Origin of the sequence: Nocardia sp. NPDC056952 (assembly GCF_042674185.1) — a bacterium.
In the GTDB taxonomy this organism is placed as follows: domain Bacteria; phylum Actinomycetota; class Actinomycetes; order Mycobacteriales; family Mycobacteriaceae; genus Nocardia.
This window is the reverse complement of sequence record NZ_JBHURA010000009.1, coordinates 55,420-112,521: the sequence shown is the minus strand read 5'-3', so window position 1 is coordinate 112,521 and position 57,102 is coordinate 55,420. Positions and strand designations below refer to the sequence as shown.

The window sequence follows — 57,102 nt, the reverse complement described above, 5'->3', positions numbered from 1 at the left end:
ACCGTCGGTTTCGAGCAGATCGACACCGACGTCAACCAGGCGCTCGCGCAACGATTCAGGCATACCGGCAATTCTGCACACCCGTTCGCGGACCTTCGCGGTCGCATGCGTAGACAGTGTCTACTAGTCTGCGTAGACACTGTCTACGAAGGGACTGCCCATGTGGTATCTGCTGTGCAAATACGTCCTCATCGGCCCGGCGCTGCGCCTGCTCGGTCGCCCGCACGTCGAAGGGCTGGAGCACATTCCACGCACCGGTCCGGTGATTATCGCGGCCAATCACCTGGCCTTCATCGACTCGCTCTACCTGGCCCTGGTGATCCCACGGCCACTCACGTTCCTGGCGAAGCAGGAGTACTTCGCCGGCACGGGGTTACGTGGGCGATGCAAACGCTGGTTCTTCACCGCCGCGGGCCAGGTACCGGTGGACCGCACCGGCGGCGACGCGGCCGCCGACGCGCTCGCGGCGGCCACCGCGATCCTCGACGGCGGCGGCGCCTGGGCAATTCACCCCGAGGGCACACGGTCACGGGATGGCAGGGTCTATCGTGGTCGCACCGGGGCGCTGCGCGTTGCCATGGCCACCGGGGCACCGGTGGTGCCCGTGGTCCTGGACGGTACCGATCGCATGAATCCTCGCGGTCGGAAACTGTTGCGTTTCACCAAGGTACGCATCACCGTCCACCCCCCGCGGCGCTATCCCACAGCTGTTCATCACGCCCAGGTCAGAGCGGCAACCGACCTGCTGATGCGGGAAATTGCCACGTTATCGGGTAGACCATACGTAGACCGCTACGCAGCCACCTTCGCTGTCCAGGGCGCAACAGCAGGGGTGCTGGGGCGTCAGCCCGGGTTAACACGCGCGGGGCGGGGCGGGATTTCTTGTTGGGAGTGCAGAGCACGGCCGTAACCGATCGTTGGCGTAAAGGGAGACCGACGTTGAGCAGGTTCACCGACGAAATGTTTGGCACAGCGTTGACCAGCTCCAAGGGGCTGGTCACCGGAGAGCCGGAGGCACCACTGCGGCAGACCTGGGGGGACATTCACAGGCAGGCGCGGCGGATGGCGGGTGGTCTCGCGGCCGCCGGGATCGGGCACGGCGACGCCGTCGGCGTGCTGGCCGGCCTGCCGGTCGACATCGCGCCTGCCTGCCAGGCCATCTGGATGCGTGGCGCTTCCATCACCATGCTGCATCAACCCACGCCACGCACCGACCTCGCGGTCTGGGTGCGTGACACCGAAACGGTGCTGCACATGATCGACGCGAAGGCGGTCGTACTCGGCGCGCCGTTCGCGGCCGCCGAGCCGGTGCTCCGGGAACGCGGGATCATCGTGGTGCCGGTCGAGGAGCTGCACCGGGGTGTCGACACCGATCCGGTACCGACCACCGAGGGCGATATCGCGTTGCAGCAGTTGACCTCCGGTTCGACCGGATCACCCAAGGCCGTCCGGATCACCCACGGCAACTTCAACACCAACGCGCACGCGATGTTCACCCGGGTCAAATTCCAGCTCGACGACGACGTGATGATCAGCTGGCTGCCGCTGTTCCACGACATGGGCATGGTCGGATTCCTCAGCGTGCCGATGCAATTCGGTGCCGAGGTGGTGTGCGTGACACCGCTGGACTTCCTGGCCAGGCCACTGCTGTGGGCCGAGCTGATCGACAAGTACCGCGGAACTGTCACCGCCGCGCCGAATTTCGCGTACTCCCTGCTGGCCCGGCGCCTGCGTCAGGCCGAACCCGGCTCCCTGGACCTGTCCAGCGTGCGATACATGTGGAACGGCGCCGAACCGGTCGATCCCGACACCATGATCGCCCTCGCGGCGGCGGGCGACCAGTTCGGGCTCAGCCCGATGGCACTCACGCCGGTGTACGGCATGGCCGAGACCACCCTGGCTGTATCGATTCCCGACCCCGGCAACGGGCAGGTGCTCGACGTGATCGATGCCGACCTGCTCGAGGTCGTCGGCAAGGCGGTACCGATCGCCGAGGACGGCCACCACGGCACCCCGCGCAGGCTGCCCACGCTGGGGCACCTGGTCGACGATCTGGAGGGTCGCGTCGTCGACGCCGAACGTCAGCCGCTGCCGGTCCGCTCGGTCGGCGTGATCGAATTGCGCGGCCCCGCTGTCACTTCGGGCTATGTCACCGTCGACGGCTTCCGCCCCGCCAAGGATGCCGACGGCTGGCTCGACACCGGCGACATCGGCTACTTCACCGAAGACGGCCTGATGGTGGTGTGTGGGCGCATGAAGGACGTCATCATCATGGGCGGGCGCAACATCTACCCCACCGACATCGAACGAGCCGCACTGCGCGTACCGGGCGTGCGCCCCGGCAACGCGGTCGCGGTGCGCCTGGACGCGGGGGAGAAACGCGAAAGCTTCGCGGTGGTGGTCGAATCCAACGATTATCAGGAGGCCGACGAGGTGAAGCGGATCGAGCGCGAGATCGTCCACGAGGTCTTCGCCGAAGTAGGCTCGCGCCCCCGCACGGTCGCCGTCCTCGGTCCGGGAGCCCTGCCGAAGACCTCCTCCGGCAAACTCCGACGCTCTGCCACCGCGGTGCACTTGCGATAGCTACTCACCGCACCCAGTCGCCCCCGTCTTCAACAACCCCCCAACCTACCCACCGCACTCCCGACCCCTAGGGAGGGACGGCCACGAAGTGGCCGGTCGCGGCCGGGTCGCCGGTTAGCCGCCGGGGCGTACGCGACGAAGGAGCAAGCCCCGGTGGCTAACCGGCGGCCCCCAGGGGCCGCGACCCGAGCGCGCCAGCGCTCCAACAAACACAGCCCAAACCGGCCTGGGACTACTTGACACAGGTAGTTCTGGGCCTCAATGCAGGTTGTTCTGGGCCGCTTCCAGCCCGACCTTCAACAGCAGCTCCACCGCGTCGGCGGCCTGCTCCACGATCACCGGAACCTCTTTGCGCTCCGGCGCGGCGAAGGGCTTGAGGACGTAGTCGGCCGGATCCTGCCGACCGGGCGGGCGCCCGATCCCGATCCTGGTGCGCAGATATTCCTTGGTGGTCAACGCCTGCGAGATCGACCGCAGCCCGTTGTGACCACCTTCGCCGCCGCCCTGCTTGAGCTTGAGCGTCCCGAACGGCAGATCCAGCTCGTCGTGGACCACGATCACCTGGTCCACCGGCACCGAGAAGAACTTCGCCAGCGCGGCCACCGGCCGCCCGGACAGATTCATATAGGTGCGCGGCTTCGCGATGAGGATCTGACGCCCGTCCAATCGCGCCTGGAGCAGATCGGCACCGGACTTCTTGTGCACGGCAAAACGGCCGCCGACGCGCTCGGCGAGCACATCGGCGACCAGGAAGCCCACATTGTGGCGGGTGCGCTCGTACTCGGGGCCGGGGTTACCCAGTCCGACCACGAGCGCGGGCCCGGAAGATTCGGTCATTGCCCGAATCGTAGTGCGCGGTCTTACTCGGACTCGGGAGCGGTCTCCGCGGTCTCGGTGTCGGCGGCGGTGCCTTCACCCTCGTCGTCCATCTGCGAGGCGGACGGCGCTTCGATCACGTTGACGATCAGCGCTTCCGGGTCACCGGCCAGGGTGACGCCCTCGGGCAGCGCGATGGTGCCGGCCAGGATCTGGGTGCCCGGCGCGATGCCGTCGACCGAGACCTCGATGGTCTCGGGCAGGTTCATCGCGTCGGCCTCGATCGACAGGGTGTTGAGTTCCTGGGTGATCAGGGCGCCGGAGACGGCATCGCCGACGACCACGACGTTGACGTCGGTGGTGACGCGCTCGCCACGCTTGACGATCAGCAGGTCGGCGTGCTCGATGTAGCGACGGATCGGGTGGACGACGACCGACTTGGTCATCGCCAGCTGCGGCTGACCGTCGATCTGCAGGTTCAGGATGGCGTTGGTGCCGTGCAGACGCAGGATCGCGGCGAACGCCTTGGCGTTCAGCGACAGGTGCTGCGGCTCGGCGTGGTGGCCGTACAGCACGGCGGGCACGTTGCCGTCGCGACGGGTACGGCGAGCGGCACCCTTACCGAATTCGGTGCGGACGGCGGCTTCGATCAGATTGGCGTCGGACATACTGAATGCGCTCCTACGGCTGGTCATGGGTGACCCAACTCCGGGGTCAAGGTCTACTCGTCGGACGAAAGAACGAACGAGGACGGCCCAAACAACTCAGCCGAGCCGCGTCGATCACGGTGTGCGCACCAAACGGGCACTCACCCTCGCCGAGACAACCCGCCAACCATACCGCATAGCAATCCGCGATCTAAAACCGCCATGACCGCACTCCGAACCCCCGCACCTGCGACCCCTAGGGAGCAGCGGCCACAGAGTGGCCGGTCGCGGCCGGGTCGCCGGTTAGCCGCCGGGGCGTAGGCGACGAAGGAGCAAGCCCCGGTGGCTAACCGGCGGCCCCCAGGGGCCGCGACTCGAGCGCGCCAGCGCTCCGAAAACACAGCGTCGAACCTCCTGGGACTACCGAACAATTGATCCCCCCTGTGACCACCCCTTCAGCCCCTCGTACCCTGGAAAGGCTGCCCCCACCGAAAGGCTCCCCTTTGTCCGAGTCCGGAGAGAACGTCGCCCCCACCCCCCGCGGGTTGCCCGCCGAGGTGGCCCGTCGGCGCACGTTCGCCGTGATCTCGCACCCCGACGCGGGTAAGTCGACGCTCACCGAAGCGCTGGCCCTGCACGCCAGGATGATCTCCGAGGCGGGCGCCATCCACGGTAAGGCCGGTCGCAAGTCGACGGTGTCGGACTGGATGGAAATGGAGAAGGCGCGCGGCATCTCGGTGAGTTCGACCGCGCTGCAGTTCAACTACCGCGCCGCCGGGTCCGATATCGACAATGTGATCAACCTCGTCGACACCCCCGGCCACTCCGATTTCTCCGAGGACACCTACCGGGTGCTCACCGCCGTCGACGCGGCGGTGATGCTGATCGACGCGGCCAAGGGCCTCGAACCACAGACGCTCAAGCTGTTCCAGGTGTGTCGCCACCGCGGCATCCCTGTGATCACCGTGATCAACAAGTGGGACCGGCCGGGTCAGGCCCCGCTCGAACTGCTCGACGAGATCAGCGAGCGGATCGGCCTCACGCCCACGCCACTGTTCCTGCCGGTCGGCATCGCGGGCGATTTCCGCGGCCTGCTGCGTCGCGGACCGGAAGGCGAGGCGGCCGAGTACATCCACTTCACCCGCACCGCCGGTGGCGCGACCATCGCCCCCGAGGAGTACCTGACCGCCGATGAAGCCGAAGCCCGCGAGGGTGAGGCGTGGACGACCGCGGCCGAGGAGAGTGAACTGCTCTCGGCGACCGGGCAGGACCACGATCAGGAGATGTTCCTGGCGGGCCAGACCTCGCCGGTGATCTACGCCTCGGCCATGCTGAACTTCGGTGTGCGCCAACTGCTCGAGACGCTGGTGCAGCTCGCGCCCGCGCCCGGCTCACGCGAGGACGTGACGGGCAAGGAACGCACGACCGGTGACCCGTTCAGCGCGGTGGTGTTCAAGGTGCAGGCGGGCATGGACACCGCCCACCGCGACCGGTTGGCGTTCATGCGGATCGTCTCCGGCGAATTCGAGCGCGGCATGGTGGTGACCCACGCGCAGACCGGTCGCCCGTTCGCCACCAAATACGCGCTGACGGTCTTCGGCCGCGAGCGCACCACGGTCGACACGGCCTACCCCGGCGATGTGGTCGGCCTTGTCAACGCCACCGCGCTCGCGCCGGGCCACACGCTGTTCGTCGAGAAGAAGGTGGAGTACCCGCCGATCCCGAGCTTCGCCCCCGAGCATTTCGCGACGCTGCGCGCGCAGAGCGCGGGCAAGTACAAGCAGTTCCGCAAGGCCATCGACCAGCTCGATTCCGAGGGCGTGGTGCAGGTGCTGCGCAACGACGCCCGCGGTGACGCCACCCCGGTGCTGGCCGCGGTCGGTCCGATGCAGTTCGAGGTGGTCACCGCGCGGATGCAGGGCGAGTTCAACGTCGAGACCCAGCTGGATTTCCTCCCCTTCACGCTCGCGCGGCGCACCGACGCGGAGTCGGCGCCCGAGCTGGATCGCCAGCGCGGGGTCGAGGTGTTCACCCGCACCGACGGCGTGATCCTGGCGCTGTTCAGCGACAAGTGGCGGCTGCAGTACATCGAGAAGGAACACCCGAAACTCACGCTGGAACCGCTGGTCGCCACCGCGGACTGACGCTGTCTGGGCCGGAGGTATCAGGCGGCCGGTCCGGGATTGCGTTCCACCGAGGAGATGTGGTTCTCCTGGGCGATCATTCCCCAGCGGCTCGCGGTGAGCCGCAGGCTGGGTAGATCGCTGAGCGAGAGCACTACTTCGTAGGTGCGCTCGTACCCGGTGTGGGAGATGCGCCAGTGCCCGTCCTCGCAGCGCACGTAGCTGTCGGTATAGAAGGCGGCGCCGCGCAGACACATGTTGTGTTCGGGGATGATCACCGTGTCGGCCAGGTACCAGGTGCCGCTGGCGGTGTCACCGTCGACATCGATCTCGGGGTGGTCGCAGCGATGCTCGGTGATCACGTGCGGTCCGAGGGTGTTGCGCAGGAAGGCCAGGAAGGCCTCGCGCGACTCGAATTGCAGATACTCGCTATAGGTGGCGGTCGCCTCGGGGACCAGGGTGTCGGCGAACTCGTCCCACGACTTGGTGTCCAGGCTGCGCAGGTAGCGGTATTTCAACCTGCTGATCGCGATGAGGTCGTCGGGGTGATCGGGCGGACGCTCGATCGGTGCGGGTTGTTCGTCGTCGTCCGACGGCGCTGTCGCCATCCACGCCTCCCCCGAGTCCGATCCGGCGACCAATGGCTCGTCCTCGCCGGGCAGCAACGGCACAGGGCCTGTCCACGCGGACGCGACAGGTTCGTCGACGTGCACGTTCGGCAATTCCGGGCCCTGCTCCATCTCTCCACGATCCCACCAGAAACGGCTCGCCGCCCGTTCTGTATCAGATCGCTATCACTGCCGACACCGGAGTGTGACCTCCGGCGCCGGCTGTCCCGGCTGTCTGAGCTACCCGATGGTGAAGCAGGTGCGGCAGAAATCCTCGCCGAATTCCGACAGACGCAGGCTCTTGCGCACGATCTTGGGCGCGCGGCCCGCCTTCTTGAGCGCGTGTTCCACGACCGGCTGCACTTCCAGCACCATGTACCGGCTCAGCACCACCGGATCGTCGGAGGTGAGCGTGAGTCCGAGGCGGTTGAGATTGATCAGGTAGGAGCGAGCGCGGTCCGGGTAGCGCACGCCCGCCTGTTCGGGGACCGAGGTCAGGTCGCCCTGCACCAGCTCCGAGCCGATGCCGAGCGGGCGGTTGGTGCGCACGTCGACCGAGGGTTGCGGACCGTTGAGGGCCATGAATCGCAGGATGCGGGCCTCGTCGGGAGCGACCTCGTCGAGGATGCGGTCGTAGGCCGGGTGCACGTCTTCGGTGAAGTACACGTCGGCCGAGCGGGCCAACAGCGCGTCGCCGCGTCGCCGCAGGTCATCGGTAGTGGCCGAGCGCAGGTACGGGCCGACGGTGATGGCCTGCTGCGACGCGCCGTTCGGCGTCGGCACATAGCTGACGATCTCGCGCACCGACCCCTCGGTGACGCCGAGTGCGCTGCGCGCGATGGAGCGCAGGGCATTGCCGGTGCGCTCGGCGATATCGGCGGAGGATTCGCCGTCCAGCGCCGCCTGCGCCAGTTCCTTGGTGACCTCATAGGTGGTGCCGACAGCCCATTGACTGCCGCGCACCGCGGTACCGGCGGCCAATCCGGCGGCGCGGAACACGCCACGGATCAACCGTGCTTCATTACTGATCTGTCGCTGCTCGACATCCGAGCTGCGCTCGACGGCGCGGGTACCGGCACGGGCCAGGTCCTGTCCGGTCCTGTCGTCTGTCACGTCCTACTCCGAAGTCTCGCCATGTGAACAGTGCCACCACCCACCGCGCGTCCCCTCTGCACGGTATTTGTGGCCTGTCACGAAAGGTGGTGGTGGTCATTGTGTCCGACTCGCCAAGGCGAGTACGCCATTCGGGACAGGTTCTGTGACTGATGTCTCAGACACTACCCTGTGGCCTGACACACGACGAATGGACCCAGTTCCTCATCTCACAGTAGGGTCACCTCGCCGCGGGGGTGATAAATTTTTGGTTCTCGGTGAGGCGGTGGTCACCGGGTATCGGCAGGAGGGCGTGTCGTGTTGGAGAGTGTGTTCGGGTTACACCCGACACTCCTGCTAGAAATTCTGACCATTCCTCTTTTCACAGGAATTATCGGTTACATAACCAACTGGTCCGGCATTCTCATGCTGTTCCAGCCGATCAAATTCCACGGATTCCGACTGCCCGGTCTGCGCGCGGTCTTCCCTTATCTGCCCAAGCGGATCCAGGTGTTGCCGCTGCTCAGCTATGACGGCCGGATCGGCTGGCAGGGCATCGTGCCCTCGCGTGCCGACAAGATGGCCAGCATCGCGGTCGACAAGGGCCTGTCCAAGCTGGGCAGCGTCGCCGACTTCTATCGCGAGCTCGACCCGGAGAAGTTGGCCGAACATCTGGCGGAGGTGGCCGACGCGCAGATCCGCGACATCGTCGAGGTGATCTTGCGCCGCGAGCATCCACAGCTCTGGTACAACTTGCCTGTTCAAGTCAGGGAGATGATCCATCAGCGGGTGCGTTCGCAACTGCCGGAGATCCTGCGCGACCTCACCATGGAACTCGGCGCCAATATCGATCAGCTGCTCGATGTGAAGCAGATGGTGATCCGGTACTTCCAGGCCCGACCCCAATTGCTCAACCAGCTGTTCCAGGTACTCGGCGCCAAAGAGCTTCGGTTCATGCAGAACTTCGGCTTCTACTTCGGCGCACCCTGCGGCCTGCTGCTGGTGCTCGCGCTGCACACCACCGGACTCTCGGCGCTGGTCGTGCTGCCGGTCGGCGGAATCATCATCGGCTGGGTGGTGAACTGGATCGGGATCAATATGATCTTCGCGCCCGCCACACCGAAGTGGTGGTGCCCGTGGCGGCAGGGTCTGCTGATCAAGCGCCAGCCCGAAATCACCGCGGGTTACGCGGCATTGGTGTCCACCGAGGTCGTCACGGTGGCCAACATCGGCGACGAACTGCTCAACGGACCGCGCTCGGACCGGACCCTGCAGATGCTCGAGGACACCCTGCGCCCGGCCGCCGACCGTGCGCTCGGGCCCGCGCGGCCAGCGGTGAAATTCATGCTCGGCAGCCGCGAATACGACTCGCTGCAAACAACTCTCACCACGCAGGCCATGACGATCGCGCCCATGGCCTTCGCCGACCCCGCGTTCAATGCTCAGCAGAGCAGGCAGGTCAACGATTACATCGCCCGGCAAATGTCCGCACTTTCCCCCCATGACTTCGTGGACATGCTGCGCTCGGCGATCAAACAGGACGAATGGTTGCTTTTCGTCCATGGCGGCGCGCTGGGACTGCTCGCCGGATACGCTCACATCCTGGTCTTCGGAACAGGAGTAGCGACGACATGGATGTAGACGACGGGACCCCGTCCACCGACATGGTGCGACGTTCGGTACCGCCGCTCGAGGTATCCACCGACAGGCGTGGCCTGCTGCCCGTCTCCCCGGTGCGCACGGTTCGGGCGGCGACCGGGGTGGCGCGCGTCGCGCTGACCGCAGCCTCGGGAATGACGCTGTGGACCCTGGACACCGCGCTCGGGGTGACCGTCACGGTGTTGCGCGGCAGCATGGCGGGCAACCCGCCCAACGAGGTGCTCGCGGAAGCGGAGACCGAAGTGCGCGACCGGCTCCGGCACGCCCTCGGCCTGCCGACGGGCGCGGAACACCACCACGAGGACGGCACGCCGACCCTGCGCGAGCAGGGCGCCGAACTGCTGCGCCTGTCCGCCAGCACCACCGCCGCACAGCCCGACACCCATCCGGCCTATCCCGGCATCCTCGCCGAGATCACGCCGGACGAAGCGCGGATCCTGCGCTTCCTGCACGTCGACGGGCCGCAGCCCGCCATCGATGTGCGCACCGGGCGGCAGCGGGCGTTCGGTGGTGAGCGGTTGATCAGCGGACTCACCATGCTGGGCGACCACGCCGGCCTGCGGTTTCCGAACCGGGTGCCGCAGTACCTGCCCAACCTGCGCAGGCTCGGACTCATCGAGTCCACCCGCGAACCCGTCGGCAACCCGCACCGTTACCAGGTCATCGAGGCGCAGGAACAGGTGCGGGAGGCGTTGAAGCGCCCCGGTTTCGGTACGAAGGTGAGCTACCGCAGCATCCTGCTCACCGAATTCGGCGCCGACTTCGTCCAGACGTGTTTACCGGTCGTCATCAACGACGGCCGAGAAACCACTGGTCCGCCTCCCCGCGACTTCGGGCCGGACTCGAGTGCGCGGTCACGGAGCGTCGGCGGCTGACAGCAGGACTCCCGCCGAGTCAGCCCGTACCCCGGGAGTTACCCATGTGCGTGCGAGATCACTGGTCGGCGGCTTCTGCCAATTCCATCCAGCGCTCTTCTGCCGCTTCTTTTTCGGCGACAACTTCCTTCAGCTCGGCTCCCAGCTTGACCAGCTTGTCCGGGTCTGTCGCGGCGTCGGCGAGGGCGGTATGGAGTTTCTGTTCGCGCTCGTCGAGTTTGGCGATGCTGCGTTCGACCTTCGACAGTTCTTTGCGGGCGGCGCGTCGGTCGGACGAATCCGTCGAGGTGCCACCGGTCTTCGCGGTGAGCGGCTTGGCGTTGCCCGCCATGGTGGCGCGCTTGGCGAGGTAGGAATCGATGCCGCCGGGGAGGTTGGTGAGTTTGCCGTCACCGAACAGGGCCCAGGTGGAGTCGCAGATGCGCTCGACCAGGTAGCGGTCGTGGCTGATGACCACCAGCGTGCCCGCCCAGTTGTCGAGCAGATCCTCGAGCTGCTGCAGGGTGTCGATATCGAGGTCGTTGGTCGGCTCGTCGAGCAGCAGCACGTTCGGTTCGGCCATCAGGATGCGGGTGAGCTGCAGGCGACGGCGTTCACCACCGGAGAGGTCACCGACCGGGGTGCGCTGGCGGGCCGGGGTGAAACCGAGCCGTTCGGCGAGCTGACCGGCCGAGATCTCCTTGTCGCCGAGCATGATTCGCTGTGCGACCTGCTGCACGGCCTCCAGCACCCGCATATCGGTGGGCAGGTCGTCGAGTTCCTGCCGCAGCCAGCCGATCTGCACGGTCTGGCCCTGGATCCGCTTGCCCTTGGCGGGTTCGGTCTCCCCGGCCAGCGCGCGCAGCAGCGTCGTCTTGCCCGACCCGTTGACGCCGACCAGGCCGACCCGCTCGCCCGGCGCGAGCCGCCAGGTGAGGTCGTCGACCAGCACCCGGCCGTCGGGGGTGGTGAGGGCGGCATCCTCGAGTTCGATCACCACGCGGCCGAGGCGCTTGCGGGCGAAGGCGGCCAGCGAGACCGAGTCACGCGGCGCGGGCACATCGGCGATCAGTGCCTCGGCGGCCTCGACGCGATAGCGCGGCTTGGAGGTGCGCGCCTTGGCGCCGCGCCGCAGCCAGGCCAGCTCCTTGCGGGCCAGGTTCTGCCTGCGCGACTCCGAGGCGTCGGCCTGACGTGCGCGTTCGGCGCGGGCGAAGATCCAGTCGCCGTAGCCGCCCTCGTAGACCTCCACCTTGCCGCCGACGACCTCCCAGGTGCGGTTGGCGACGGTGTCGAGGAACCAGCGATCGTGGGTGACGACGACGAGCGCGGTGCGCCGGGCGACCAGGTGTTCGGCCAGCCACTGCACACCCTCGATGTCGAGGTGGTTGGTCGGCTCGTCGAGGACCAGCAGGTCCAGGTCGCGCACCAGCGCCGCCGCCAGGGCGACGCGGCGGCGTTCGCCACCGGACAGGTTCGTGACGAGGGTGTCCAGGCCCAGATCGGCGATGCCGATGCCTTCGAGGATCGAGCGCACGCGCGAGTCGGCGGCCCACTGGTGGTCGGCGATGTCGGCGGTCGACAGGTCGTCGGACAGCCCGGCGAACACGATCGAACCGATGCTCGCGCCCTCGGGCAACACGCCGCGCTGGGTGACCACGGCCATCCGCAGCCCGCCCACCCGGCTCACCCGGCCCTTGTCGGGCGGCTCCAGTCCGGTCAGGACCTCGAGCAGCGTGGTCTTACCGCCACCGTTGAGGCCCACCACCCCGATCCGTTCCCCCGCGTGAATTCCGAGGGAGACGTCATCCAGCAGCGGCTTGACGCCGAAGCTCTTGGAGACCTGTTCCAGGTTGATCAGGTTGGACATAGGTGTAGCCTGTTCCGCCTCCCCGCGACTACTGGCCAGACTCAGGCGCGGGGAGGCGGTGCGTCGGCGGCCTACGTTGGCTTGCTGGATCAGTGGGCCCGTCCCCGGCGAGTTACCCATGTCCATACGAGATCTGTTGCTTGCGATCATAGAGGACCGGCCGTCGGCCGCTCTGGCCCGCCACCGCGGCCGGGCCCATCAGCGTTTGGACGATGCCTCGGCGTCGAGCACTCGCGCGCCGGGAACCGGCCCGCTCGCGGTGCGCACACTGCGACACACGCCCGCGCCTGCCAGCTCCGCGGCGACACCGATCGCGGCCTCCTCGGACTCGCAGAGGAAGGCGCAGGTGGGGCCGGAACCCGAGACCAGCCCGGCCAGGGCGCCCGCGCCGACGCCCGCGCGCAGGGTGCGGCGCAGTTCCGGCTTCAGCGAGAGGGCGGGGGCCTGCAGGTCGTTGCCCAGCAGCGGCGCGAGGGTGTGCGGATCGCCCGCGGCCAGCGCCTGCATGAGTTTCTGGGGGTCGCCGAGGCGTGGCGGTTCCCCTTCGGCGCGTAGCCGGTCGAGTTCGCGGAAGACCGACGGGGTGGACAGACCGTCCTTGGCCAGCGCGAGGACCCAGTGAAAGGTGTTGCGCGACAGCACCGGAAGCAGGCGTTCGCCGCGGCCGGTGCCCAGTGCGGTGCCGCCGTGCAGGGAGAACGGCACGTCGCTGCCGAGTTCGGCGGCGATCGTCGTCAGTTCCTCACGGGTCAGGCCGAGGTCCCACAGCTCGTTCAGCCCGACCAGGGTCGCGGCCGCGTCGGCGCTGCCGCCCGCCATGCCACCGGCCACCGGGATGCCCTTGGTGATCGCGATCTCGACCAGCGGGGCACGGCCGGCCAGATGCGCCAGGCGGACCGCGGCCTTCCAGACCAGGTTGGTGCGATCGGTGGGTACCTCGGCGGCGCCTTCGCCGCTGACCCGCACGGAGAGCGAGGCCGAGGGGGCCAAACGGAGGTCGTCGGCGAGGGACAATGCCTGGAACACGGTGGTCAGGTCGTGGTATCCGTCCGGGCGCAGATCAGCGACTCCGAGATGCAGGTTCACCTTCGACGGAGCTCGCACGACGACCGGGCTGGGCACAACTGACAGCACGATTACCCAGCGTAATAGGTTCCACCGACTAGTACGCACGCCGAATGCCCAGCACTCGGCCAAGGGGTTGCGTCGGGTACCCTTGGGGGGTATGTTCGTTCGTGTCGGGGACATACCCCTGGACCGTATGTTCGAAGAGCGAAGGAGCCTGCCATGGCCACCACCACCTACACCGTCACGGGGATGACCTGCGGACACTGCGTGAGCTCGGTCAAGCAGGAGATCGGCAAGATCGACGGCGTCACCGGTGTGGACGTCGACCTCGCCAGCGGCCTCGTTCGCGTCGACAGCGCGGGCGAACTGGCCGACGCCGATGTGGCCGCCGCGGTCGACGAAGCGGGCTACGCACTGAGCGCCTGACTCCACCCGTGCTGGGCGAGCAGGCGCCGCGCGCGTCCAGCTCGCCCAGCATCGACCCGGTCCGCGACAACGTCCCCGTTCACCGTGGGTTCACCCACGTCAGGACACGTCACGAATCATCCACAATGTCATCCACATCCCTCCCCGAACGTGGTGCGACACCGATTTCCCGGTTCCACCGGGAGCGTCACCCGCCGATCATGATCAACTCCGAACGCCGCGAAAACCGGTTGTCCACAATTGCTTTCACAGGGACACCACAACCCGCACCGGTGAACGGCCGGTGTACTGCGGGTTCTCCTGCGGGAGCCCACGATTCGCCGAGCGGGACGTACCGCTCGCGCCGCTCAGGTCGTCGCAGCCAACCGGACGAACGCCGACGTCTCCAGGGTCTCGCCCCGTGCCGTCGGATCGATCCCGGCGGCGATGAGCCGGCGCTCGGCCTCGGCGGGCGAGCCCGCCCACCCGGACAGCGCCGCCCGCAACGTCTTTCGCCGCTGCGCGAACGCCGCGTCGATCACCTCGAACACCCGCCTGCGATGCGCGTCGTCCATCGGCCACGGCGCTTCGGCGTAACGGTCGATCCGCACCAGACCCGATTCGACGCGCGGCACCGGCCAGAAGACCTGCGTCCCCACGTGACCGGCCCGCCGGACCTTTCCGAAGAAACCCGCCTTGACACTCGGCACGCCGTACACCCGGTTCCCCGGCTCGGCGGCGAGCCGGTCGGCCACTTCCGCCTGGACCATCACCAGCGACACCATGATGCTGGGCAACGTCGCGAGCAGGTGCAACAGCACCGGCACGGCCACGTTGTACGGCAGGTTCGCCACCAGCGCGGTCGGCACGGCGGGCAGCTGCTCCGGACGCACCCGCAGCGCGTCGGCCTCGACCACGCGCAGGCGCTCGACCAGGCCCGGCGCGCGATCGGCGACGGTTTCGGGCAGATAGTTCGCGAGCACGGGGTCGATTTCGACGGCGACCACCTGATCGACCACGTCGAGCAGTGCCAACGTCAGCGAGCCGAGACCCGGGCCGACCTCGAGCACGGTGTCACCCGCGCCGACACCCGCCGCGGACACGATGCGCCGCACCGTATTGCCGTCGTGCACGAAATTCTGTCCGAGCTGCTTGGTGGGTCGGACGCCGAAGCGCTCGGCCAGGGTCCGTACCTCGACGGGACCGAGCAAGGCGGCACGGTTACCTCGAGCGGAATTCTCTGGTTCGGACACTGCTAGAACCTACCAACCTCGTTGATCGGGCAGCTCAGCGCTGTGTCGGGGCGGCGTTGACCCGTGCGAGGAATCCGTCGATGGTGGCGAGCTGCTCGGGCGAGACCGAGCCGTGCTGTCCGTTGCCGAGGACCACCTGCTGGTCGACGCCGTTGGCCGCGAACTGGGCGACCAGCGCCGCGTGCAGCGGCGACGGCACGACCATGTCGGCGACGTTCATGGACAACAGGATCGGGGCATCGTAACCACTGGTCGGCAGCATCATGTAGGCCGCGAGCGGATCGCGCAGCGGAGCGAGCGGGCGGGCCAGCAGGTCGGCGGAGGTGACGCCCTTGGTTGACGCAAAGATCTCGTCCAGGCACTGACTGCCCGCGGCGTCGACAATTTCCTTGCCGCGCGGAGTCAGGTAGGAGTCGATGTCGAGCGCGGGGTCAGTGGCGCGCAGACCGGCCAGGATGCTGACGATGAACGAGGTGGTGGCGCTGGAAAGCCCCGGCACCATCGGCGTCGTCGGGCTGACGAACGGCAGGATCTTCTCCACGTCCGAGGCTGGGTCGATCGCGGCGACACCACGGAAGTCGAGCTCAGGGGCGTACTCAGCCTGCACGTGCGCCGCGCTCAGCGCCGCGTGACCACCCTGTGAAACGCCGAGCACGCTCCAGGTGCGCGAGAGGTCGTGGTTGGCGGCGCGGGCAGCACGGACCAGATCGATCGTCGCAGTTGCCTCGCTGCGCACCTCGAGGTACGGGTGCGGGCCGGTGTCGAATCGGCCGAGGCCGAGGTAATCGGGCGCGACGACGGCGAAGCCCTGGTCGACGAACCGCTTCAGCAGCCGGTCCTCGCCCCCGCGCTGCTGTTGGAAGGGCGCGCTCTCCGGATCGGCCTGACCACCGCAACCCGGGCCGGAGCCCGAGGTGCCGTGGTCGTATGCCAGGATCGGCCAGCCGCCGACCGGTGCGTCACCTTCAGGGAGGAACATCGCACCGCTGGCCGGGCGCTGAACGCCGGCCGAGTCGGTCATCCAGTACTCGACCGACGAGCCACGGCTGAGCCCGTGCCAGCCCGCGGGTTCGGCCTGCACCGAGATGAGCGAACCGGGAGCCTCCGCGACGGCCGGAGCGAACGCGGCAGCGGTCAGCGCACTCGCGACCAACGTGGCGACGGCCGTCGCGCGAATCGGGTTGTTCAGCACAACTCAGTCTCCCTACCAGGCGATCATGATCTTGGACGAGTGTACAGATCAGGGCGGGCCGGGCTCTGGATCGACCGAAATCCGTGCAGACCGATGGGCAGGGCCGGAGAGCGGCAGGCGATCAGCGAACCCGGGCGAGGAACTCATCGATCGCGGACCACATCGCCGGATTCAGCTCGCAGTGACTGCCCGTCCCGACCACCGGTGTGTAGTGCACGCCGCCCGCGGTGAACTGCGCGGCCAGTGCCGCGTGCAGCGGCGAGGGCACCGTGCGGTCGGTGGCGTTGACCAGCAGCAGGATCGGTGCGTCGTAACCGCTTGTCGGCACGGTCATGTAGTCGGCCATCACCGACCGCAACGGCTCGTCGCCGAGCGAGCGGCTGAGCATCGCGCCCAGCGTCAGATCAGCGACCCGGTCGTCGATGGCGTCCGAGCACAGGGCACCGATCTCGTCGAGGACCTGGCGTCCGAGCGGGCTGAGATAGCTGTCGACCTGCGCGTCCGGCCGGGCAGCGCGCAGTCCGGCCAGGATGCTGGCCGAGAACCCCAGGATCCCGCCGCTGAGGCGATCGGGATTGCCCGGACCGAGCAGCGTGGCCACCTTCTCCACGTCCGATTCCGGGTCGATCGCGATGGTCCCGCGGAAGTCCAGCTCGGGGGCGTAACTCGCCTGCCGGTGCGCGGTGCCGAGCGCCGCCTGCCCACCCTGCGACATCCCCGCTGCCACCCACACCGGCGACAGATCATCGCGCGCGGAATGCGCGGCCCGGAGCATGTCGATGGTGGCAGTGGCCTCGGTGTCGATCCCGAGATACGGATGCGGACCGGTATCGAACCTGCCGAGCCCCAGATAATCCGGCGCGACGACAGCGAACCCCTTCGACACCAGATACCGCAGGAAAACATCCTGCCCCACTTGCGATTCCGGCCACGGCGCCCCCGCCGGATCCGACTGTCCCCCGCACCCCGCCCCCAGCCCGGTAGTCCCGTGGTCATAAGTGACAACAGGCCAACCACCCGCAGGCGCGACACCAGTCGGCAGATACAGCGCACCGCTGGCGGGCTGCGACACACCGCCCACCCCGCGCGTCCAGTAGTCGATAACCTGAGCCCCCGACATCCCGTGGAATCCATCCCCCTGCGGAACAACCGCGATAACAGTCCCCGGAGCCTGCGCATGCGCCACCGGCAGCGGCACACACATCCCGACCCCCGCCGACAGAACCGCCGCGGCCACCGAACGCCACCAGGCCGAAACCCTACGCATCACAACCACCCGTCGACTCGTCACCGACCCGACCCCGCCGCACGAGCACAGCAGACCCGGCGAAACGAGAGCACGCTAACAGGCTGGGCTGTTCCGCCTCCGCGCATGTCCAGCGTGTCGCCCCGGAGCCCGAGTGCCAGTTCTCGGCCTCACGCCGGAGCGGAGGTGGCTGGGAGTTACCTACTGTTCTCGCGAAATCAGCTGATTCCCAGGCGTCCGGTGCACGCGGGCCAGGCACCCCAGCCCTGACGGGCCCGCGTCACCTCGGCGATCGCGATCTGCTCTTCGCGGCTGGCCAGGTCGGCGCGCGGTGCGTACTTCAAGCCACCCTGGCGTTCCCACGTGCTCTGATCGAACTGGATGCCGCCGTAGTACCCGTTTCCGGTGTTGATCGCCCAGTTCCCCGTCGACTCGCACTTGGCCAGCGCGTCCCACACCGCACCGTCACGCACCGGCGGAACCTCGGTCCCCGGCTTGGCGCCCTTGCGGATCGTCTTGTTCTGCGCGGGCGTGATCACATTCGAATGCACCTGCACGCGTGAGGCTTCGACGCCGTTCACCATCTTCACCGCGAACGTCGCCTCGTGCAGACCGGGCATCCCCGGGTTCTCCACCACGGTGCGGCTCATGTTCATGGTCACGTCCTCGATCACCGTTTCGGTGGGATCGAGCGGCAGGGTCTCGGTGCGCTGTTCGGTGCGCTGCCGGGTGACGACGACCTGCATGCCCTCCGCGAGGGGGGTCGTGGCGGCGGGCTCGGTGAAGTCCTCGTCCTTCAGCGGAACGCCCGCGGCCGTGAGGAATTCACCGATGGTCGCGGCGGCGAGGCGCACATCGACCGGGGCTGCGCCACCGTCGACCAGCGAGATGTTGCGCGGGGTGTACACACTCAGCGCCGCACCCGCGAGGGGCAGCTTCTCGGTGCGCGAGGGCAACACGTGGGTGTCGGACGGGATCTGCATCGACGCGAGCGCGTCGCCCGCGGTGGTGCCGGTGGTCCACACCTTGCGCTCGACACCGTCGACGGTGACCGTGATCTCGCGGCCCCGGTTGAAGGTGATGGTGGCGCCGTCGCCGACCTTGGCGCTCGCGGCGGGGATCACCTCGTCGTGTTCGGCGATCTCGTAGCCCGCGTCGGCCAGGATGGCGCGCACGTCGCGCGACATCGTCGAGAGCTCGGTCCGTTCGCCGTCGATGACGATCGCGACCGTCTTGTGGTTCACGATGGCCAGCGAGGCGCCGACGAGGAGAATCAGCAGCATGGCCGCCACCGCTGCGAACAGCAGCGGTGAACGTGACGAGTTGATCCGCGCAAAAGCTGACATGATTACAGGACGATAACGACGAGGTGCGCGCTAGACAACACCAGGCCGCCCGAACAGCGGGATCGTAGATCACAATTCGATATAGACAGCGCTGGTAGATAACAACGTGAGCGCACAAATGTGAGCCGACTCACGTTTAATGTCCAGCCCCCTGTCGAACAGACGAAACGGACTACCGAATCCGGTATAGCCTGCGCGCGTTGGCGGTGGTGATCTCGGCCAGCGTCTGCGGGTCCTGCTCGCGCACTTCGGCCAGCGCGCGAACGGTGTACGGCAGGCAGTACGGCTCGTTCGGCGCACCGCGATACGGGTGCGGTGTCAGATACGGCGCATCGGTTTCCACCAGGATCTGGTCGTCGGGCACCAGCTCGGCCGCCTCGCGCAATTCGTGCGCGTTCTTGAAACTCACCGTGCCCGAGAAGCTCAGCACATACCCCTCCGCCACACATGCCTCGGCCATCGTGGCGTCCGAGGAGAAGCAGTGGAAGATCACCGTGTCCGGCGCACCCTCGTCGAGCAGCACCGTGAGCAGGTCGTGGTCGGCTTCGCGGTTGTGGATCATCAGCGGTTTGCGCACGCGCTTGGCCAGGTCGATGTGCCAGCGGAAACCCTCGATCTGGGTTTCGATGTCGGCGCAGCCGTCGAGCTTGCCCGGCCAGTAGTAGTCGAGGCCGGTCTCCCCGACCGCGACCACGCGCGGGTCGGTGGCGAGGTGCTCGAGCTCGGCCTTCGCCTTGTCGTCGAGGGCGTTGGCCCGGGTGGGATGCAACGCGACCGCGGCGTACACCCGCGGATCCCAGTTCGCGGCCCGCACGGCCCACTGCGCGGCGGCGAGATCGTCGGCGACGGTCACCACGTGCCCGACACCGGCCGAGGCGGCCCGGTCGACGATGGCCGCGGTCGACGCGGCATCGGTTGCGCCACAGGCATCGAGGTGGGTATGCGCGTCGATCAGGGGCGCGAGCGGCGGCGGAACAGGCGGAGCCGGACGATTCGTATTTGCCACCCGGATTACAGTAATGGGCATCATGAGTGCAGCCGAAGGCGCCGAGGCGCCCGCCTTCTACGTCACGACGGCCATCGCGTACCCGAACGGTGCGCCGCATATCGGCCACGCGTACGAGTACATCTCCACCGACGCGATCGCCCGCTTCAAGCGACTCGACGGTTACGACGTGTTCTTCATGACCGGCACCGACGAGCACGGTCAGAAGATGCAGCAGACCGCGGCCACCGAAGGCATCCCGGTGCAGGAACTCGCGGCCCGCAACTCCGATGTCTTCGAGGCGATGGACAAGGCGCTCGACATCTCGTTCGACCGCTTCATCCGCACCACCGACGAGGACCACCAGGCCGCCTGCGTCGCCATCTGGGAGCGGATGCTCGCCAACGGCGACATCTACCTGGGCAACTACTCCGGCTGGTACTCGGTGCGCGACGAGGCCTTCTACAACGAGGAGGAGACCACCCTCCTCGCCGACGGCACCCGCGAGTCCACCGAGACCAAGACCCCGGTCACCTGGACCGAGGAGTCGAACTACTTCTTCAAGCTCTCGGAGTACCAGGACAAGCTGCTCGCCCTCTACGAAGAGCGGCCCGAGTTCATCGCGCCCTCGACCCGGCGCAACGAGATCGTCAGCTACGTCAAGGCGGGCCTGAAGGATCTGTCGATCTCGCGCACCACCTTCGACTGGGGCGTTCCGGTCCCCGGCGAGCCCGACCACGTGATGTACGTGTGGGTCGACGCGCTCACCAATTACCTCACGGGCGTGGGCTTTCCGAACACCGACTCCGCCTCGTTCGAGAAGTTCTGGCCGGCGAACCTGCACATCATCGGTAAGGACATCACCCGGTTCCACACGGTGTACTGGCCCGCGTTCCTGATGTCGGCCGGGATCGAACTCCCCGACCGGGTGTTCGTGCACGGGTTCTTGTACAACAAGGGCGAGAAGATGTCGAAGTCGACCGGCAATGTCGTCGACCCGCTCTCGCTGGTGTCCACCTACGGCCTCGACCAGGTGCGGTTCTTCCTGCTGCGCGAGATCTCCTACGGCCAGGACGGCAGCTACAGCAACGACGCCATCGCGGGCCGCATCAACGCCGACCTGGCCAACGAGTTCGGCAACCTGGTCCAGCGCAGCCTGACCATGGTCAACAAGAACTGCGACGCCAAGTCCCCCACGCCGGGTGAATTCACCGACGAAGACCGCGCCCTGCTGGACCGCGCGAACGCGCTCCTTGCCAAGTGCCGCACGGAGTTCGACGCTCAGCAGATGCACCTCGCCCTGGAAGCCATCTGGCTCACCCTCGGCGAGACCAACCGCTACTTCTCCGCCAATGCCCCCTGGGCACTGCGCAAGTCGGGTACCGAGGAGGACCTCGCCCGCATGGCGACGGTCCTCTACGTCACCCTCGAGGTGGTCCGCATCGTCGCCATCCTGGTCCAACCGGTGATGCCGGGCTCCGCGGGCAAGATCCTCGACCTGCTCGCCCAGGAAGGCCGTACCTTCGCCGACATCGCCACTCCCCTGGCCCCCGGGCTCGACCTGCCCGCGCCGGAGCCGATCTTCCCGCGCTACGTCGAGCCCAAGGAATAGTCGAACGAGCGGTGGCGCACGGCCTTTCGCCGTGCGCCACCGGTTCGGAACCGAGGGGCAGCTCAGCCCACCGCGGTCGGTAGCGTTCGCCAGGCCGGTCTGCGACCGATGGTCACCCATCGCAGGATCCATTCGGCGGGGCCGTATCGATGCCGGCGCAACCACAGCGCGCTCACCCAGAGTTGCGCCACGAAAACGAGCAGGGCCAGCGCCATCGTCGCCAACGGTGACAAGCTACCGGCCGCGCCGAATCCGACGCCGGTGAAGATCACCAGGCCTATCGCGGATTGCCCCAGGTAGTTGGTCAACGCGATCCGTCCCGCCGGCGCGAGCGCTGAGCGGATCCACGCGGTACGCGGACTGTGCATCATGCGCAGCACCGTCGCGACGTAGGCGGCGGCGAGCAGCGGCGTGGTGGCGACGCTGACCGCGACGGCGAGCGTGTGCCCGGTACCGCCGCCGAGCGTGAACACCGCGCTGCCCGCCAGTCCCACCGGAAAGCCGATCCACTGGACTCGCCGCAGGATCGGTTCGTCGCCGCGGACCCGCGCGAACAACTGCCGGCGACCCGCGACCATGCCGAGCAGGAACATCGCGAGCGCCGTCGGCCCCTGCAGAGTGAGGGCCTGCAGGATCAGCAACGGCAATCCGCCGAGGTGCTGGCCGATGATCTCGCCCCAGCCGCCCAGCATCGCCGAGGTGGCCTGTTCGGCGTTCGCCTGCGCCACCTCGGGAGCGGGCAAGAAGCTCGCGGTGTCGAGGAAGAGCCCGCTCAGCAGCAGGCTCGCCAGCACGAGGCCGTACAACGCGGCGGCCACCCGCAGCGCTGTGCGATCCCGGCACCGCCGCATCCAGAACAGCACCAGGCAGGCAGGCGCGTAGGTCGTCAGTACGTCGCCGCCGTACAGGAAGACGATGTGCAGCACACCGAGCACGAACAGCCCCGCGATCCGGCGCAGCATGCGCGGCTCGAAGGCCGCTCCGGCGGCGGCCGCCGATTCCATCTGCAACGTGAAGCTGTAGCCGAACAGGAACGAGAACAGCACATAGAACTTCATGTCGACGAACACCGACGACAGGCCACGCACAGCGTCGTCGAGGGGCGAGGTGAAGGCGGGGTCGATAACCAGGTTGCCCGGATATCCCGAGGCCATGAAGGTGATGTTGACGACGAAGATGCCGAAGAGCGCGAAGCCGCGCAGCGCGTCGACGTCGACGACTCGCGGTCTGGGGGCGACCAGTTGATCGGTCATGCGGGTTGCCAACCTCTCGGATAGCGGCAGCACTAATTATCCATGGGATACTATCCCAAGGATAGTAATCGCGTGGATAGTATGTGCCCGCAGCCGACCGACGCTGCCCGAACCCAGGAGGAAGTCTCCGCGATGACCGACGAGCCGGTGCCCGCCGACCTGAGCAGACTCTGGCGACTACCGGATCGAGCGCGGCTCGGCCGACCGGCGGAGCTCGACGTCGAACGCGTCGTGCGCGCCGCGGTGGAGCTGGCCGACCGGCGCGGCATCGGGGCGGTGACCCTGGCCGAAGTCGCCTCGACCCTCGGCTTCACGAAGATGGCGCTCTATCGCCACGTCGGCTCGAAGAACGAACTGTTCGAGCTGATGTCGGATCTCGCACTCGGCCCCGCACCCGGCATCGATACCGAACCCGGACAGTGGCGCACCGGCCTGCGCCGCTGGGCGCACGCACTGCGCGCGGAATTTCTCGCGCACCCGTGGCTCCCCCAGCTGCCGATCAGCGGACCACCGCGGGGACCCCACTCGATCGGCTGGCTGGACGCCGCGCTGCGCGCCCTCGCCGCGACCGAGCTCGATTGGGCGACCAAAGTGGGCATCGTGATGCTGGTGGACATGCATGTGCGGCAATCGAGTCTGCTCACCCAGCAATTGACGGACGCCAGGCAGGGCACCGGCCTGGACGAGGCCGCGGTCAACCAGAACTACGGCGCGGCGCTGGCCCGGCTGGTCGATCCCCACACGCTCCCGCAGGCAGCCGAGCTGTTCGCCTCGCCGTTGTTCCAGTCGCCGCCCGACGATCCGGCGGACGGCGACTTCGTCTTCGGCCTCGAACTGATCCTCAACGGCGTCGCCGCGGAGATCGAGAGCAAGGCCTAGCCGCTATTTCCAGGCAGCCAGCAGGGTGGTCGCCTCGGCGCCGAGGGCGGCCTGAAGGAACGGGCCGAAGCTGATGCGGGCGACGCCGAGGTCGGCGAAGTAGTCCTTGGCCGGGCTACCCGGCTGGCCGATCGCGTTGATCGGCAACGGGAGGTCGGTGGTGAGCCGGCGCAGGTCGGCGTCGGCGTGCTTGCCCACCGGGTAGAGAACGTCGGCACCCGCTTCGGCGGCCAGGGTCAGGCGGGCGATCGCGCGGTCGAGACGGTCGGCCTCGTCGCCGTCTTGACGCAGGAACAGGTCGGTGCGGGCGTTGACCACGACGTGCACGCCCGCCGCGTCGGCGGCCTCGCGCAGGCCGCGGACCAGGTCGGCGTGTTCGGCGGGCGAACGCAGGCGCTTGCCCTCGCTGTGCACCGTGTCCTCGATATTGAGGCCGACGGCGCCCGCGGCGAGCAGGCCGTCGATCAGTTGCAGCGGTTCGAGGCCGTAGCCGGATTCGATGTCGACCGAGACCGGGACCTCGACCGAGGCGGTGACCTGGGTGACGCGGGCGAGGAGTTCGTCGAAACTCATCCCCTCGCCGTCGGCGCGGCCGATCGAGTCGGCGACCGGGTGGCTACCCATGGTCAGGCCCGAAAAACCGGCCGCCACAGCGACATTCGCCGACCAGGCGTCCCAGACGGTCGGCAGCACCACCGGATTTCCCGGACGGTGCAGTTCGAGCAGAGTCTTCGCCTTGGCATCCAGAGAAGTCATACCCGCGATGATGCCCGAGGCGTCCGACAAGAGCTATACGCAGCCGGATTTCGGCGGGCAGTTCACCTGGACATCGAGCACGCGCGCACCGGGACCCTCCGCACCGAGACGGTCGTGCTCGTTGACGAGTTTGCACGAGCCGAGCGACAGACAGCCGCAGCCGATGCAGCCGGTCAGGTTGTCGCGCAGGCGCACGAGCTGGGTGATGCGGTCGTCGAGATCCTCGCGCCAGGTGGTCGACAGGTTCTCCCAGTCGCGACGAGTCGGGGTGCGCCCCTCGGGGAGCCGGTCCAAGGCCGAACGAATCTCACTGAGTGGGATACCGACCCGCTGCGAGATACGAATGAAGGCGACCCGGCGCAAGGTCTCGCGAGAATATCGACGTTGATTGCCACTGGTTCGACGGCTCGATATGAGACCTTCGCGTTCGTAGAAGTGCAACGCGGACACTGCAACTCCACTACGATCGGATAGCTGCCCGGGGGTCAGCTCCTTCGTTTGCCAATCGGCCATCGTCATCTATAGCTCCTCCCACTACCACCTAAACAATACTTCAGGTATTCGTGTCGTGTACGAAAAATGGGCGGAACACGCGCCCGAGCGGCGGACACCGACGAGCAGCCGCGGCCGAACCCAGCGCGTTGCAGCTCGCAGACACGCGGTCCTCGCATTACGGTTTGCAGATGGGAACCGCCCCCGACTCGCGCCTGACCGTCACCTCCGAGGTCGGCCAGCTACGGACGGTGCTGCTGCACCGCCCCGGCGCAGAACTACGCCGACTCACCCCGAGCAACAACGACCAGCTGCTTTTCGACGGCATCCCCTGGGTCGAGCGCGCACAAGCCGAACACGACGCCTTCGCCACCGTACTGCGCGAGCGCGGCGTAGAGGTGCTGTTACTGGCAGACCTGCTGACCGAAACCCTCAGCGCCAGTGGGGCAGCCAGGATCCAGGGCATCTCGGCGGCAGTCGACGCGCGCAGGCTCGGCCACGGCCTGGCCGACCAGCTCGCCGCCGAACTGCGCAAATTCGACGCCCCCGCGCTCGCCGACATCCTGATGGCCGGGATGACCTTCGACGAGCTGCCGTTCGGCCCCGATGCCACCTCGCTGGTGCGCCGCATGCACCACGGCGGCGATTTCGTCGTCGATCCGCTCCCGAATCTGCTGTTCACCCGTGATTCCTCGTTCTGGGTCGGCCCGAAGGTCGCGATCACCTCGCTGGCCCTGCCCGCCCGCAGCCGCGAGACCTCCATCACCGACCTCGTCTACGCGTTCCATCCACGTTTCCTCGGCGTGCGCCGGGCCTACGAGTCACACACCGCGCCGATCGAAGGCGGCGATGTGCTGCTGCTCGCCAAAGGTGTTGTCGCCGTGGGTGTCGGCGAGCGGACGACCCCCGCCGGCGCGGAAGCGCTGGCGCGCAGCCTGTTCGACGACGAGCTCGCGCACACCGTGCTGGTGGTGCCGATCGCGCAGAACCGGGCCACCATGCATCTCGACACCGTCTGCACCATGGTCGACACCGACGCGGTGGTGATGTATCCGGGCGTGCGGAAATCGTTGGAGGCGTTCACCATCCGCCGCGAAGACGGCTCCTCCGGACGCGGTGACCTCGAGCGCATCAGCATCACCGGACCCGAACCGTTCCTGCCCGCCGCCGCCGCGGCGATGGGCATCCCGAAGCTGCGCGTGATCGACACCGGCCGCGAGGGGCCCGACGCCGAACGCGAACAGTGGGACGACGGCAACAACACCCTCGCCCTCGCGCCCGGCGTGGTCGTGGCCTACGAACGCAACGAGATGACCAACTCGCGCCTGACCGAGGCGGGTATCGAGGTGGTCACCATCAGCGGTTCGGAGCTGGGCTCCGGCCGTGGCGGTCCGCGCTGTATGTCCTGCCCGCTGTCCCGAGACGAGGTGTGAGCGTCGTGTTCCACGTCGAGCTGTCCACCGATTCCGCCCAGCCACCCTACGAGCAGCTGCGCATGGCCGTGATCGAACAGGTCCGCGCGGGCACCCTCCCGGCGGGCACCAAGATCCCCACGGTCCGCGCGCTGGCCGCCGACCTCGGCATCGCCCCCAACACCGTCGCCCGCGCCTACCGCGAACTGGAATCCGACGGCGTGCTCGAAACCCGTGGCCGCCAAGGCTCTTTCATCGCCTCCTCCGGCGATCCCACCCGCGATATAGCAAGTCGCGCGGCCGTCGACTACGTGACCACCATCCGGCGGCTCGGCCTCGACGACGCCGACGCGATCGCCTTCGTCCACCGCGCCCTGGACTGACTGCCCGGCGCTACCGCCAGCTCGGCAGCCAGAGGTGGTCCTGCCAGTTCTGCGGCGTGATCGCCTGACCCGTGAGGATCGGCCACAGCCAGACGAAGTTCGCGATCACCAAGCCCAGATAGATGCTGACGATCAGCAAGCCGAGCGCGTACCGCTCGTTCACCGGGGCGGGGAGATAGGTACCCGTCGGGCTGCGCGGTATCCCGGCGGGTCTCGCCGACCCGAGAATGTCGCCGAGTGCCAGCGCCATCCCCATCACCAGGAACGGCGCGAGCACCACCGCGTAGAAGAAGTACATCTGGCGGTCCAACGTCAGGAACCACGGCAGCAGCCCGGCGCCGTATCCCACCAGCACCGCCGCGTAACGCCAGTCGCGGCGCACCACCGAACGCCACACCATCCAGCCGATCAGCGGCAGCGCCAGCCACCACAGCGCGGGCGTGCCGACGGCCATCACGGCCTTCACGCACTGCGCTTCGCCGCAACCGGTGACGGTGCCGTCGGCGTAGTAGTAGAGCATCGGGCGCAGGCCCATCGGCCAGGTCCACGGCTTGGATTCCCACGGATGGTGGTTGCCCGCCGAATTGGTGAGACTGGAATGGAAGTCGAGGGTCTCGCCCTGGTAGTACCAGAGCGAGCGCAGCGCGTCGGGCAGGAACGCGAACGCGCCACCGCTACCGACCTGATTACCCACCGCGTACCGGAACACCCCGTTCTCGCTGGCGAACCACGCCCAATACGAGGACAGGTACACCACCAGCGGAATCACCACCAGCGCGTACAGCGCGGGCCCCACGTCGCGCACCATCGCGCCCAGCCACGGTTTACGCACGCCGTACGCGCGGCGCGCGCTCACGTCGAAGGCCACGCTGAGCAGGCCGAAGAACATGATGTAGTAGATGCCCGACCACTTGGTGCCGCACGCGAGCCCCAGCAGCACGCCCGCGCCGAACCGCCACCAGCGCACGCCCAGCCGCGGACCCCAGTCCGAGACGCCGACCCGCCCGGCCAGATCCGCGCGAGCCATGCGCTCGCGCATGTCGTCGCGGTCGACTATCAGACAGCCGAACGCCGCGGTGACCAGCAGCGACATGAAGATGTCGAGCATGCCGATGCGCGAGGAGACGAAGGTCAGGCTCTCGGCGATCAGCAGCACGCCCGCGAACGCGCCGATCAGCGTCGAACGGGCCATCCGGCGCACGATCCGCACCACGAGCAGCACCAGGATCGTGCCTGCCAGCGCCGCCGTGCCACGCCAGCCCCACGCGTTGTAGCCGAAGATCGCCTCACTGAGGGCGATGAACTGTTTGCCGACGGGTGGGTGCACGACCAGGCCGTAGGCGGGGTTGTCCTCCACTCCGCCACCGGTGACCATCTGCCAGGCCTGTGGGGCGTAATGCTTTTCGTCGAAGACGGGAGTGCGCGCGTCGGTCGGATAGTTCAGGTTGATGAACCTGGTCAGCGCGGCGATGACGGTGAGCACCGCGGTGACCAGCCAGCCGCGCGCGGTGTCGAGCGGACCGAAATCGGGGGCCGGGCGCAGCGGCGCGGGACTGACCAACGCCGACACGGGACGCGACGGAGGCATCGCGCGCTCATCGGTCACCGGGATCACGCCCCGATCGTAGGCGGTGCCACCCACGAAGTCCGACCCGACACTTGTGCCCCCTCGTTTCCCCACCTACGCGCCCTCGGGCGCGGCTCCCCCGCCTGACAGAATGAACACGCGCCATCTACGCACGCGGCTTCCTGGCGACCGAATACCGCCTGGCCGCACTGCTCGCCGCACTCGATCGCCTGCGGGGAGAACTTACCGGAGAGGTCGGACAACACTGTGTTGGTCTTAGCGGCAACCCCCATGGGCGACATCGGCGACGCGTCGCAGCGACTGCGCGACGCGCTCGGTTCGGCCGACGTGGTCGCGGCCGAGGACACCCGCCGCACGAAGTCGCTCGCGAAGGCGCTCGGCGTCGAGATCACCGGCCGCGTCGTCAGCTTCTACGATCATGTGGAAGCCGCCCGCATCCCTGCCCTGCTCGACGACATCGCGAGCGGTCTGACGGTCCTGCTGGTCACCGATGCCGGCATGCCGTCGGTGAGCGACCCCGGCTATCGCCTGGTCGCCGCCGCCGTCGACCGTGATCTCCCGGTCACCTGCCTGCCCGGCCCCTCGGCGGTCACCACCGCGCTGGCCCTGTCCGGTCTCCCGGTGGAACGCTTCTGTTTCGACGGCTTCGCCCCGCGCAAGGGCGGTCAGCGGCGAGAGTGGTTGCGCACGCTGGCCTCCGAACAGCGCGCCATCGTCTTCTTCGAAGCACCCCACCGCCTGGCCGACTGTATGGCCGACGCGGTCGCGGTCCTCGGCCCCGACCGTCGCGCCGCCATCTGCCGCGAACTCACCAAAACCTACGAGGAGGTCGTGCGCGGCACGCTCGGCGAACTGGCCGCCTGGTCCGCCGATGGCGCCCGCGGCGAGATCACCGTGGTTCTCGAAGGCTCCCAACCGGTTTCGGCCGAGCCCGCCGAACTGGTCGACGAGGTCGAGACACTGGTGGCAGGCGGGATGCGGCTCAAGGACGCCTGCGCCGAGGTCTCCGCCGGCCGGGGCGCCTCCCGCCGCGAGCTCTACGACGCCGTCCTGGCGGCCCGCTCGCAGAGCTGAACCGGAACGCCGAGCCGGGCGGATCAGCGGCCCAGCACCGCGAGCATTCCCGCGACCGCGCGGGGCCAGCCGAATTGCTCGGCGCGCGAGCGGGCAGCTCGACGGCGGCCGGAGGTGGGCATGGCCAAGACGTCGGTGACGGCGCGCGCGAAGGCGCGGGGACGATCGGCGGCGATGGCCCCGCATTCGGCGGTGACGATATCGGCGAGGGCGGACGAGCGGCTGGCCACGACCGGAGTGCCGGCGGCCAAGGCCTCCAGTGCGGCGAGGCCGAAGGTCTCGTGCGGGCCCGGCGCCAGTGAAACATCGGCGGTGGCGAGCAGTTTCGCCACCATCGCGCGTTCGTTGATGAAGCCGGTGAAGTGGACCGCGGGTTCGCCACCGGGCAGGGCGGGCAGGGTGCGGGCGCGGCGTTCGAGCGACTCGCGCCGCGGCCCGTCGCCCGCGACGACCAGCCGGGCGGGTACGCCGGCGCGATGCAGGGCGCCGACCGCCTCGATACTGCGGTCGACACGCTTCTCCACCGACAGCCGACCGCAATGCACCAGCATCGGATGCCCGGCGACGCCGAGATCGGCGCGCAAGCCGAGGTCACGGCGTCGGGGACTGAACAGATCGAGGTCCACCCCGAGCGGGACCAGTTCCACGTTCGGCGCACCGATCCGCAGGAACTCCTCCCGCGCGAAGTCGGTGGTGCACACGACCATGTCGTAGTCGGCGGCCGTGCGCCGGTTGGCCACGTCGGCGCAGCGGCGCGCGGCGGGTCGGGGCAGGAACTGGCCGAGCAGCCGGTCGAGGCGCTCGTGCGAGATCATCACGCTCGCCACCCCGCGCCGCCCTGCCCACCGGCCGAAACCACGCAGCGTGAGCCGGTCCGACACCTCGAGCACGTCCGGCGACAACCCGGACAGCACATCGGCCACCCGCCGCGGATCCGCCGCGCGATACCCACCGGTCCACGGAATTCCCAACGCGGGCAGAGTAATTCGCAACGCACCGGTGGGCAGAACCTCTTCCGAACGCCGCGACCCCGGCACGATCAGCACCACTTCGTGCCCCGCCGCCACATAGCCCTCACCGAGGTGGTGCAGGGCAGTGCGCAACCCACCCGATCGCGGGCCATAGAAATTGGCAAGCTGCACGATGCGCACACGCCGATCGTCGCGCCGCGCGGGTTACCTCCGGGTCCTGCCCGAGGAACGGGAGGTGAACAGCGTCGAAAGATGCGGCTCAGTGCGCGACGGGCGCACCGTCACCGGCCGACCACACCCGCAGCAGCCCGTGCCCCGTACTCATGGCCACCAGTTCGGCCTGCGCGGTGATCCACTCCCCGACCGCGAACCGCACCCGCAGCTCCAGTCGCCTGCCGGTACCCGGAGTGCGGGCCAGGTCGTGACAGGCGCCCCGCAACGCGGCGAGATCAGCAGGATCGATGACGGGTCGCTCCACCAGCCAGCGATCCAGCGGGGCCAGCGGTGGTCCGGCCCATTCGTAGATCAGGGCGCTGGTCAGCTCGATGATGCCGACACCCACACCGCTGCTCTGCGAAACGGCGCGCAACATGGCCGTATCGGGATCGGCGGCGGGCTGGGCGGTGTCGAGCTCGGGGATGGCGTGCATCAGCGCGCTGATCCGGCGTTGCGCGGGTACCGCCCTGGTGATCATCTGGAAATGGCGGACCTCGTCGTCGTCGCCGGCCATGTCGACCTCGCCCTGCCACAGGCCACCGTCGTCGATGCGCGCGACCATCGCGAAGTAGTCGATGCGCCCGTCGAAGCGCGCCATCCGGCCGAACGCCTCGGGCGGCGTGCGGATCACCCGGACCTGCTCGGGGTCCCTGGCGAAGACGAGTTCCTCCAGACCGGGTCCGTGATGGGCGAGCTCGGTGTCGGCATCCCAGTCCCAGGCCGCGACCCGGCGCGGTGGCGGGATCGGGGTATCGACGGCTCCGGCCCACAGCCGCACCCCGTGGACGCCGCCGTACGCGCACGGCACCGGCTCGGTCACCACCAGCGAGTCCGCCTCGACCACGCGCTGCGCTCGCCCGTCCGCGTGGCAACGCCGCACCGCCTCCGTCGCGATCCGGGCGCGGGACGGGCCGAGAACGCGACGCAGCGAGCCGAGCCCGGACCAGTGCCTGGGGTGCGCGCCCGCGGCGACCACCGTCGGCTCACCACCGGGGAGAAGGGTCTCCACCAGGAGCCAATCGTCGGACGGCATCGCCGCGATTCAGCTCGACGCCACGCCACGGCCCGCGCGCGGCAGGTCGAGGTCCAGCGGAATACGTCCTTCGCGCAGGTGCGCCTCGACTTCCTCACCCGGCATCGGCCTGGCGATGAGGAACCCCTGCGCGCGGTAGCAGCCGAGACCGACCAGCGTTCTGGCCGCCATCGGCGTCTCCACTCCTTCGCCCACCACGCCGAGGCCGAACGACCCGGCCAGCCCGATGATCGACTTCACGATCGCCAGGTCGTCGTCGCTGTCGCCGAGCCGCTGCACGAAACCGCGGTCGATCTTCACGGCGTCGACGGGCAGCGCCTTGAGATGGGAGAGCGAGCTGTAGCCGGTACCGAAATCGTCGATGGCGATCTGCACGCCCATCCGTTTCAGGCCGCGCAGGGTGAGCCTGGTTCGCACGAGGTCCTGCACGACCACGTGTTCGGTGATCTCCAGGCAGACGGAACTGCCGTCGATCCCGTACAGGCGCAGAATATCCTCGATGCGCTCGACGAAATCGGCGCTCACCAGCTGGACCGGGGACACATTGATCCGGATCACCACATTGGCGGCCAGCCCGCGGCGGCGCCAGTCGGCGAATTGCGAGCAGGCCGACCTGATCACCCACCGGCCGAGTTCGCCCGCCAGGTTGGTGGCCTCGGCGACGGCGACGAACGCGCCGGGTGGCAGGAGTCCGCGCGTGGGGTGCTGCCAGCGCACCAGCGCTTCCAGCGCCACGATGCGTCCGGTGCGCAGGTCGACTTCTGGCTGATAGTGCAGCACCATCGACCCGTCGGACACCGCGCTGCGCAGATTGACCTCGACGTCGTCCTGTAACTCGAACTGGACCCGCATGGCGTCGGTGAACACCGCGATCCCGTTGCCACCACCGGATTTCGCCGAGAGCAACGCGTGGTCGGCACGGCGCAGCACGTCCGACACCGTCGTCTCGCCGGGCACACCGAGCGCCACGCCGACGCTGACCCCGCGGCTCACCGATTCCTGCCCGACCGAGACCCGGCGCCCGACCAGCTCCTGGATCCGGTTCGCCTCCAGTTCGGCGGCCACCGCGTCCATCGTCTTGGCGGGCACGATGACGAACTCGTCGCCACCCAGGCGCGCGATCATGTCCTCGGGGGCGAAGTTCTTGCGTAACCTGGCCGCGAGCGTGCGGATGAAATTGTCGCCCGCGTTGTGACCGAGGAAGTCGTTGAGCGCTTTGAGCCGATCGAGGTCGAGGAAGAAGGTCGCGACCGGACCCTCGTTCCCCGGCGCGAGCCGTTCCTCCATGTGCTCGAGCAGCGCGCGCCGATTCGCCAGGCCGGTGAGATCGTCGTGCGAGGCGATGTAGCGCAGCCGGTCCTCGGCCTCCACCCTGGCCTGGAGCTGGGCGAACAAGGCCGCGATCGCCTTGAGCACATTGACCTCGCGGGTGGTCCACGCCCGGTCACCGCGCCGGACGAAGCCGAGCGCGCCGGTGGACACCCCGCGCGAGACCAGGGGAACACAGGCGGTCACCATCGAGGGCATGCCGGTGGTCTGCCTGATCATCTCCTGGTAGTCGGGGTATTCGTCGCCTCGGCTGACGATGATCGGCTCGACGGCGTTCTCGCTGGCCAGGAACAGCGAGTCGGCCTCGGCGAAGTCGATGACGCGTAGGGGGTCGGGGTCGGGCACGTAGGGCCGACGCGGCCACTCGGCGATCAGCACGGTTTGGCGCTGCTCACGCACGGTGTGGCGCAGATAGGCGAACTCCACGTCGAAGTAGTCCACCAGGCTCGCGAGCACGCGCTCGCTGGCCACGACCATGGTCGTGGCGTCGACGCCCATCAACTCCGAGGCGACCTGCGTCACCAACGAGTCGAGGTTTCGCCGAGGCACCGTTTCTCCGATCGTGCTATCTGTCAGTTCCCTGAACCGAGTACCGGGAGCCTGGCGCTCCGTACTGTCGGCGCGGGCGCATAGCTCAGTCGTAATACTGCCGTGACCGTCTCGTGCCCGGGAATTCCCATCAGTGCGGAGAACCGTTTGTGGATCGAGGCCAGTGTATCTGTGAATCCTGCGGATACGTTGCGCAAATCGTTGTCGTCACGGACGTAGAGGAAAACCGGGGACATCGGCTGCACCGCGAGGCCCAGCTTCTGCGCGGCAATCCACACGCGCTCGACGGCGGAACCGCCACGCACATAATCGGTCAGATCGGCGTCGGCGCCGGCTGGACAGGTGACCGCGATCAGCGCCGAGCCGGACGAAATCCGCTGGTGCGCGTAGTCGCCCAGCGCCGCGCCGCCGGACCAGTCCCGCAGGTAGGCCATCACATCGGCACGCCCGCCGATGGCCAGTTTGGCGTACTCGTCGGAGGCCAGCTCCATGGTTCGCAGGTCGAGTCCGGTTCGTAAATCGTCAGCGGGCCAGCGCAATTCACCGAACATCTCCGCGTGCAGCCGGGGCGTCAGGTAGCGGATGCGGTCGGACTCGGCGAGGAGTTCCGCGACCTCGCCGAGCCCGGCGCGATCGGTGACCCCGCGCACGAAAGCGCCTTCCGCCGCAGCCGAAACAGCCAGTGCGTCAAGCACTTCCGGCGCCAAGGTGCGTCCGTCGCCGAGGTGCCGGTTGGTGGCACGGGTGAGCATTCCAGGGTAATCGGCGACCAGTTCGGGGTCGGCGCGCGCACCGAGGTGCAGCACAGCCGACACGGGAGCCGTACCGCCGAGCACGATCTCGTGGGTCCCCAGCAAACCCTGAGCGGCGGCGGCGACGCGGGCGTTGTAGAGGGCCGCGCCGAGAGCCACCGCGCTGCCACGGAATCCGATATCCATCCCGGAGGTACGCGCCGGGTCGACCGCGAGATGCACGGCGGAACCGTCGACCCGCACCACCCACGGCTGCGCGTTGCCGCCCGACGGCGCGCGTTCGATGCCGTGCAGGATGCGGGCGATCGATGTGCGCGGCTCGTCGAGCTCATCGAGCGGCACGGCATCGGCCGTGAATCTGCGGTCACCTGGATCGGGCTCGCCGAGGCTGTCGAGCTCGCGCTCGAGGTCGACGCGAATTCGCCCGGACGGCAGCGCCTGATCGAGGCCGATCCGGCGCACCGCCGTGGCGATGATGGCCGCGCCGAGCCCCACATCGCTGCCGAGCTGGGGCCACGTGGTGACCGTCTCGTCGATTTCGGTGAGGCTGGCGGCGAGCCGGGCCGAGAGCTGGTCCGGGTCGAGGATCCGCATCACGTGCGGGGCCTTGTCACGGTTCGACAATCCGCGCAGATCAGCTCTCGTCGTCTCGCCGAGCAGGCCGTGGAACGGCGGCCGATCGGGTTCGAGATCGAATCGCTCGACATCGAACAGACCTCGATCATTGGTCTCCATCAGCACCGGGACGCGGTGCCGCCTGGCCGCCTCGCGGGCGGCGAGTTTCACGTCGAGGGAATCGCAGACCTCGACCACCACCGACAGCCCGGTCAGGAATTCGTCCATCGAGGACTCGTCGACGCCCGCCGGGAAGATCTCGACAGGCAGGTACGGATCGAGTTCGGCGATCCGCCGGGCGGTGACGACACACTTGTTGAGCCCGATGTCGAACAGCCCACCGGGAATCCGATTCAGATTCGACAGCTCGACGGTGTCGAAGTCGGCGATCCGCAGCAGCCCGCAGGCACCTTCCAGCGCGGCGACGTAGGCGATCTCGTGCCCCGCGCTCTGCCCGATGACGCCGACCGACTGTCCGCGCAGCTGCCGTTGCTCGGCGATGGTCAGCTTGTTCCGGTTGCGGTCCTGCCGAACAGCGCGAAACGCGGTGGCGCCGACGATGGCGACCAGCGCGCAGCGCCACGGGTAGTACACCCAGCGATCATCGGCCGGGTCCGCGTCGGCCGCGGCTTTGAGCCGGGCCAGTTCCGATCGCATCGCGGGACGCAGATCGCTCACCGAGATACCGGGGAGCTGCCGCAGGCGTGCCAGCTCGGCCGCGTCGGCGGGGACCGCGTCATCGAGCACCGGCGCCCGGAAAACGTCGGTGGGTGCGAGGTCTCGGATCATGGGCGTCGCGCTTCGAGCAGTTGCGCGCGCTCGACGTCGATCAGATCGCGCTGGGCCGGTGTCGCCGCCGACAGATCGGTCAGGTCCCACCACACCGGCACGGTGGTGTACCGCTCGTCCGGGTAGGACACGGCGGGAATGCCGGGATCCTGGCGCGCCCCACTCGATCGGTAGGACTCGAGCTGATGCAGGGGGCTGACGCCGAACCCGTACCGCACGTCGAGCAACCAGGTGACATGGACGACGCCGCGGGCCACCAGCGCACCGAGTTCCGGCCTGCGCGGGACCGACCGTATCGACCACCCGCCCTTGGATTCGACGACTCCGTGCGGCACCTTGGCGTCGACGGAGGCACGCAGGGCGGCCTCGCCTGGAGTGCCGAGCCATGGGTGGAATCCGGGGATATCGTCGGCGGTCGCGTGCGGCCCGTGCGCGCGCAGTCCGGCCACCACCGACCCGTCGGGATCGATCGCGACGAGGAACAGCGACGTCGAACGGCCGTCGGCGAGGGTCTCGACATCGAGCGCGTCCTGAACTCCGTAGTGCCGGTAACCATTCAGCGCACCCTCGAGATACCGATCCCACAGAGCCGGATCTTCCTCTGGTGAACAGATGCGGACATGGCATCCGGAGCTGCTGTCGAGGTACCGCAACCCGCCCGCATTCGCACCGACCACCCGGTGATCCGAGCCGGTGTGAGCCGACACCCTCATACAACTCCGTACCTACACCCACGTCGGCTTTGTCCGACCAGCCAAAGATTTCCTACGCAGTATCCGTCATTCCGCAGGAATGCACCATACGAGTGGCTAATTTTCCGGTAACCTTCTGAGCCAGTTGAAATAACCCCAGGTCAGAACGGGTGAATGCACGGAAGGCGGTCGAGTCCAGACCGATCGGTTCGAATTCGGCTAACTTTCAGCTATCAACTGTGATCGACACGAACAGTTCCACCGTGTCGGGACCGTGCCAGACTTCGATCTCCTCGCGGTAGGCGCGGGAGATCTCGGCCGACGCCGTCGCGTCGTCGACCTGGGCCCAGACGTCTTCCACCGGGTCGTGATAGTCGCCGTTCGGCGCGAAACGGGCGTAGATGCCCTTGGGGACGCGCAGCATGAGATCGCCGACCGGCACGTCGTCCGGAGTCGCGTATTCGCGTGCCACCAGCGCGTTCCAGTTGCCCGCCGGGTCGGGCACGTAGACCGTGTGCAGCGGTTCGCCGCCGCCGGGGCGGTCGCGCAACCGGTCCTTGAGGAACTCGATCAGGTCGCTGTTGCTCACCTTGAAACTCGGGTGCACCTTCGGCACCGCCAGGCCGCCGTACAGCGCCGCGCCACGGACCACGATCGAATAAGTCATCGCGGGTCGACCGCCAGGTACAGGTCGATCTTGTACGCGTGCGGGTAGCACTCGAAATCGCCGGTGAAGGTGCGCTTGATCTGGTTGTGCTCCTCGGCGTAGGCGATCTGGGTCCACAGATCCGTCATCACCTGCGGGAAATTACCGACAGAGGAGAAACGAGCGTAGGTGCCGCGCGGCAACCGGGCCGCCAGATGTCCGCGAGTGACCTGATCGAGCGACTCGCACTGATAGCCCACGATCTGGGTGTTGTACGTACTCAGCTCACCGGTGTAGTCGGTATAGGCGCTGGCCAGTGGCCCGCCGAGATCCTGATGCAGAACCGCCGACCATGCCGCTTCGAGGTCACGGTCGCGGAGCTCACCGAGTGCGCGTTTGGGACTGCGAACCGGAAGACCGGCCACCCAGGTCTCGTCCCGCTCGACGATTTCGAACTGCAATTGACGACTCTCTCGAAGGGTCCTGCTCGGGTTGCGCCATGCTATCAAACCCCACCCTAACCATATCTGAGCTGGACAAACGTCCACCACTTCCGTACGGACACCCGGCGCTATTGTTCGATTCATCTCCATGCTCTAAGCTCCCGCGCTCGTGTGGGTACGCGCGGAGCTCGAACCGCGAAAACAAGTCGTGCGGTGGGCCGGGGTCGTCATCGCCGCGGTCCTGATCGGGTATCTCGCTGTGCTGCTGGGGGATTCGCGACACTTCTATACCGACGACACCGAGGCGCAATACGTGCCGATGTGGCAGTTGCTCGGGACCGAATTGCGGGCGGGGCGGTTCCCGGCGATGGTGCCGTGGGAATGGATGGCGGGCAACTACAGCCTCGAGGAAGCCGGGCTCTACAACCCCGCGCAGTTGCTGGTGTACCTGCTGGCGCCGTCGTTCGACAACCTCGCGCTGTACGCGACCGCCGTGAAGTTCGTGTTCTCCGCGATCGCCGCCCTCGGTGTCTTCCGCATCTGCCTGGCCTACGGCGCCCGCGCGCCATGGGCCGCGGTCGCGGGCGTGGCGTTTCCGTTCAGCGGATGGTTCCTGTTCTTCGACGAGGCCAGCTGGTTCACCTCGCAGACCGGCACCGCCTGGCTGGTGCACGCCTGGGCCTCCGCTGTCCTCTACGCGCGAGGCCGTACCGGGCCGATCCCGCTGTTCGTGTTCCTGTACCTGGCGCTGACCATCCAATACGCGTTTCCCGCAGTCGAATCCGGCTTGATGATCGCCACCGTCGCCGCGGGCGAATACCTGTACCAGCGCAGGTGGGCGCCGGTCGCGCGGCTGCTCACCGCGTCCGGGCTCGCGGTGCTCGCGTCCATGATCGCCAACCTGCCGATCCTGCTGTCCTCGCAGGCCACCTGGCGCGGTGACGTCTCCACCATCCACAACGACCCGTTCCTGACCGTCCCGTGGTCGGAATCGCTCAACGCGAGCCTGCCGAGCACCGTGCCCGCGTTCACCGCGTGGTGGGGGCATGTGCAGCCGCTACCGATGGTCTACATCGCGTGGTTCGTGATTCCCGCGCTCGCCTTCATCGATTGGAAGGCCGCGGCACGCCATGCCGCCTCGTGGAGTGGCATCGCCCTGTTCGCGGTGGCGACCCTGATGTGGACGGCGGGACCGGGAGCGATCGGTCCGCTACGGTGGCCGGCGCGCGTGTTGCCGATGCTCGCGATCGCGCTGCTGGTGCTGGTGTGCGTGCTGATCAGTCGCTACGGCGATTTCACCGCGTCGCGGCGACGGTACGCGGCGGCGGGTGCGCTGATCGCGTTGCTGTTCATCCGATCGTTCTCCGCCGCACCGAAACTCGTCGAACGCCACGCCCTCGCCGTGTTCGTGGTGGTCGGGCTCGGGGCCGGGGTGGTGTGGCTGGCGCGCACGCGCGGGATCGCCGCCGCTGCCGCGCTGACCATCGCCACGACCTTCCCGATCGCGTTCGTCCAAGTGGCGTCGGCGCCCCGGACCCCGATGTCGTACGGATTCGCCGAACAGCGCTCGGACATGACCGCCGCGTTCCCCGATTTCGGCGGTCGCACACTGCAATTGGCGGACCGGATCATGGTGCGCGACGAAGAGCGCACGCTCGCAGGCACTTACGGCTCCATCGCGCTGGGCAGCTATGCCAAGAACCTCGGACTGCAATACGTGAACGGGTACACACCCGTCGGGCACGCCGCCTTCGCGGGCTTGCTGTGCATGGCGTGGGACGGCGGCACCTGCCCTGACGCGTACAGGAGGGTCTTCGCTGTCGAGCCGTCGACCGACACACCGATCGTCGATCTGATGCGGCTGGATCGCATTGTCCTGCAACGCAGTCAGTATCCCCACGCGGGAAACGACCCCGCCCCCGCAGGCTGGAAGTTCGTCCACTACCCCGGCCACGAACACCAGATCTGGGTCCTCGAACGAGTCAACCCCCTACCCTCCCCCGGCGACCTGATCGCCCACGAATCCGGCGTCCACGCCACCGTCATGCCCGAAGCGGGCCTCACCAACCGCGCCACCGTCTCCTCCGGCACCGGTGGCCGAATCGTGCTGTCCCGCCTGGCCTGGCCCGGCTACACAGCCACCCTCGGCAACAGCGAAATCCCCATCCGAGCAGTAGCAGGCACCTTCGTAGCGGTAGACATCCCACCCGGCACCCACAACGCGACCCTCACCGTCACCTGGCGCCCACCCGGTCTCCCCATCAGCCTCACCACAGCCCTACTGGCCCTGATCGGCATCACGTTGCTGCAGTGGTGGTTCCGCAGAACCCGCCAGAACACCCCGTCCGAAACCCTCGAACCCGAACCCTCGACCAACCTCCCGGCCCCTGGGGAGGGACGGCCACAAAATGGCCGGTCTCACGTGCTGGGACCACTCATCCGATAGCCCCGGCCAAGTGCGGCCAAGCCTCGTGCAAGTCAGCCTGAAACTGCCCCCACGTATGAGACCCGGTCGGCCGGTGCACATGCACAGCAGGAATCCCCAACTGCCCCAACCGCCCAGCGAACGCAGCCGTACACGCCCCCGCGAGCGCTTCGATCGGCGGCATAGGCAACCCCCGGTCCTGCGCACCGGGAAACCCCGTAGCCGCAGACAGGAAAACAGTCTTCCCCGCGAGCCGCCCCGCGTTGGCGAAGACGTCGTGCTCCCGCCACCCCGGCCCACCAGGAATCCCCCACATATTTCCCGGATTCCCCCCACCACGCACCGCCTGCGCACTGGCCATCGCGATCCCCATCGGATCCGAAGCCCACGGGCAACCACTCAGCGCTGCCACCGCGGAAAACCGTGATCCACTCTGGATCGCCAGATCCAGCGCCGACGATGCACTCATCGACACCCCGGCGATGGCATTGCGCCCACTCGTATCCAGCGCACCATCGATAGCTTCGGGCAGCTCCTGCGTCAGATACGTCTCCCACCGCACCCGACCGACCCCCGGATCATCGGAAATCCAGTCGGTATACAACGTGAAGGCCCCACCGACCGGCATCACCACGTTCACGAACTTGTCGGCGAAGAAGCTGCGCACGTCGGTGTTGTCCCACCACGAGATGCCGTCCGCCCCACCGCCGGCCCCGGTGAGCAGATACAACGTGGGAGCCCCGGCCCCCGCCGCCTTGATCACTTTGTTCTGGATCACCCGCCCCATCGCGGGCGAGTACACATCGATCTGAGCGGACCTGCCACCCAGCGGCGCCTCCCCCGCCACATACGCCCCCGGATCGGCCGATGCCTTCGCACCCCCGAGAGCGGCGACAATCGCACACACCACAGCAAGCCAGGTTCTCGATGCAGTCACCTAACCGGTATACCCCGCAGCTCGGGGTCCACTCCGGGAAACACACCGGCGCGCCGTCGGCCGAGATCGGGCAGTGACCAGGCTCACGATCCAGTGCCAGACCGGCTTCGATATCCCCGGGACCTGCGCCTTTAGATACGTCCCTGTCGGCGCTAATCCGAAAAACCAGGTGATTTGTGTCGTACCCGCCCGGAATACTGACCGGCGCCCGATGAGTTGGACCGACGGAATCCGTCTCTTCTCTTGTGGTGCCGGGACGTCGTCGACTCGGCATCGGGCCACAGCTCACGCCCCGCCGTTTCCCATGTTTTCCGGAGGTTACCCCGATGCCAGCCGATCTATCCACGCCGACGACGAAGGGCAAGACACCGACCGTCATCCGCGTGCTGGTGCTCGCGACCTTCGTCGTCATCCTCAACGAAACCATCATGATCAACGCGATCCCGCGGTTGATGAGCGATCTGCATGTCACCGAGGTCGCCGCGCAGTGGGTCTCCACCGCGTTCATGCTCACGATGGCCGCCATCATCCCCACCACGGGCTGGTTCCTGCAGCGGGTCACCACCCGTCAGGCCTACGCGGCCGCGATGGGCGTGTTCATCGCGGGCACGGTGATCTCGGCGCTCGCGCCGACGTTCGCGGTGCTGCTGATCGGCCGCGTCATCCAGGCCGGTGGCACCGCGGTGATGATGCCGCTGCTGATGACCACCCTGATGACCGTCGTGGCGGAGCAGGACCGTGGCCGCGTGATGGGCAACGTCACCCTGGCCATCTCGGTCGCGCCTGCCATGGGGCCGGTGATCTCGGGCCTGATCCTGCAGATCGCCATCCCGGGAATCGACTCCTGGCGACTGCTGTTCGTGGTGATGCTGCCGATCGCCGGTCTGGTCACCTGGCTGGGTCTGCGCCAGCTGGAGAACGTCGGCGCGCCGCAGCCGGGCACGCTCGATCTCCCCAGCGTGGCACTGGCGGCCCTCGGCTTCGGTGGGCTGGTGTTCGGGCTGAGCAAGTTCCACGGTGACAGCTACTCCACCGCGGCACTGATCACCGCCGGCGGCGTCGCGCTGATCGCGGCGTTCGCGCTGCGCCAGATCAGCTTGCAGCGCAACGGAACCCCGCTGCTGGATCTGCGGGTCCTGCTGCAGGGCACCTACACCAAGGCGCTGGTCCTGATGTCGGTCGCGTTCCTGGCGATGATGGGCTCGATGATCCTGCTGCCGCTGTACCTGCAGAACCTGCGCGGTCTGAGCCCGCTGGAGACCGGCCTGCTGGTGATGCCGGGTGGTCTGGCGATGGGTCTGCTCGGTCCGACCGTGGGCAAGCTGTTCGACAAGTTCGGTGGGCGCGCCCTGGTGATCCCCGGCTCGATCGGTATCGCCGCCTCGCTGGCCGGTTTCACCCAGATCTCGATGGACATGCCGTACTGGCAGCTGCTGGGCCTGCACATCCTGCTGATGGTGTCGCTGGCCGCGGCGTTCACTCCGGTGTTCACCCTCGGCCTCGGCGCACTGCCGATGCACCTGTACTCGCACGGCAGCTCGATGCTGGGCACCATCCAGCAGGTGGCGGCGGCCTTCGGCACCGCGCTGGTGGTCACGGTCATGTCGGCCCGCAGCACCTCGCTCATCGAGGAGGGCACCCCGCCTGCCGTCGCCACCCTCGACGGCATGCGCCTGGCCTTCCTGATCTCGGCCATCCTGGCGCTGGTCGTGATCGCGATGGCGGTCCTGCTGCCGAACCGGGCGGCAACCGACCCGCACGCCGCGCCCGTGCAGGACGACGTGGATGCGCCGGAGCTGGTCAAGAACTGACTCCGACGACGAACCCCCCGGTCGCGCTCGCGGCCGGGGGGTTCGTCGTTCGCCTGTCAGCGAGTGGGCCGGGTGGTTGCCCGGTGGTCTCGCCAGAGGCCGAGGTCGAAGTACAGCGTGGTCATCGAGTCCCACAGGGTCGACCACTGCTGCTTCGGGCCCTTGCATACCCAGACGGCCGTCATGCGGTCGATACCGGGGATGCCCATGGGGTCGTCGAGGTGCACTACTCGCTCTACGTCGGTGAAGCGGGCGCGCAGTTCGGGCTCGGCGGTGTCGAGTCCGAGGTAGATCACCGAGGTCGCCGAGTCCGGCGGCGGCCCGAAGAAGCCGAAGCCCCGGCTCGGGCTGTAAGTGGCGGGCAGGTTGTATTCCCCACCGAATTGCTCGACGGCGCCCGCCTGCCAATAGCCCTGGGCGATCACGACCGCGTTGGACTGTTCCGCGAGCGTCAACGTGTCGTACCCGGTGTCGACGGCGGACACCATGGACGACCAGTTGGTGGTTCCCCAGAATGCCGACCGGATTCCGAGGTCGATGGCGTCCTCGGCCTCGCTGCGCCAGCTCGGCGGCAGCGGCGTCACCGTGAGCATCGCGATGAACGACAGCACCGAAAGCGCGGCGATCGGAATCATCGCCAGATTCATCCACCGTTTGCGGTCGTACTGCCACAGGCCGACAGCGCCGAGGGCGAACATGGCGGGAAAGAAACCGGTCGGGTAGTAAGGCCTGCCATGCGTAATGATGACGAATGTGGTCATGATCACCAAGGCGACCGCGATGAAACGATACGGACGCAGCGATTCCTGCTTGAAAACAGCCCAGAATCCGATCGCGATCAGTAATCCGCCGAGGAAGCCGGCCAAGCCGATCCATTGCGGCAGGAATCCCGGCGGACCGTAACCGGTGGCATCCTGCTCCGCGCCGATGATCGGACCCATCGCCAGCTGCGGCCAGTTGTTCTGCGACTGCCAATAGAGAATAGGGATCAGCGACAACGCGAGGATGCCGGTCGCCCCCCACAGCGCCGGACGGCGCAGAATGTCGCGCGGACCGCACAGGATGACGCCGAGGCCAAGGCACGCCCAGACGATCGGGATCATCCACTTCACCTGCATGTCAACGGCGGCAACAAGTCCCGCCACGATGAGCAGCCAGTCCTGACGGGTACGCACCCAGCGGATGAACAGCCAGGTGATCACGGCCGTGAGGGTGGCATCGAAGGAGAAGGTGCTCAGCACGACCTGGGTGGCCAGCAGGTACGAGGTCGCGTAAGTGGCCGCGGCGAGCAACTGGACGCGGTGGCTGCCCCGCAGTTCGTACGCGATCAGCGCCGACACCACGACCGCGCCCACGCCCATCACGACCGCCGGGAAGCGCAGCGCCGTCACCGATCCCGGTGCGAGCTGATCAGAGATCCAGGTGAACAGCGGCACCACCACGCCCTGATCGGCGTAGGTGTAGTCGAGTCGCCGTCCGGCGGAAAGGAAATAGAGTTCGTCGCCGAAGAAATCGTAGCGACCCGCCGTCACCGTCAGCGCGATCGCGGCGATCGAAGCGATCAGCGCGACGCCGCGAAAAGCGAACGATGGATGGGTATTCGGAATATCTTCGGGCTCGGTCCGAGCCTCGATGACCGCTGTCATGAACTGCCTCTGATGCTTTCCAACAGACGCATTCGACGCCCCCTCCCGTGGTGGCGTCACATCTGTTCGCTGGTGAAACGATTCCTCCCCGGCAGCGAACTTGGTGAGCGCGGGCGCTCGCGGTCCTGCGCGGATCATGTGCTTTACCGAAACGTTACTGCTATTCGGCAGGGTCCGCAAATGCATTGACCTGCACAGTAATAGCCATTTTCGGTGTATCGGCTACCACTTGGGCAGCGTTACCGATGTGACCGAGCTAACGGTTTAAGAAGTTTGCGAATGAGTTAATTCTGCTGCACAGCAAAGTGAAGCTTTCATAATGAAGGAAATTGAAAAGACTATTACTCACCAGTATTTAATCGATCGACGGATCATGCCAAAACAATTGGGGGCATGCATTCGATCGTTGTCGAGTCTAAGGTGCGTGCCGCCAGGGCGCGACGGCCGACGCCGGGCCGACACAGAAAAAGGGCCCGGTCGGTGACCGGGCCCTTCTGGGGGTGGAGCTAAGGGGAATCGAACCCCTGACCTTCTCGATGCGAACGAGACGCGCTACCAACTGCGCTATAGCCCCGTGCGGCTCTGGTGAACCGCGCTGTGACACTGTATCAGGGGTTGCGCCCCGATACCGAATCGGTACTCTGACCTGCTGTTTTGCGTGGTTACTACCAGCTACTCGCCGACGGCTTGACCGAGGTCTTCGACCCGGTTGCGGAGCGCGCGAGACGTGGCCGGATCGAAGATCTCGAGGAACTCGAACCTCGGATCCTCGTCGTCGGTGTCGAGCAGGGTGGAGCGGCGGCGCAGGGCACGTGCGGTGTCACGATCCATCGTGCGACGGGTGGTGGCCGCCTCCGGGGTGACTTCAGCGGCCTCGTGGCGCTTGCCACGGGTGAGGCGGGCAGCGCGCCTGCGGCGGATCTCCTCCTCCACGTGGACCTGCTTGCGCAGGTACGCGAGGTAGCCCGTGAGGACGGCAGCCGACAGCCCGAACGCCCACCAGAACATCGAGTTGAGCAGCAGCCCGAACGCGGCGAACAGGATCAGGCCGATGACCAGACCCATGACCGCGCGCTGACGGAAGCTGTAGCGGGCGGCGCGGGCGATGGCATCGGCCTCGGGGTCGTAGCCACCGCGACCACGGCGCGACGGGGTGAAGTCGTCGTCATCGTCGAATTCGGCGTCATCCTCGGCCACGAGGTCGTCCAGCCGGGCCGGCGGCGCGGGTGGGATGCGCGCGGCGACGGGTGGTTCCTCGGCGGCTTCCGCCGAGAGTGGTTCCGCCGCAACGTCTGCCGTCTCGTTGTCGTCGAGATCGGCTGTCGCGGTGGCCTCACCGATGTCGTCGGTGTCCACTTCGGCAACCGCCGCCTCGAGTTCGGCTGCGGGGGTCAGTTTTTCGTCGTCGTCTTCGGTGACGGGCTCTTCGGTCGTCATCCGATCCTCCGAATCAGTTCGGTGGGAGCGCTTACGCAGCACACGGGGTCGGTAATCGGGGTCACTCTCGTGACCGCCTGCCGCGCCGATGCGGATCCGTCGTTCGGCCCCGCCACGGTGCAGCACGCGTGTGGCGAGCGCGGCATCGGTGGTACGGCGGATCCGGGGATGCCGGTCCGCCAGGATCGGGAACAGGACGAAGACCCACAGCACAACCAGTCCGATCCACAGGATCGAATTCGGCATCGCGGTCATCACCTCCCGTCCCCACCTACGTGTTGTCCCTCTGTGGACGCACCACTGACGTCCGTAGGTTAATTCGGGCAGACGCGCCCGTGTGGCAGGCGCGCCGTGCACACCTGCCACATGAGTAACAGAAATTTCACGGCAGCGCCGCCCGACCCTCCCTGACCAGGCGATCCACCACAGTGCCCATAACCTCTTCGACGGTCAGCCCGACCAGAAGATGATCGCGCCACGCACCGTCGACATCGAGGTAGCGGCGCAGCAGGCCCTCTTCCCGGAAGCCGACATTGCGCAGAACCGCCTGGCTGGCATGGTTTTCCGGCCGCACTGTCGCCTCGACGCGATGCAGACCGACCGGCCCGAAGCAGTGGTCGAGCCCCAGCGCGAGCGCGGCCGTCGCCACACCCTGGCCGCCGAGATCCTTGGCCACCCAGTACCCGATCCAGCCCGACCGCAGCGCCCCGCGCACGATATTGCCGATGGTCAGCTGACCGCTGAACTGCCCGTCGACCTCGATGACCAGCGGGATCATCGCCCCGCGCCGGGCCTCGGCCTTCAAGCTCGTCCACAGCGACGGCCAGTTCGACGCGTGATTGCGCGCCTCCCAGCTGCCGCGCCCGGTCGGCTCCCAGCGCTCCAGGTGGTCACGGTCGCGCAGCCGGATCCGGCTCCACGCGGCGGCATCGCGAAAGCGCACCGGCCGCAGCGTCACCCTGCCGCCTGCCACCATCACCGGACCGAGCCGGGCGGGCCAGCCGGGATGCTGTCCGGCCCGGAATACGTTCATGGAGTCCACTGGTCAGCCGCGCTGCGCCAAGAACGCGACCTGCACTTCGTCACCGGTACGGAAATCGGTGTCGTCGGGTTCCACCACGATCAGGCTGTTGGCCTCGGCGAGGGTCGCCAGCAGGTGCGAGGAGCCCGCGTTGCCGTTGCCGAGCGGCTGCACCAGATAGTCGCCGGTCGCCTCGTCGCGCAGCAGTTGGGCGCGCAGATATCCCTTGCGGCCCGGCATCGAGGTAATGGGAGTGATGGTGCGCGCGCTCACGATCCGCCGCATCGGCTGACGACGGCCGAGCGCGATCCTGATCAGCGGACGGACCATCACCTCGAACACCACCAGCGCGCTCACCGGATTCGCGGGCAGCAGGAAGGTGGGCACCTCGTCGCGCCCGAGCCGTCCGAAACCCTGCACCGAGCCCGGGTGCATCGCCACCCGGTCGACCTCCAGCTCGCCGAGCCCGTCGAGGGCCTCGCGTACCTGATCCGAGGCCCAGCCGCCGACCGCACCCGCGATCACCACGACCTCCGAGCGCACCAGCTGGCCTTCGACCACATCGCGGAGCCGGCGCGGATCGGCGCTCACGATGCCGACCCGGTTCACATCGGCGCCCGCGTCGCGCGCGGCCGCTGCCAGCGCGTAGGAGTTCACGTCGTAGACCTGGCCGGGGCCCGGGGTGCGGTCGATGTCGATCAGCTCGCCGCCGATCGAGATCACCGACAGCCGCGGGCGCGGGTGCACGAGCACCTTGTCCTGGCCGACCGCGGCGAGCAGTCCCACCTGGGCCGCGCCGATGATCGTGCCCGCGCGCACGGCCACGTCACCGGGCTGCACGTCGTCGCCGACGCGGCGCACGTAGTCGCCCGAGCGAACCGGCTCGAAAACCTTGATCCTGGCCCGCCCACCATCGGTGAAGTCGACCGGCAGCACCGCGTCGGCCAGGGTCGGCATCGGTGCGCCGGTATCGACCCGCACGGTCTGGCGTGGCTGCAACCGGATGGGCTGACGCGAACCGGCCACCACTTCACCGACCACCGGCAGGGTGAGGTCGATCAGCTCGCCCTCCTCGTCGCGCACATCCACGCCCGCGGCGGTGACATCGACGCTGCGCACCGCGTATCCGTCGATGGCGGCCTGATCGAAGCCGGGCAGCGGCCGTTCGGTGACGACGTCCTCCGCGCACAGCAAACCCTGGGCTTCGGATATCGCCACCCGGACCGGCCGGGGTGCGACCGCAGCCGCGGTGACCTTGATCAGCTGATCCTCAACCGAGCGCATCGAGCTCCTGAATCTATGGCGGCGGCGTATCTACCGCGTTTAGGCGACGGGCGACTGTGGATCCCACTCCGGGCTGAGCCGGAACTTCAGCCACTCGCGCAACTGCGGGCCGTATTCGTCCCGCTCGAGGGCGAAATCCACAGCAGCTCGAAGATAACCGCCCGGGTTGCCCAAGTCGTGGCGCGACCCACGGTGGACCACCACGTGCACCGGATGACCCTCGGCGATCAACAGCGCGATGGCATCGGTGAGCTGCAGTTCCCCGCCCGCGCCCGGCGTGATCCGGCGCAGTGCGTCGAAGATCACCCGGTCGAGCAGATAGCGACCGGCGGCGGCCAGGGTCGACGGCGCGTCGGCGAGATCAGGCTTCTCGACCATGCCCTTCACGCGCAGCACGTCGGTCTCGGCGTTGTCGGCGCATTCCTCGACATCGAAGACGCCATAGGCGCTCACCTGGGACTTCGGCACATCGATGGCACACAGCACCGAACCGCCGCGTTCGCGGCGCACGCGGCTCATCGTCTCGAGCACGCCACACGGCAGCACCAGATCGTCGGGCAGCAGGACGGCGATCGCCAGTTCGTCGTCGTCGAGCACGGCTTCGGCCTGGGCGACCGCGTGGCCGAGGCCGAGCGGTTCCTCCTGGACGACCGAGGTCACATCGAGCAGGCCCGGCGCCTTGCGCACCTTCTCGAGCAGCGCGAACTTCCCGCGCTCGGCCAGGGTGCTCTCCAGCACCAGGTCCTCGACGAAGTGGGCGACCACGCCGTCCTTGCCCGGCGAGGTCACGATCACCAGGCGGTCGGCGCCGGAATCGGCGGCTTCCGCGGCGACCAGCTCGATGCCGGGGGTGTCGACAACCGGCAGCAATTCCTTGGGCACCGTCTTGGTGGCAGGCAGAAACCGCGTCCCGAGTCCGGCCGCGGGTACCACCGCAGTGCGGAAACCGGAAGTCTTGTCTGTCATGCGCATACCCTATCCATTCAGTGCCGTCCGATCGCCTCTCCGCGACGATCCGGCGTCGGCAAGAGCTTAGGCGTCCGCCGTGGCTCGGCCGTGCGCGCAAGACATCGGATCGACGCGCGCCTGTGCAGACTATGGTGGTCGCTGTGGATATGCCCGGTGAGCGCACCAAATATGCGTGGCGCGGCGAGATCCTGGCCACTCGCGCACAGGTGGGCTCCGCCGAACACGCCGTCGACGCGGCCGCGCTCGCAGCCTCGGCGGCCGGGCTGGCCACCGGCGATGACATCGTGTGCGCCTACGTTCCGGTCCGCGGCGAACCCGGCGATCTGCGCATGCTCGACGCGCTGCGCGAGCGCGGCGCCACGGTGTTGCTGCCGGTGACCGGCGAGCCGGGTCCGCTGAGCTGGGCGCGCTACGAGGGCGCGGATTCGCTGCGCAAAGCCCGCTACGGCCTGCTCGAACCGGCCACCGAGACCTTGCCGCCCGCAGCGGTGGCCGACGCCGCGACGATCCTGGTTCCGGCCCTCGCCGTCGATCGGCGCGGGGTACGGCTCGGGCGCGGCGCCGGGTATTACGACCGCACGCTGGGCGCCGCGCGGGCGGACGTGCGCCTCATCGCTGTTGTCCGGGATAATGAACTGGTCGACCGGCTTCCCGAAGAACCGCACGATCGGCGAATGGGTTGGGCGCTCACCCCGGGTGGCGGACTGGAACAGCTGGGCCGCGACCTCGCCGTTTCGCCGGAATGAAACCGCGATTCGCGACGTTGGCAGTGTCGGCGGTAGAGTGCTAGATCGACGAGAGACTTGCGGAGGATCCTGTGCCAACTTATTCGTACGCGTGCACCGAGTGTGACAACCGCTTCGACATCGTTCAGTCCTTCTCCGACGACACACTGACGGTATGCCCGCAGTGCTCCGGGAAGCTGCGCAAGCTGTTCAACTCGGTCGGCATCGTGTTCAAGGGCAGCGGTTTCTACCGCACCGACAGCCGTGGCGGCGCGTCCACCGCGAGCGAACCGGCGAAGACCTCGTCCGAGAGCACCAGCAGCAACGGGTCGAGCGGCAACGGATCCGGCGGCAACGGCGATTCGTCGTCGAGCACGTCGACCAGCTCCACTCCGGCCGCCGCCAGCTGACTTTTCGGCAGTTGTCCACAGCCCCGCGGTTATCCACAGGCGGGGCTTTCAGCGGCTTTTCCGCAGGGCCGCGGCTCTACGCTTTCGCCCATGACTCGCAGTCTCGCCGATCTGGGACGTGGCAGCTCCTGGCGTTTCGCCCTCGGTAATCGTCCGGCCTGGGCCGACACGTTGCTCGTCCGACGTATCGCCGCCGCCGTTCTTGCCGTAGCCGCCGTCGTCCTGTTCGTACGTGGCGACCCCGGCGGAACCAGGGTGGCGGTGGTGGTCGCCGCCCGCGATCTCGCGCCCGGCCGGTTACTCACCGCCGACGATCTGCGCGTGGACCATCACGAATCACGTTCGCTACCAATAGGTTCCGTCAGCGAAACCGCTCCCCTGCTCGGCGCGACGCTGACCGGCCCCATGCACGCCGGGGAGACCTTCACCGATCTGCGCGTCGTCGGCCCCCGGTTGGCCGCCGCGGCCGCGGGCAGCGCCGATGCGCGGATCGTGCCGATCCGGCTGGCCGATGCCGCGGTGGCTGATGTGTTGCGGGCCGGCGACCGGGTCGATGTCGTCGGCGTGGAGGATGCCGGCGCGCCAGGTGCCACCAAGCCCGCGCGGACGCTGGCCACCGACGCCGCGGTGGTACTCGTCACCGCGACGGGTGATCGGCGCGGCGCGGAACGGGTGGTCCTGCTCGCGCTGGATACCGCATACGCCGCCGCCGTGGCCGGTGCGTCGCTGCGGACGGCACTGACTGTCGTCTTCCACTGACGCCTTGCCGGTCGCCCACGGTGTAGTTCGCGAGAAATTTGCCCGAACTCTCGTTAGCATCACACAGGAACCAAGCACACCGTTTCGCAGCATTCGATATGGAGCGCAGCGCCCCGGGCCGGCTCCTGTACGAAGGAGACATCGGCAATGCTCAAAGGTTTCAGAGACTTCCTACTCCGCGGCAACGTGGTCGACCTGGCGGTCGCCGTCGTCATCGGCACCGCGTTCGTCGCGATCGTCACCGCGTTCAGCGAGGGAATCATCAATCCTTTGCTCGCGCTGTTCGGCGGATCGAACGAGATGGGGCTGGGCTTCCAGCTCGTCGCGGATAAACCGGCCACCTTCATCGAGGTCGGGCCGATCATCACCGCGGCGATCAACTTCCTGCTGGTCGCAGCGATCCTGTACTTCATCCTGGTGGTGCCCGCGACCAGGATGAAGAAGCGGTTCTCCCAGGCTGACGAGGAGCTCACCGAGAACGAGCTGCTCATCCAGATCAGGGATCTGCTGGCCGAGCAACGCGGTCGCTCGAACGGTAAACACGGCCTCCGGGCCGAGCCGGCGCAGCACACCGACGGCGACAACGCCTACTGATTCCTTACTGCCACAACGAGTTCGGGTCCTGCACTCCGCGGTGTGCAGGACCCGAACTCGATGGTGTCTTCGGTCAGCCGAGGCTGAACGGTGCGCCCCAGAGAGTCACCCAGCTGATGACGTTGTCGGTTTCCACCTCGACGCTCACAAAAGAACGAGCCTGGGCGTAGCCGCCACAGCCGGACAGGCCGATGGTCTCGTCGGCCCAGGTCACCGAGCCCGACCCGCCCTTGAAGGCATTGCGGGTCTTGTGGGATTCGTTGCCGTAGTCGTCGGGCATTTCGAGATCGAGGACGTAGAAGGACTTCGCCTGGCCGGGGCCGACGGTGAGCTCGCCGCCGGTGTTCACCTCGCCGAAGCCGACACCCTCCACGACCTCCCCGCCACTGTCTCCGAGCGCATCACCACCGGAGATATTGACCTGGCAACCCACGGTGTAACCGGGGAAGATCTTGCCACCGCCATCACCGGACACCGAGACCTGCGCACTACCGGAAACCCAGGCGTTGCGATGCGCCGGGGTGGACCCCATGGACGGATTGATATTGGCGGACTCGCCGACCAGGCTGATGTCCACGACAGTGCCGTCGGACAGCGTCTTGGTGATGTGGCCGCCCGGCAGCGGAACGAAGGTGTCGGCATTCGCCGCACCGGTGGACAGCAAACCCAATGCCACGGTCGTCGCCGCCGTGAATCCGGCTACGCGCGCCATGCTCTTACGGTTGATCATCACAGTGACCCCTCGAGGGTGAATTCGTGTGAACGAGAAAGAGTTTCGATTCGGCCGACGATCAGCCGATGCTGAACGGCGCTCCGTACAGCGTGGTCTTCGAGTAGTGGTCACCGATGATCTCGACCACCGAGTAGGACCGGGCCTGGGCGTAACCCGCGCAACCCTGAACCTCGATCTCCGCGTCCTGGTACTCCACCGAATAGACGCCGGGCTTGAGAATATCCTTGGCATCGATCTGCACGAAGGCGACCTGGCCGGGGCCGAGGTGGAGGCCGATCGCGCCACCGGCCGAGGGGCCATCGGTCGATACTCCAGCGGACAACCCGGCAGCGATCGCATCATCACCGATGCTCACCTGGCAACCGACGATGTAACCCGTATTCAGCTGCGACGCACCATGCGTCGAAGAATTGTTGGAGCCGGGACGGTTCGTCGGCCCGTTGTACGGCCCGACCTCGCCCTCCGGCGTGACCTGCACATCGGCGCGGGCATTGCCTGACACCCACACGACACGACCAGCACCGTTGGCGGCCAGCGACGGGGAGATCACGGCATGCTCGCCGGTTCGACTCACAGTGACACCGGGGCCCAGCTTCTGGCCGTCCGGCAGCGGTACGAAGGTGTCCGCGTTGGCAGCACCGGCCGACAACAGACCGATCGTCACGGCCACTGCGGCGCCCACGCTCCACGCGCCGCGACGCCCGCGGTTGGTGCGGTTCTCGCTCATTCTTCCCCTCGAGGTATACGCAAATCCGACCTCGACCATCGAGGCCGATATCTGTGTTGCGCCCGGACCCAGCTGGGGTGTGTCACGCAGGACAGGCACCGCTGGCAACAGGACCGATGCGCCCTGCCGGGAGGTGGATCGAGAAGCTGGTCGTCACCGGATCGGCGCGACTCTCAGCCGATCGGCGAACGAAAACGCAAGATGATTTCGACTGCCGGGGCAGTCGATTCGGGTTCAACATAGTGAGACTGACTCGTAATGTCCAGTGATACAAGGGTGAGCGCACAACAAAACGGGCCGGTCGCAGAGCGACCGGCCCGTTTTGAGTTCGGGATGCGAACAGATCAGCCGAGGCTGAACGGAGCGCCCCACAGGGTCACCCAGGAGATGACGTTGTCGGTCTCGACCTCGACGGACACGAAGGCACGCGCCTGCGCGTAGCCGGCGCAGCCGCTCAGGCCGATGGTGGTGTCGGACCAGGTCACCGAGCCGGAGCCGTTCTTGAACTTGTTGCTCTTGCTGTGCGATTCGCTGCCGTAGTCGTCGGCCTGCTCGCGGTCGAGAATGTAGAACGAGGACGACTGGCCGGGGCCGAGCGAGAGCTCGCCGCCGGTGGTGATGCCACCGGAGCCGTTGCCCTCGGGGTCGACCGAGACATCGCCGCCGCCGGAGACGCCGCCGCCCGAGATGTTGACCTGGCAACCCACGGTGTAGCCCGGGTAGATCTTGCCGGAGCCGCCGTCGGAAACGGTGACCTGAGCACTACCGGAGACCCACGAGTTGCGGTGCACCGGAGTGGAACCCATGGACGGGCTGATCAGGGCCGACTCGCCGACAAGGGCGATGTCGACGACGGTGCCGTCGGACAGCGTCTTGGTGAGGTGTCCACCCGGCAGGGGAACGAAGGTATCGGCATTGGCCGCGCCCGTGGAGAACAGGCCGACGGCCACGGTGGCCGCAGCGCTGACGCCCGCCACCTTCGCCATGAACTTACGGTTGATCATAGGATTTGTCCCTCGAGGATTGAGTTCGCCGCAGCGAGAAGAAGATTCGTGCCGGATCGAAGAACGTCAGCCGATGCTGAACGGCATGCCGTACAGGGTGGTCTTCGAGTAGTTGTCGCCGATGACCTCGACGACGGTGTACGCCCGGGCCTGCGCGTAGCCGGCGCAGCCCTGGATCTCGATTTCCGCGTCCTGGTAATCGATCGCGTAGGTACCGGCCTTCAGGATGTCCTTCGAGCTGATCTGCACGAACTTCACTTCACCGGGGCCGAGGTTGACGCCGATGGAACCGCCCGCGGTCACGCCGCCGGTGCTGATTCCGCCGGAGACACCGGCGCCGATGGCGTCATCGGCGATGCTCACCTGGCAACCGACGATGTAGCCGGTGTTCAGCTGGGAGGTGCCGTGCGTCGACGAGTTGTTCGAGCCGGGACGACCGCTCGGGCCGTTCCAGGGGCCGACCTCGCCCTCGGGGGTCTCGGTGACCTCGGCGACCGCGGTGCCCGACACCCACACGACGCGACCCGCGCCGTTGGCGGCCATCGACGGCGAGATCAGTGCGGACTCGTGGGTGCGGGTGATGGTCACGCCAGCAGGGCTGACCTTCTGGCCGTCCGGCAACGGCACGAAGGTATCGGCATTGGCGGCACCGGTCGACAGCAGGCCCAAGGCCACGGCGGCCGCGGCAGCGCCGACGCCCGCGGCACGGACGCCACGGCGCACACCGGTGGTGCGGTTCTCGCTCATACTTCCCCTCATCAGGTGTCTAACAGCCGACTTCGACTTTCGAAGCCGGACAAATGGACCTCACAGGGCCCAGATCAGTGTGTCGCCCCTTTGTTGCCGTTACGTAACTAACTGTTATTTCGACGATACGGCCAGGGCCGGTGTGGCGAACCCGAGCCAGGGTTCCACCGGGTGGTTCAACGCACAGAGGTGGGAGTACTGCGGGGACCGATAGTTGGTGGCTCGATGGCGAACATTAAACGCCGTTCCACGGATTCGGCAACGAAAGAGTTCGTAAATTTCACTGTGAAGCACAGCACACATTCGTACATCGCCACATGCCTTGACGTGCATTGATGCAGTCGCGAAGGCTCCTGTCATGCCTCCTTGACAGGAGATGGCCACAGGTAACGATCTGGATCATCGAACGACAAAAGACCACGCTTTCGCGTGGTCTCGAGTATTTGTCCGCAGTGCGCGTTCATGCCGTAATCGGCAATTCGAAGGCCGCTTATTACGTAGCGGCTACGTAGATAACGGGCTGATCACCCGTGGTGCGGTGGAACTTGCGACCGTAACCAATCGTCGGTGCCGGAGCCACGTGATCCCTCGCCGCGTTCGTCGCCGGTGGTCTCCGGGAGAACATCGCCGAAGATTCTCGCCAGTCGCGCCGCCTCGGCCGCTTTCCGTCGCAACTCCTGCGCCGCGGCCTGTTCCCGGCCCCGATCATCGGGGCCGGAAACCGCGTCGTGAGGGTCGGATGTCATTCGTCCAGACCGGACAGTTCGCCGATCACCTTGCTGGCCAGCGGGCCGAGGGTGGCCATGCCGTCGCGGACCGACGCGCGCGTGCCGGGCAGGTTCACCACCAGGGTGCTGCCGGAGATGCCTGCCACGCCGCGGGACAGACCGGCGTCGAGCGACCCCGCCACCCGGCCGGACGCGCGCAATGCCTCGGTGATGCCGGGCAGTTCACGGTCGAGCACCTGGGTGGTGGCCTCGGGGGTGATGTCGCGCGGCGACATGCCGGTGCCGCCGACCGAGATCACCAGGTCGACGCCGCCGATCACCGCGGTGTTGAGCGCGTTGCGGATCTCGACCTCCTCGGCCTGCACCGTCACCGAGGCGTCGACGAGGAACCCGGCCTCGTTGAGCAATTCGGTGACGAGCGGGCCGAGCGAATCCACGCCGCCATGAGCCGTCCGATCGTCGACGACAACAACCAGTGCGCGCCCTGCCACGGGAGCATCGATGTCCATGGTCATCACCGTAGCGCCTACGCACGACAGGTTTGCGTTCGAACGCATCATCGGCCGCCTTCCGCCGCCGCGGCGGTGAGCGTGACCTCGACGGTCTTGGAGTTACCGCCCTGTTCGTCGGTGTAAGTCACCTTCACCTTGTCTCCTGGCTGGTGTGAGCGGACGGCGGCGATCAGCGCGTCGCCGGAGTCGATGGGACGGTCGTCGAGGCGGGTGATGACGGCTCCCGCGGGGATGCCCGCCTTGGCGGCAGGGCCGTCGGGGGTGGCCTCGAGTACGCGTGCGGCGGTGTCCTGCGGGCGCAGTTTGATGCCGATCTGGGCGTAGGTGGCATGGCCGGTCTTGATCAGTTCGTCGGCGACCCGGCGCGCCTGATCCACCGGGATCGCGAAACCGAGGCCGATCGAACCGCTCTGGGTGCCGCCCGCCGCCTCGCCACCGAGGCTGGCGATGGCGGTGTTGATACCGATCAGCTTGCCCTGCCCGTCGACCAGCGCGCCGCCGGAGTTGCCCGGGTTGATCGCCGCATCGGTCTGGATCGCGTCGATCACCGGGTTCACCTGGCTCGGCGTGCCCTCGCCGCTGGTCGAGACCGGGCGATTGAGGGCCGAGACGATGCCGGTGGTGACCGTGCCCGCCAGGCCGAGCGGCGAGCCGATCGCGATCACCGGCTGGCCCACGGCCAGGCCGTCGGAGGTGCCGAGTTCGATCGGGGTGAGGCCGGTCTTGCCGCCGACCTTGATGACGGCCAGGTCGGACACCGGATCCGCGCCGATCATGGTGGCGGGCGCGGTGCTGCCGTCGCTGAACACCACCTCCATCTTCGCCGAGGCACCGGCGCCCGCGGCGACGTGGTTGTTGGTGAGGATCAGACCGTCCGTGGACAGCACGACCCCGGAGCCTTCGCCGGACGCGCGATTGCCCGCGACCTTGATCATCACGACGCTGGGCAACACCCGCTGCGCCACCGCCTGGGTAGACCCGGCGGGCGCGTTGGCGACGTTGTTGACCGCGGGCTTCGGCGCCTCGAGCGCGTTGGTCACCGGCGCGGAACCCGAGTCGGTGGCGAGCACTCCGACAACACCACCGACACCACCGCTGACCAGAGCCAGCGCCGTCGCACCGGCGATCAGGCCGAGCCGCAGTGGCTTTCGCTGTGGAACCGGCGTGGGACCGAATGCCTGGGGCTGCGCACCGTGCGGCGGCGGGCCACCGAATGCCATGGGGCCGGTATGGGGCGCGGGACTCCCGAAGGGCGCATGCTCGCTGTGGGCCTGCTGTCCGCCGTAGGGCGCCTGCCCGCCGAAGGGTGCCGGTCCGCCGTGGAACTGGTCGCCGTAGGGCGGCTGGTCGCCGTAGCCCGGCGCCTGCCCCTGGTGCCCGGCCGGCAGCCCCGACTCGGCGG

Annotated in this window: 53 protein-coding genes and 1 tRNA gene (2 of these 54 cut by a window edge); 17 read left to right on the top strand and 37 right to left on the bottom strand. The window is 67.6% G+C overall.

What is annotated here, in order from left to right:
• A protein-coding gene (locus ACFTS5_RS26715; protein ID WP_378636044.1) for a TetR/AcrR family transcriptional regulator crosses the window boundary here: on the bottom strand, positions 1-63 show its beginning. It extends 498 nt beyond the left edge of the window; the window shows 63 of its 561 coding nt (coding positions 1-63); it begins with the start codon at positions 61-63; the stop codon falls past the left edge of the window.
• 97 nt (positions 64-160) lie between these two features.
• On the opposite strand from ACFTS5_RS26715, the gene ACFTS5_RS26710 reads away from it, so the two are divergent.
• Together ACFTS5_RS26710 and ACFTS5_RS26705 are read left to right on the top strand one after the other, a co-directional pair.
• The gene (locus ACFTS5_RS26710) at positions 161-910 is read left to right on the top strand and encodes a lysophospholipid acyltransferase family protein (protein WP_378636041.1); all 750 of its coding nucleotides are present in this window, start codon (positions 161-163) and stop codon (positions 908-910) included.
• Between the two features lie 29 nt (positions 911-939).
• On the top strand, positions 940-2,583 hold the full coding sequence (locus ACFTS5_RS26705) for a fatty acyl-AMP ligase (protein ID WP_378636039.1): 1,644 nt from the start codon (positions 940-942) through the stop codon (positions 2,581-2,583).
• A gap of 258 nt (positions 2,584-2,841) precedes the next feature.
• Here ACFTS5_RS26705 and pth read toward each other — a convergent pair whose 3' ends face one another.
• Together pth and ACFTS5_RS26695 are read right to left on the bottom strand one after the other, a co-directional pair.
• Positions 2,842-3,420 (bottom strand): aminoacyl-tRNA hydrolase, encoded by a 579-nt coding sequence (pth, locus tag ACFTS5_RS26700; RefSeq protein WP_266293272.1) that lies wholly within the window; start codon positions 3,418-3,420, stop codon positions 2,842-2,844.
• Positions 3,421-3,443: 23 nt separating this feature from the next.
• Entirely contained in the window at positions 3,444-4,067 is a 624-nt protein-coding gene (locus tag ACFTS5_RS26695) for a 50S ribosomal protein L25/general stress protein Ctc (protein WP_378636035.1), read from the bottom strand.
• A gap of 482 nt (positions 4,068-4,549) precedes the next feature.
• On the opposite strand from ACFTS5_RS26695, the gene ACFTS5_RS26690 reads away from it, so the two are divergent.
• The gene (locus ACFTS5_RS26690) at positions 4,550-6,190 is read left to right on the top strand and encodes a peptide chain release factor 3 (RefSeq protein ID WP_378636033.1); all 1,641 of its coding nucleotides are present in this window, start codon (positions 4,550-4,552) and stop codon (positions 6,188-6,190) included.
• Between the two features lie 20 nt (positions 6,191-6,210).
• Here ACFTS5_RS26690 and ACFTS5_RS26685 read toward each other — a convergent pair whose 3' ends face one another.
• Both ACFTS5_RS26685 and ACFTS5_RS26680 read right to left on the bottom strand, forming a co-directional pair.
• The gene (locus tag ACFTS5_RS26685; protein WP_378636353.1) at positions 6,211-6,735 is read right to left on the bottom strand and encodes a nuclear transport factor 2 family protein; all 525 of its coding nucleotides are present in this window, start codon (positions 6,733-6,735) and stop codon (positions 6,211-6,213) included.
• 282 nt (positions 6,736-7,017) lie between these two features.
• A complete protein-coding gene (locus ACFTS5_RS26680; RefSeq protein ID WP_378636031.1) occupies positions 7,018-7,890 on the bottom strand; it encodes an Abi-alpha family protein in 873 nt (290 codons plus the stop codon).
• 405 nt (positions 7,891-8,295) lie between these two features.
• On the opposite strand from ACFTS5_RS26680, the gene ACFTS5_RS26675 reads away from it, so the two are divergent.
• Entirely contained in the window at positions 8,296-9,510 is a 1,215-nt protein-coding gene (locus ACFTS5_RS26675; RefSeq protein WP_378636028.1) for a hypothetical protein, read from the top strand.
• On the top strand, positions 9,501-10,403 hold the full coding sequence (locus ACFTS5_RS26670; protein ID WP_378636026.1) for an Abi-alpha family protein: 903 nt from the start codon (positions 9,501-9,503) through the stop codon (positions 10,401-10,403). The genes ACFTS5_RS26675 and ACFTS5_RS26670 overlap by 10 nt, the downstream gene beginning before the upstream one ends.
• A gap of 58 nt (positions 10,404-10,461) precedes the next feature.
• Here ACFTS5_RS26670 and ACFTS5_RS26665 read toward each other — a convergent pair whose 3' ends face one another.
• Positions 10,462-12,252, bottom strand: a complete 1,791-nt coding sequence (locus tag ACFTS5_RS26665; RefSeq protein WP_378636023.1) for an ABC-F family ATP-binding cassette domain-containing protein — start codon at positions 12,250-12,252, stop codon at positions 10,462-10,464.
• Between the two features lie 198 nt (positions 12,253-12,450).
• Positions 12,451-13,386 carry a 4-(cytidine 5'-diphospho)-2-C-methyl-D-erythritol kinase gene (locus ACFTS5_RS26660; RefSeq protein WP_378636021.1) on the bottom strand — a complete coding sequence of 312 codons (936 nt, stop codon included), beginning with the start codon at positions 13,384-13,386 and terminating at the stop codon, positions 12,451-12,453.
• Positions 13,387-13,539: 153 nt separating this feature from the next.
• Here ACFTS5_RS26660 and ACFTS5_RS26655 point away from each other — a divergent pair, with 153 nt between their 5' ends.
• The gene (locus ACFTS5_RS26655; protein ID WP_378636018.1) at positions 13,540-13,746 is read left to right on the top strand and encodes a cation transporter; all 207 of its coding nucleotides are present in this window, start codon (positions 13,540-13,542) and stop codon (positions 13,744-13,746) included.
• 347 nt (positions 13,747-14,093) lie between these two features.
• On the opposite strand, the gene rsmA is transcribed toward ACFTS5_RS26655, so the two are convergent.
• The 5 genes from rsmA to ACFTS5_RS26630 all read right to left on the bottom strand — a co-directional run bounded on the left by rsmA (position 14,094) and on the right by ACFTS5_RS26630 (position 19,789).
• The gene (gene rsmA / locus ACFTS5_RS26650) at positions 14,094-14,978 is read right to left on the bottom strand and encodes a 16S rRNA (adenine(1518)-N(6)/adenine(1519)-N(6))-dimethyltransferase RsmA (protein WP_378636015.1); all 885 of its coding nucleotides are present in this window, start codon (positions 14,976-14,978) and stop codon (positions 14,094-14,096) included.
• A gap of 34 nt (positions 14,979-15,012) precedes the next feature.
• Positions 15,013-16,170: a lipase family protein gene (locus ACFTS5_RS26645; RefSeq protein ID WP_378636012.1), complete on the bottom strand. Its 1,158-nt coding sequence runs from the start codon at positions 16,168-16,170 to the stop codon at positions 15,013-15,015.
• Positions 16,171-16,291: 121 nt separating this feature from the next.
• The gene (locus tag ACFTS5_RS26640; RefSeq protein ID WP_378636010.1) at positions 16,292-17,437 is read right to left on the bottom strand and encodes an alpha/beta fold hydrolase; all 1,146 of its coding nucleotides are present in this window, start codon (positions 17,435-17,437) and stop codon (positions 16,292-16,294) included.
• Positions 17,438-17,634: 197 nt separating this feature from the next.
• A complete protein-coding gene (locus ACFTS5_RS26635) occupies positions 17,635-18,762 on the bottom strand; it encodes a transglycosylase family protein (protein WP_378636007.1) in 1,128 nt (375 codons plus the stop codon).
• Positions 18,763-18,934: 172 nt separating this feature from the next.
• Positions 18,935-19,789, bottom strand: a complete 855-nt coding sequence (locus ACFTS5_RS26630) for a TatD family hydrolase (protein ID WP_378636005.1) — start codon at positions 19,787-19,789, stop codon at positions 18,935-18,937.
• Between the two features lies 1 nt (position 19,790).
• Between ACFTS5_RS26630 and metG the strand changes: the two genes are divergently transcribed.
• Positions 19,791-21,359, top strand: a complete 1,569-nt coding sequence (gene metG / locus ACFTS5_RS26625; RefSeq protein WP_378636002.1) for a methionine--tRNA ligase — start codon at positions 19,791-19,793, stop codon at positions 21,357-21,359.
• 62 nt (positions 21,360-21,421) lie between these two features.
• Here metG and ACFTS5_RS26620 read toward each other — a convergent pair whose 3' ends face one another.
• Positions 21,422-22,612 carry a DUF418 domain-containing protein gene (locus ACFTS5_RS26620; protein WP_378636000.1) on the bottom strand — a complete coding sequence of 397 codons (1,191 nt, stop codon included), beginning with the start codon at positions 22,610-22,612 and terminating at the stop codon, positions 21,422-21,424.
• Between the two features lie 81 nt (positions 22,613-22,693).
• Between ACFTS5_RS26620 and ACFTS5_RS26615 the strand changes: the two genes are divergently transcribed.
• Positions 22,694-23,491, top strand: a complete 798-nt coding sequence (locus tag ACFTS5_RS26615; protein ID WP_378636350.1) for a TetR/AcrR family transcriptional regulator — start codon at positions 22,694-22,696, stop codon at positions 23,489-23,491.
• Positions 23,492-23,494: 3 nt separating this feature from the next.
• Here ACFTS5_RS26615 and ACFTS5_RS26610 read toward each other — a convergent pair whose 3' ends face one another.
• Both ACFTS5_RS26610 and soxR read right to left on the bottom strand, forming a co-directional pair.
• Entirely contained in the window at positions 23,495-24,247 is a 753-nt protein-coding gene (locus ACFTS5_RS26610; protein WP_378635997.1) for an isocitrate lyase/phosphoenolpyruvate mutase family protein, read from the bottom strand.
• A gap of 33 nt (positions 24,248-24,280) precedes the next feature.
• A complete protein-coding gene (gene soxR, locus ACFTS5_RS26605) occupies positions 24,281-24,766 on the bottom strand; it encodes a redox-sensitive transcriptional activator SoxR (RefSeq protein ID WP_101465780.1) in 486 nt (161 codons plus the stop codon).
• A gap of 164 nt (positions 24,767-24,930) precedes the next feature.
• Between soxR and arcA the strand changes: the two genes are divergently transcribed.
• Both arcA and ACFTS5_RS26595 read left to right on the top strand, forming a co-directional pair.
• The gene (gene arcA, locus ACFTS5_RS26600; protein WP_378635994.1) at positions 24,931-26,172 is read left to right on the top strand and encodes an arginine deiminase; all 1,242 of its coding nucleotides are present in this window, start codon (positions 24,931-24,933) and stop codon (positions 26,170-26,172) included.
• Positions 26,173-26,177: 5 nt separating this feature from the next.
• Complete coding sequence (locus ACFTS5_RS26595; RefSeq protein ID WP_378635991.1) at positions 26,178-26,534, top strand: GntR family transcriptional regulator; 357 nt, start codon at positions 26,178-26,180, stop codon at positions 26,532-26,534.
• Between the two features lie 10 nt (positions 26,535-26,544).
• Here ACFTS5_RS26595 and ACFTS5_RS26590 read toward each other — a convergent pair whose 3' ends face one another.
• Entirely contained in the window at positions 26,545-28,149 is a 1,605-nt protein-coding gene (locus tag ACFTS5_RS26590; RefSeq protein WP_378635989.1) for a dolichyl-phosphate-mannose--protein mannosyltransferase, read from the bottom strand.
• A 177-nt stretch (positions 28,150-28,326) separates the two neighbouring features.
• Here ACFTS5_RS26590 and rsmI point away from each other — a divergent pair, with 177 nt between their 5' ends.
• On the top strand, positions 28,327-29,196 hold the full coding sequence (gene rsmI, locus ACFTS5_RS26585; RefSeq protein ID WP_378636348.1) for a 16S rRNA (cytidine(1402)-2'-O)-methyltransferase: 870 nt from the start codon (positions 28,327-28,329) through the stop codon (positions 29,194-29,196).
• 23 nt (positions 29,197-29,219) lie between these two features.
• On the opposite strand, the gene ACFTS5_RS26580 is transcribed toward rsmI, so the two are convergent.
• From ACFTS5_RS26580 to ACFTS5_RS26550, 7 genes are all read right to left on the bottom strand, one after another.
• Positions 29,220-30,347, bottom strand: coding sequence for a glycosyltransferase (locus tag ACFTS5_RS26580; protein ID WP_378635986.1), 1,128 nt, complete (start codon positions 30,345-30,347; stop codon positions 29,220-29,222).
• Between the two features lie 79 nt (positions 30,348-30,426).
• Complete coding sequence (locus ACFTS5_RS26575) at positions 30,427-31,416, bottom strand: GAF domain-containing protein (RefSeq protein ID WP_378635984.1); 990 nt, start codon at positions 31,414-31,416, stop codon at positions 30,427-30,429.
• 9 nt (positions 31,417-31,425) lie between these two features.
• Complete coding sequence (locus ACFTS5_RS26570) at positions 31,426-33,294, bottom strand: putative bifunctional diguanylate cyclase/phosphodiesterase (RefSeq protein WP_378635981.1); 1,869 nt, start codon at positions 33,292-33,294, stop codon at positions 31,426-31,428.
• A 23-nt stretch (positions 33,295-33,317) separates the two neighbouring features.
• The gene (locus ACFTS5_RS26565; RefSeq protein WP_378635979.1) at positions 33,318-35,450 is read right to left on the bottom strand and encodes an Rv1355c family protein; all 2,133 of its coding nucleotides are present in this window, start codon (positions 35,448-35,450) and stop codon (positions 33,318-33,320) included.
• Positions 35,447-36,163 (bottom strand): hypothetical protein, encoded by a 717-nt coding sequence (locus ACFTS5_RS26560; protein ID WP_378635976.1) that lies wholly within the window; start codon positions 36,161-36,163, stop codon positions 35,447-35,449. Before ACFTS5_RS26560 ends, ACFTS5_RS26565 begins: the two co-directional genes overlap by 4 nt.
• Positions 36,164-36,368: 205 nt before the next feature.
• Entirely contained in the window at positions 36,369-36,809 is a 441-nt protein-coding gene (locus tag ACFTS5_RS26555; protein WP_378635974.1) for an AraC family transcriptional regulator, read from the bottom strand.
• Entirely contained in the window at positions 36,806-37,249 is a 444-nt protein-coding gene (locus ACFTS5_RS26550; protein ID WP_101465771.1) for a GyrI-like domain-containing protein, read from the bottom strand. Before ACFTS5_RS26550 ends, ACFTS5_RS26555 begins: the two co-directional genes overlap by 4 nt.
• Positions 37,250-37,400: 151 nt before the next feature.
• On the opposite strand from ACFTS5_RS26550, the gene ACFTS5_RS26545 reads away from it, so the two are divergent.
• Positions 37,401-39,677: a hypothetical protein gene (locus ACFTS5_RS26545; protein WP_378635970.1), complete on the top strand. Its 2,277-nt coding sequence runs from the start codon at positions 37,401-37,403 to the stop codon at positions 39,675-39,677.
• On the opposite strand, the gene ACFTS5_RS26540 is transcribed toward ACFTS5_RS26545, so the two are convergent.
• On the bottom strand, positions 39,667-40,566 hold the full coding sequence (locus ACFTS5_RS26540) for an alpha/beta hydrolase (protein ID WP_378636345.1): 900 nt from the start codon (positions 40,564-40,566) through the stop codon (positions 39,667-39,669). The two genes, ACFTS5_RS26545 and ACFTS5_RS26540, sit on opposite strands and share 11 nt — an antisense overlap.
• Before the next feature lie 353 nt (positions 40,567-40,919).
• On the opposite strand from ACFTS5_RS26540, the gene ACFTS5_RS26535 reads away from it, so the two are divergent.
• A complete protein-coding gene (locus tag ACFTS5_RS26535) occupies positions 40,920-42,404 on the top strand; it encodes an MDR family MFS transporter (RefSeq protein WP_378635967.1) in 1,485 nt (494 codons plus the stop codon).
• Positions 42,405-42,460: 56 nt separating this feature from the next.
• On the opposite strand, the gene ACFTS5_RS26530 is transcribed toward ACFTS5_RS26535, so the two are convergent.
• From ACFTS5_RS26530 to ACFTS5_RS26505, 6 genes are all read right to left on the bottom strand, one after another.
• Positions 42,461-44,050: an ArnT family glycosyltransferase gene (locus tag ACFTS5_RS26530; protein WP_378635965.1), complete on the bottom strand. Its 1,590-nt coding sequence runs from the start codon at positions 44,048-44,050 to the stop codon at positions 42,461-42,463.
• Between the two features lie 501 nt (positions 44,051-44,551).
• Positions 44,552-44,624 (bottom strand) — tRNA-Ala (locus tag ACFTS5_RS26525).
• 98 nt (positions 44,625-44,722) lie between these two features.
• Positions 44,723-45,733 carry a gephyrin-like molybdotransferase receptor GlpR gene (glpR, locus tag ACFTS5_RS26520; RefSeq protein WP_378635962.1) on the bottom strand — a complete coding sequence of 337 codons (1,011 nt, stop codon included), beginning with the start codon at positions 45,731-45,733 and terminating at the stop codon, positions 44,723-44,725.
• A 136-nt stretch (positions 45,734-45,869) separates the two neighbouring features.
• Entirely contained in the window at positions 45,870-46,520 is a 651-nt protein-coding gene (locus tag ACFTS5_RS26515; RefSeq protein WP_358109313.1) for a GNAT family protein, read from the bottom strand.
• 12 nt (positions 46,521-46,532) lie between these two features.
• A complete protein-coding gene (gene glp / locus ACFTS5_RS26510) occupies positions 46,533-47,792 on the bottom strand; it encodes a gephyrin-like molybdotransferase Glp (protein WP_378635959.1) in 1,260 nt (419 codons plus the stop codon).
• Positions 47,793-47,831: 39 nt separating this feature from the next.
• Positions 47,832-48,758 carry a UTP--glucose-1-phosphate uridylyltransferase gene (locus tag ACFTS5_RS26505; protein WP_378635957.1) on the bottom strand — a complete coding sequence of 309 codons (927 nt, stop codon included), beginning with the start codon at positions 48,756-48,758 and terminating at the stop codon, positions 47,832-47,834.
• A gap of 149 nt (positions 48,759-48,907) precedes the next feature.
• Here ACFTS5_RS26505 and ACFTS5_RS26500 point away from each other — a divergent pair, with 149 nt between their 5' ends.
• The 4 genes from ACFTS5_RS26500 to mscL all read left to right on the top strand — a co-directional run bounded on the left by ACFTS5_RS26500 (position 48,908) and on the right by mscL (position 51,249).
• Positions 48,908-49,507: a 5-formyltetrahydrofolate cyclo-ligase gene (locus tag ACFTS5_RS26500; protein ID WP_378636343.1), complete on the top strand. Its 600-nt coding sequence runs from the start codon at positions 48,908-48,910 to the stop codon at positions 49,505-49,507.
• A 71-nt stretch (positions 49,508-49,578) separates the two neighbouring features.
• Positions 49,579-49,896 carry an FmdB family zinc ribbon protein gene (locus ACFTS5_RS26495; protein ID WP_378635954.1) on the top strand — a complete coding sequence of 106 codons (318 nt, stop codon included), beginning with the start codon at positions 49,579-49,581 and terminating at the stop codon, positions 49,894-49,896.
• A gap of 90 nt (positions 49,897-49,986) precedes the next feature.
• Positions 49,987-50,655, top strand: a complete 669-nt coding sequence (locus ACFTS5_RS26490) for an SAF domain-containing protein (RefSeq protein WP_378635952.1) — start codon at positions 49,987-49,989, stop codon at positions 50,653-50,655.
• Between the two features lie 147 nt (positions 50,656-50,802).
• Positions 50,803-51,249, top strand: coding sequence for a large conductance mechanosensitive channel protein MscL (mscL, locus tag ACFTS5_RS26485; RefSeq protein ID WP_378635949.1), 447 nt, complete (start codon positions 50,803-50,805; stop codon positions 51,247-51,249).
• A 73-nt stretch (positions 51,250-51,322) separates the two neighbouring features.
• Here mscL and ACFTS5_RS26480 read toward each other — a convergent pair whose 3' ends face one another.
• From ACFTS5_RS26480 to ACFTS5_RS26450, 7 genes are all read right to left on the bottom strand, one after another.
• On the bottom strand, positions 51,323-51,979 hold the full coding sequence (locus ACFTS5_RS26480) for an MspA family porin (protein ID WP_378635948.1): 657 nt from the start codon (positions 51,977-51,979) through the stop codon (positions 51,323-51,325).
• A 61-nt stretch (positions 51,980-52,040) separates the two neighbouring features.
• Positions 52,041-52,709, bottom strand: coding sequence for an MspA family porin (locus tag ACFTS5_RS26475; protein ID WP_378635945.1), 669 nt, complete (start codon positions 52,707-52,709; stop codon positions 52,041-52,043).
• Positions 52,710-53,053: 344 nt separating this feature from the next.
• A complete protein-coding gene (locus tag ACFTS5_RS26470; RefSeq protein WP_378635943.1) occupies positions 53,054-53,713 on the bottom strand; it encodes an MspA family porin in 660 nt (219 codons plus the stop codon).
• A gap of 66 nt (positions 53,714-53,779) precedes the next feature.
• A complete protein-coding gene (locus ACFTS5_RS26465; protein ID WP_378635940.1) occupies positions 53,780-54,460 on the bottom strand; it encodes an MspA family porin in 681 nt (226 codons plus the stop codon).
• Between the two features lie 524 nt (positions 54,461-54,984).
• The gene (locus ACFTS5_RS26460; protein WP_378635938.1) at positions 54,985-55,206 is read right to left on the bottom strand and encodes a hypothetical protein; all 222 of its coding nucleotides are present in this window, start codon (positions 55,204-55,206) and stop codon (positions 54,985-54,987) included.
• Positions 55,203-55,745: a MogA/MoaB family molybdenum cofactor biosynthesis protein gene (locus ACFTS5_RS26455; protein ID WP_194826720.1), complete on the bottom strand. Its 543-nt coding sequence runs from the start codon at positions 55,743-55,745 to the stop codon at positions 55,203-55,205. The genes ACFTS5_RS26460 and ACFTS5_RS26455 overlap by 4 nt, the downstream gene beginning before the upstream one ends.
• On the bottom strand, positions 55,745-57,102 hold the 3' portion of the coding sequence (locus ACFTS5_RS26450; RefSeq protein ID WP_378635935.1) for a trypsin-like peptidase domain-containing protein. Its footprint extends 67 nt past the window's final position; 1,358 of the gene's 1,425 nt are visible here — the last part of the coding sequence; its start codon lies beyond the right edge, outside the window; its stop codon occupies positions 55,745-55,747. The genes ACFTS5_RS26455 and ACFTS5_RS26450 overlap by 1 nt, the downstream gene beginning before the upstream one ends.

What these genes read in the sequence shown, in the direction of transcription:
- ACFTS5_RS26710 (WP_378636041.1), top strand. Translation starts at nt 161, where the DNA reads ATGTGGTATCTGCTGTGCAAATACGTCCTCATCGGCCCGGCGCTGCGC.
- pth (WP_266293272.1), bottom strand. Translation starts at nt 3,420, where the DNA reads ATGACCGAATCTTCCGGGCCCGCGCTCGTGGTCGGACTGGGTAACCCC.
- ACFTS5_RS26695 (WP_378636035.1), bottom strand. Translation starts at nt 4,067, where the DNA reads ATGTCCGACGCCAATCTGATCGAAGCCGCCGTCCGCACCGAATTCGGT.
- ACFTS5_RS26675 (WP_378636028.1), top strand. Translation starts at nt 8,296, where the DNA reads ATGCTGTTCCAGCCGATCAAATTCCACGGATTCCGACTGCCCGGTCTG.
- ACFTS5_RS26670 (WP_378636026.1), top strand. Translation starts at nt 9,501, where the DNA reads ATGGATGTAGACGACGGGACCCCGTCCACCGACATGGTGCGACGTTCG.
- ACFTS5_RS26665 (WP_378636023.1), bottom strand. Translation starts at nt 12,252, where the DNA reads ATGTCCAACCTGATCAACCTGGAACAGGTCTCCAAGAGCTTCGGCGTC.
- ACFTS5_RS26655 (WP_378636018.1), top strand. Translation starts at nt 13,540, where the DNA reads ATGGCCACCACCACCTACACCGTCACGGGGATGACCTGCGGACACTGC.
- ACFTS5_RS26640 (WP_378636010.1), bottom strand. Translation starts at nt 17,437, where the DNA reads ATGCGTAGGGTTTCGGCCTGGTGGCGTTCGGTGGCCGCGGCGGTTCTG.
- ACFTS5_RS26635 (WP_378636007.1), bottom strand. Translation starts at nt 18,762, where the DNA reads ATGTCAGCTTTTGCGCGGATCAACTCGTCACGTTCACCGCTGCTGTTC.
- ACFTS5_RS26630 (WP_378636005.1), bottom strand. Translation starts at nt 19,789, where the DNA reads ATGCCCATTACTGTAATCCGGGTGGCAAATACGAATCGTCCGGCTCCG.
- metG (WP_378636002.1), top strand. Translation starts at nt 19,791, where the DNA reads ATGAGTGCAGCCGAAGGCGCCGAGGCGCCCGCCTTCTACGTCACGACG.
- ACFTS5_RS26620 (WP_378636000.1), bottom strand. Translation starts at nt 22,612, where the DNA reads ATGACCGATCAACTGGTCGCCCCCAGACCGCGAGTCGTCGACGTCGAC.
- ACFTS5_RS26615 (WP_378636350.1), top strand. Translation starts at nt 22,694, where the DNA reads ATGTGCCCGCAGCCGACCGACGCTGCCCGAACCCAGGAGGAAGTCTCC.
- ACFTS5_RS26610 (WP_378635997.1), bottom strand. Translation starts at nt 24,247, where the DNA reads ATGACTTCTCTGGATGCCAAGGCGAAGACTCTGCTCGAACTGCACCGT.
- soxR (WP_101465780.1), bottom strand. Translation starts at nt 24,766, where the DNA reads ATGACGATGGCCGATTGGCAAACGAAGGAGCTGACCCCCGGGCAGCTA.
- arcA (WP_378635994.1), top strand. Translation starts at nt 24,931, where the DNA reads ATGGGAACCGCCCCCGACTCGCGCCTGACCGTCACCTCCGAGGTCGGC.
- ACFTS5_RS26575 (WP_378635984.1), bottom strand. Translation starts at nt 31,416, where the DNA reads ATGCCGTCCGACGATTGGCTCCTGGTGGAGACCCTTCTCCCCGGTGGT.
- ACFTS5_RS26565 (WP_378635979.1), bottom strand. Translation starts at nt 35,450, where the DNA reads ATGATCCGAGACCTCGCACCCACCGACGTTTTCCGGGCGCCGGTGCTC.
- ACFTS5_RS26560 (WP_378635976.1), bottom strand. Translation starts at nt 36,163, where the DNA reads ATGAGGGTGTCGGCTCACACCGGCTCGGATCACCGGGTGGTCGGTGCG.
- ACFTS5_RS26555 (WP_378635974.1), bottom strand. Translation starts at nt 36,809, where the DNA reads ATGACTTATTCGATCGTGGTCCGTGGCGCGGCGCTGTACGGCGGCCTG.
- ACFTS5_RS26535 (WP_378635967.1), top strand. Translation starts at nt 40,920, where the DNA reads ATGCCAGCCGATCTATCCACGCCGACGACGAAGGGCAAGACACCGACC.
- ACFTS5_RS26530 (WP_378635965.1), bottom strand. Translation starts at nt 44,050, where the DNA reads ATGACAGCGGTCATCGAGGCTCGGACCGAGCCCGAAGATATTCCGAAT.
- glpR (WP_378635962.1), bottom strand. Translation starts at nt 45,733, where the DNA reads ATGCCGAATTCGATCCTGTGGATCGGACTGGTTGTGCTGTGGGTCTTC.
- ACFTS5_RS26515 (WP_358109313.1), bottom strand. Translation starts at nt 46,520, where the DNA reads ATGAACGTATTCCGGGCCGGACAGCATCCCGGCTGGCCCGCCCGGCTC.
- glp (WP_378635959.1), bottom strand. Translation starts at nt 47,792, where the DNA reads ATGCGCTCGGTTGAGGATCAGCTGATCAAGGTCACCGCGGCTGCGGTC.
- ACFTS5_RS26505 (WP_378635957.1), bottom strand. Translation starts at nt 48,758, where the DNA reads ATGACAGACAAGACTTCCGGTTTCCGCACTGCGGTGGTACCCGCGGCC.
- ACFTS5_RS26500 (WP_378636343.1), top strand. Translation starts at nt 48,908, where the DNA reads ATGCCCGGTGAGCGCACCAAATATGCGTGGCGCGGCGAGATCCTGGCC.
- ACFTS5_RS26490 (WP_378635952.1), top strand. Translation starts at nt 49,987, where the DNA reads ATGACTCGCAGTCTCGCCGATCTGGGACGTGGCAGCTCCTGGCGTTTC.
- mscL (WP_378635949.1), top strand. Translation starts at nt 50,803, where the DNA reads ATGCTCAAAGGTTTCAGAGACTTCCTACTCCGCGGCAACGTGGTCGAC.
- ACFTS5_RS26480 (WP_378635948.1), bottom strand. Translation starts at nt 51,979, where the DNA reads ATGATCAACCGTAAGAGCATGGCGCGCGTAGCCGGATTCACGGCGGCG.
- ACFTS5_RS26475 (WP_378635945.1), bottom strand. Translation starts at nt 52,709, where the DNA reads ATGAGCGAGAACCGCACCAACCGCGGGCGTCGCGGCGCGTGGAGCGTG.
- ACFTS5_RS26470 (WP_378635943.1), bottom strand. Translation starts at nt 53,713, where the DNA reads ATGATCAACCGTAAGTTCATGGCGAAGGTGGCGGGCGTCAGCGCTGCG.
- ACFTS5_RS26465 (WP_378635940.1), bottom strand. Translation starts at nt 54,460, where the DNA reads ATGAGCGAGAACCGCACCACCGGTGTGCGCCGTGGCGTCCGTGCCGCG.
- ACFTS5_RS26460 (WP_378635938.1), bottom strand. Translation starts at nt 55,206, where the DNA reads ATGACATCCGACCCTCACGACGCGGTTTCCGGCCCCGATGATCGGGGC.
- ACFTS5_RS26455 (WP_194826720.1), bottom strand. Translation starts at nt 55,745, where the DNA reads ATGCGTTCGAACGCAAACCTGTCGTGCGTAGGCGCTACGGTGATGACC.